Genomic DNA, 57,671 nt, shown 5'->3' with positions numbered 1-57,671 from the left:
CAAAACTGATTCGCCGCAACTGACCCTGTTGCTCGACATCACCCATCACCAGCACTTTCTGCAGCGCATGCAGCACTTGATCTGGCTGACCGTCGGTCTCTCGGCACTGGCTACGGCGCTGCTCGGCGCATGGGCCGCCCGCAGTGGTTTGCAGCCATTGCGGCGCATGAGCGCGGTGGCTCGCGGGATTTCCGCACACTCGCTCAACGCCCGACTGCCAGAAGCGCAAATTCCTCCCGAGCTTGCGGAAATGGCCCACAGTTTCAACGCCATGCTCGCCCGCCTCGACGACTCGTTTCAGCGGCTCTCGGCGTTCTCGGCCGACATCGCCCATGAGCTGCGCACACCGCTGTCGAACCTGCTGACCCACACGCAAGTCACCCTCACCCGCCCACGGCCGATCGAGGATTACCGCGAAGCGCTGCACAGCAATCTCGAAGAGCTGCAATGGATGGCGCAACTGGTCAATGACATGCTGTATCTGGCCAAGGCTGACCACGGTTTGCTGATGCCCAAACGCGACGCGCTGGAACTGGCGGATGAGGCAGATGTGTTGCTGGAGTTTTTCGCACCGCTGGCGGAGGACGCCGGGGTCAGTCTGACGCGCGAAGGTCATGCGCGGATCGACGGTGACCGCAGTATGTTGCGGCGAGCCTTGTCGAACTTACTGGATAACGCGTTGCGGTTTACCCCGGCTGACGGCGGAGTGAATGTGCGGATCGTTGATCAATCGAGCGCTGTGCGGGTTTACGTGGAGAACAGCGGCGACGGGATTGCAGCTGAGTTGTTGCCACGACTGTTTGACCGGTTTTATCGGGCCGATCCGGCGCGGCAGGAAGGCAGCAGTGAGCATGCCGGATTGGGGTTGGCGATTACGCAGTCGATTGTCCGCGCGCATGGGGGGCAGATTCATTGCGAATCCGAGGCGGGTTGGACGCGGCTTGTGATTGAGTTGCCTCGAACCTGATCATTCCCACGCTCTGCGTGGGAATGCAGCCCGGGACGCTCCGCGTCCCTTCCAAAGCCGAACGCGGAGCGTTCGTTGAGGCATTCCCACGCAGAGCGTGGGAACGAGCATGGAGTGGCTTACGAATATCTCAGGGCGTGAGCCGGTTCGATCTTCGCCGCTCGCCACGCCGGATACACCGTCGCCAGAAAGCTCAGAATGAAACCCGCCGAGCAGATCAACAGCACATCCCCCGCCTGCAATTCCGACGGCAGATTGCTGACGAAATACACGTCTGAACTGAAGATGTGCTGGCCGCTGACTCGCTCGATCCAGCCGACGATCTGACTGACATTCAGCGCGGCAATCACACCCAGCACGCCGCCAATAATAGTGCCGACAATGCCGATGACCGTGCCCTGCACCATGAAGATCGCCATGATCTGCCGTGGCGTGGCGCCGATGGTACGCAGGATCGCGATGTCCGCGCCCTTGTCATTCACCACCATGATCAACGTCGCGATGATGTTGAACGCCGCCACCGCGACAATCATCAGCAACAGCAGGCCGATCATGGTTTTTTCCATCTTCATCGCACTGAACAGGCTGCCCTGGGTGTGCGTCCAGTCGTCAGCCTTGAAGTCGGCGCCCAGACTGGCGGCGATGTCCGCGGAGACTTTCGGTGCGGCGTAAAGGTCCTTGACCGCCAGACGCACGCTCTGCACCTGATTCGGTTCCCAGTGCTGCATGGTCGCGGCATCAGCCACGTGGATCAGGCCCATCGAGCCGTCCAGTTCAGCGCCAACCTTGAACACACCCACCACGTTCAGCCGCTGCATACGCGGGGTGATGCCACCCGGTGCAGTGCTGACTTCCGGGACGATCAGGGTGATCTTGTCGCCGACGTTGAGGCGGAAACGTCGTGCAGTGATTTCACCGATCACCACACCGAACTCACCCGGTTTCAACGCGTCGAGTCGGCCCTGCACAATGTGCTGGGCAACAATCGAGACCTTGCCTTCCTGAGCCGGATCGACACCGCTGATCTGAATCGGCTGCATCAAACCCTTGTAGGAAAGCATGCCTTCCATTTCGGTGAATGGCACAGCGGCAGTCACTTCAGGATTTTTCATCGCAGCGGCGGCGACGGGCTGCCAGTCATCGATCGGCTTGACGCCAACGATGGTCGCGTGCGGCACCATGCCGAGGATGCGCGAGCTCATTTCGCGCTGGAAGCCGTTCATCACCGACAACACCACGATCATTGCCAGCACGCCGAGGGCGAGGCCGATCATCGAGGTCATCGAAATGAACGAAACAAAGCGATTGCGGCGCTTGGCGCGGGTATAGCGCGTGCCGATAAAGATCGATAACGGTCTGAACATTCGCTGGGGCACCGTATAAAAATAAAAGACCCGACGCCGTTTCCGGCGTCGGGTTGCAGCCAATCAGATAGGCGTGAGGCGACCTTCTTGCAGGTGCAGTACGCGATCCATCTGGCGGGCCAGGTTCATGTCGTGAGTCACCACCAGAAACGCGGTACGCATTGAGGTGCTGAGTTCCAGCATCAAATCCTGAATGCCCTGGGCGGTGTGGGAGTCGAGGTTGCCGGTCGGCTCGTCGAGCATCACCAGGCCTGGCTTGTTCACCAAAGCTCGAGCGATGGCGACACGCTGACGCTCACCACCGGACAGTTCCGAGGGTTTGTGCTCCAGGCGATGGCCGAGGCCGACGCGCTCCAGCAAAGCGGTCGCACGCTGACGCGCTTCCGGGATCGGCGTCTTGCCGATCAGCAGCGGCATGCAGACGTTTTCCAGCGCGGTAAATTCCGGCAGCAAATGGTGGAACTGGTAAACGAAACCGAGCGCGCGGTTGCGCAGCAGGCCGCGCTTCTTCTCGCTCAGCGCCGACAGTTCTTCACCGTCGAGCCAGACGCTGCCCTTGGTCGGCGTATCCAGGCCACCGAGCAGGTTGAGCAAAGTACTTTTGCCCGAACCCGAGGTGCCGACAATCGCCACACGCTCGCCCGGGTGCAACTCCAGTTGCAGGCCGGCCAGCACTTCGACCGACTCCGGGCCTTCCTCGTAGGATTTGCCCAGGTTGCGGCAGCTCAAGATTGCTTGTTCACTCATGCCCGACTCACTCATAACGTAGCGCCTCCGCCGGCTGGGTGCGCGCGGCACGCCAGGCGGGATACAGGGTGGCGAGGAAACTCAGAACCAACGCCGCGGCGCAGACCATGACGACATCCTGGCTCTGCACCTGCGACGGAAGATAATCAATGAAATACACGTCAGCATTAAGGAATTTATGGCCGATCAGGCCTTCCAGTGCCGAGATCGCGGCGCTGACGTTAAGTGCAGCGAAAATACCGACCACCGCACCAATCGCTGTACCGACCACACCGATCACCGTGCCTTGCACCATGAACGTGCGCATGATCGTGCCCGGCGTCGCGCCCAACGTGCGCAGAATGGCGATGTCGCCCTTCTTGTCGTTGACCACCATCACCAGTGTGGAAATGATGTTGAACGCAGCGACGGCGACGATCAGCAGCAACAGCAGGCCGATCATGGCTTTTTCCATGCGGATCGCCTGATACAGATTGCCGTGGGTACGGGTCCAGTCGCGGGCGTAGTAATGGTCTTCGCCAAGCTGCTGGGCGATGTTCCATGCCACACGCGGCGCCTGGAACAGGTCGTCGAACTTCAGGCGGATGCCCTGTACCTGATCCGGTTTCCAGCGGTGCATCTTCGCCAGATCCTGCAGGTTAGTGACGCCCAGATAGCCGTCCAGCTCACCGGCGCCAACATGGAAAATGCCGACCACGGTAAAGCGTTTCATGCGCGGGAACATCCCGGCCGGGGTCACGCTGACCTCCGGCGCGACGAAGGTGATCTTGTCACCGATGCCCACGCCCAGCTTGGTCGCGGCCTTGTCGCCAATGACGATGCCAAAACTGCCCGGCGTCAAATCGTCGAGTTTGCCCTGCTTCATGAAGTTGTCGATGATCGACACGTTGCGCTCGAGCGCAGGGTCGATGGCATTGAGCAACACCTTGGAGACTTGGCCGTTATTGGTCAGCAGACCCTGCATCTGGGTGAACGGCGCAACGGCCGTCACCTGCGGGTTCTGCTTGACCTTGGTGGCCAGGCTTTGCCAATCGTTGATCGGCTCGGTGGATTCAATGGTCGCGTGGGGCACCATGCCCAGCACGCGGGTGCGCATCTCATGATCGAAGCCATTCATCACCGACAGCACGACGATCATCACGACCACGCCAAGGGCGAGCCCGATCATCGAAGTCAGGGAAATGAATGACACAAAATGATTGCGACGCTTTGCACGGGTATAACGCGTGCCGATAAATACGAAGAGAGGTCTGAACATGTCGGGGCTTGTTCGGAGGGAAAAGGAACGTCCTTGTGGCGGGGGTCGATAACCAGCTTTACACTCAGACCACCGCCGCTACCATGGGTTCGCCATGTCGACATTAGATGAAGAAGATCGCCGCGAATACTACCGTATCGAGGACACGATCGCACTGGAAATTCGGCCCCTGTCCGCTCCCGAAGCCGCAGGCCAGGAAGTGTTGCAGGATGCTTCCCCACTGTTCAACCTGCTCAGCGAACTGCACCTGAGCGAATTCGAGTCGCAGCACTTGTTGCGGCAGATCAGCGAGCGCGACCGGGCCATCGCCGCGTTCCTCAAATCGCAGAACAAACGCATCGACCTGCTCAGCCAGGTGGTCGCCCTGACCGTGCTCGGCCACATTGGCGAGCCGCAACCCGTGATCATTTCCGAAGGCGGGATCGACTTCCAGCACCCGACGCCGATTGCCGCCGGCGCCCACCTGTCGGTGAAACTGGTGCTGATGCCGCAAGCGCTCGGCCTGCTGCTGCGCGCCCGTGTCACCCATTGCGACCGCAAGGGCGACGGTTATGACGTCGGCACCGAGTTCGAACACTTGACCGACGCCCAGCGCCAGTTGCTCGCCCGCTATATCTTGCAGAAGCAGGCCCAGGAACGACGACTGGCCCGCGAACAGAACGAATCAGGCATTTAATTTAAGGAAGAACCGTGACCCTCATCTACGGCCACCGCGGCGCCAAGGGCGAAGCACCGGAAAACACCCTGAGCAGTTTTCAGGAATGTCTCAAGCACGGCGTGCGCCGTTGCGAACTCGATCTGCACCTGTCCAAGGACGGCGAGTTGATGGTCATCCACGACCCGACCCTCAAACGCACCACGGATCGGCGCGGCAAAGTCGTCGAGCACACCGCCGCCGAGCTGGTGACCTACGATGCGCGCACGGGTGGCCCGGGCTGGATCAAGCCGTGCCCGATTCCGACGCTGGAAGAGTTGTTCGAGCAATGCGATTTCGAGCACTGGCAATTGGAAGTCAAGAGCGCTTCACGCACCCGCGCCGCAACCACGGTGCTGGCGATTCGTGAAATGGCCCAACGCCACGGCCTGCTCGACAAGGTGACAATCACCTCGAGCTCGCGGGAAGTTTTGAAAGCAGCGCTGGATCTGGTGCCGGACGTGTCGCGCGGACTGGTCGCCGAATACGCCTGGCTCGACCCGTTGAAGGTCGCGGCCAGTTACGGCTGCGAGATTCTTGCGCTGAACTGGACGCTGTGTACGCCGGAACGCCTGCAGAAGGCGCAGCGTCAGGGGTTGCATGTGTCGGTGTGGACCGTCAACGAGCCTGCGCTGATGCGCAGACTCGCCGACTTCGGCGTTGACAGCCTGATTACAGACTTTCCCGGTTTGGCCACTGCCACGCTCGAGAATTGCTGAAATCGGTCTCCCCGGCCGGCTCAGGCCACCGGCCGGAGCCCGTCAAAAAAGCCGGTTGAGGCCGTCGTACGCCGCTACCCGATAGGCTTCGGCCATGGTCGGGTAGTTGAACGTGGTGTTGACGAAGTACTTCAGGGTGTTCAGTTCGCCCGGCTGGTTCATGATCGCCTGACCGATGTGAACGATCTCCGACGCCTGATAACCAAAGCAGTGAACACCCAGCACTTCCAGGGTTTCACGGTGGAACAGGATCTTCAGCATGCCTTGCGGCTCGCCGGCGATCTGTGCACGCGCCATGCTCTTGAAGAACGCCTTGCCGACTTCGTACGGCACTTTGGCCTGAGTCAGTTCCTGCTCGTTCTTGCCGATCGAGCTGATCTCCGGAATGGTGTAGATGCCGGTCGGCACGTCATTCACAAAGCGCCAGCTACCGTTATCAACGATGCTGCCAGCGGCCGAACGGCCTTGGTCATGGGCGGCACTGGCCAGGCTCGGCCAGCCGATCACGTCACCGGCACCGTAGATGTTCGGCACGCAGGTGCGGTAAGCCTCGTCGACTTCGATCTGGCCGCGGCTGTTGACCTTGACGCCGATGTTTTCCAGGCCCAACTGGTCGGTGTTACCGGTACGGCCGTTGCACCAGAGCAAGGCGTCGGCCTTGATCTTCTTGCCCGACTTCAGGTGCAGAATCACGCCGTTGTCGACGCCTTCAACGCGATCGTAATCTTCGTTGTGGCGCACGGTGATGTTGTTATTGCTGAAGTGGTAGCTCAACGCCTGGGAGATTTCCGAGTCGAGGAAGCTCAGCAACTGACCACGGTTGTCGACCAGCTCAACCAGTACACCCAGACCGCTGAAAATCGACGCGTATTCGCAACCGATCACGCCGGCGCCGTAAACGATCAGTTTGCGCGGGGTGTGGCCGAGGCTGAGGATGGTATCGCTATCGTAGATACGCGGGTGGTGGAAATCGATGTCCGCCGGGCGATAAGGACGCGAGCCGGTGGCGATGATGATGTGCTTGGCCACCAGTTTTTCGACCACGCCGTTGGCGCAGACCACTTCGATGGTTTGCTCGTCAGCGAAGCTGCCGGTACCGAAGAACACGTCGACGCGGTTACGGGCGTAGTAGCCGGTACGCGAAGCGACTTGTTTGGAAATGACTTTCTCGGCGCTTTTCAACACGTCCGGGAAGGAGAACCAGCGTGGCTCGCCGATCGCCCGGAACATAGGATTGGTGTTGAACTGCATGATCTGCCGCACCGAGTGACGCAGTGCCTTGGACGGGATGGTACCGAGGTGGGTGCAGTTGCCGCCGACCTGGCGACGGCTGTCGACCATCGCGACCTTGCGCCCTGCTTTGGCGGCGTTCATTGCCGCGCCTTCTCCCGCCGGGCCGGAACCCAGCACCACCACGTCGTAGTTGTAGACAGCCATGCGTACTCCTCAGAACAGGCCGCGGTGCCAGCAGCACCGGCGGCTAAATCACGCCGAACGGCGGCGCGAAGGAACAATTGGGGGTCAATCAAGAACCCGGACACAGTCTATAGAAGCGTCAACGCCGCGCACATTAACCCTTGGTCGCGTCGTAGGCTACTTTTGCCTGCACTACAACGCCAGCTTTCGTATTGTTCTCAGTCAGTTTTTTCGCCACTGAGGCGCTCGAAAGCCTTGTTGGTGCGGACGATAAAACCTGTATCGGCACGAATCACAAAGAATGCACCAATGTCATGTTTTTCGGCATAGTCCCACGCCCTTTCGGGGCCGAGAATAAGCAACAGCGTCGATAGTCCATCAGCCATCAACGCTGAAGGATGAATCACCGTGACTGACGCCAGGTCATGTAGGACGGGCGCACCGGTACGCGCATCGAAGGTGTGGGAATAGCGCCGACCGTCCTGCAGGAAATAGTTGCGGTAGTCGCCGGAGGTCGAGACGCCATAGCCATCGACATTGATGATGCGCTCGGCGATTTGTTGATCGTCGCGGGGTTCTTCCAAGGCAATGCGCCAAGCTGAGCCGTCGAGTTTTTTGCCTTTGGCCTTTAATTCGCCCGTGGCTTCAGCCAGGTAATCGTGAACGCCCAGCGCGTCGAGCCTGGCGGCGATGGTGTCGACGGCATAACCGGCGGCGATGCTGTTGAAGTCGACTTCGACAGCGGCGTCTTTACACAGCTGATTGCCACTGATGTGCAGATGCTGATGGCCAACCCGCGGCATCACCTTTGCCAGTACGGCGGCATCAGGGACTTTCTCTTCACGACCTTGCGGACCGAAACCCCAGAGATTCATCAGCGGCTCGACAGTGAGGTCGTAGGAACCTTCGCTTTGCACTGACAGTTTTTCGCCGACGCGGATCAATTCGAGTACCGATGCGGGCATCTTCTGACAGCTATTGGCGGGCAAAGCGTTGAAGCGTTCGATGTCCGAATCGTTGCGATAGGTGGACAGCTGCCGATCGACTTCGCCGAGGATGCCCTCCACTTCACTGCGAACCTGCGTTGATTCAGGCATGCCAGCGTGACGCACGTACTTGATCGAATACGTGCTGCCCATAGTTGGCCCGCCAAAGCTTTCCATGGAATCGCCATTGCCGCAGCCAGCCAATATGCCAGCCAGCATCACAAGCCCAAGCAACCGTCCAGTGAACAATTATTCATCTCTCCGTAAAACCACGGCGGCCATTATGAATTAAAGGATCTGCAACATCTTTATACAAAATCCAATAGTGAGTACCTGAACATGTCCTCCACCACGGGCAAAGGCAAAGCGATCTTCCGCGTTGTCAGCGGCAACTTCCTCGAAATGTTCGACTTCATGGTCTACGGCTTCTACGCCACGGCCATCGCCAAAACCTTCTTCCCGACTGACAGCGCCTTCGCTTCACTGATGCTTTCGCTGGCGACCTTTGGTGCCGGTTTCCTGATGCGACCGCTGGGGGCGATCTTCCTCGGCGCCTACATCGACCGTCACGGTCGTCGCCAGGGTCTGATCATCACGCTGGCGTTGATGGCGGCCGGCACTGTACTGATTGCCTGCGTGCCGGGGTACGCCACGCTTGGGGTCGCTGCGCCACTATTAGTGCTGTTCGGCCGTTTGCTGCAAGGTTTCTCGGCGGGCGTGGAGCTAGGCGGCGTGTCGGTGTATCTGGCAGAAATCGCCACGCCGGGCCGCAAGGGCTTCTTTGTCAGTTGGCAGTCCGCCAGCCAGCAAGCGGCGGTGGTATTCGCCGGTTTGCTCGGTGTCGGCCTCAACCACTGGCTGAGCCCCGAGCAAATGGGTGACTGGGGCTGGCGCGTGCCATTCCTGATCGGCTGCATGATTGTGCCGGTGATTTTCGTCATTCGTCGTTCGCTGGAAGAAACCCCGGAATTCCAGGCGCGGAAACATCGCCCTACCTTGCGGGAAATTGTCCGCTCGATCGGTCAGAATTTTGGCATCGTCATCGCTGGCATGGCGCTGGTGGTGATGACTACGGTTTCCTTCTATCTGATCACCGCGTACACCCCGACCTTCGGTAAGGCCGAGCTGCACTTGTCAGATTTCGATGCGTTGCTGGTGACGGTGTGTATCGGCCTGTCGAACTTCTTCTGGTTGCCGGTGATGGGCTCGGTGTCTGACAAGATCGGGCGCAAACCCCTACTGCTGGCGGCGACGATTCTGGCGATTCTTACCGCTTACCCTGCCCTGTCGTGGCTGGTGGCGAATCCGAGCTTCAGCCATTTGCTGATCGTCGAGTTGTGGCTGTCGTTCCTGTACGGCTCGTACAACGGCGCGATGGTGGTGGCGCTGACCGAGATTATGCCGGTGGAAGTGCGCACAACAGGGTTCTCTTTGGCCTACAGCCTGGCGACGGCGACGTTCGGCGGGTTTACGCCGGCGGCGTGCACGTACCTGATTCATGTGCTGGATAACAAGGCTGCGCCGGGGATCTGGCTGAGTGGTGCGGCGGTACTCGGGTTGATTGCAACGTTGGTGCTGTTTCGTGGCAACAAGCATGAACTGCGCACGGCGCAAGCAGCCATCCCTGGCGGCGCCCGATAGGACGCTATCGCTGGCAAGCCAGCTCCCACAGGGTTTCGGGTGTTAACGCAATTGTGCAATTCACCAAGAAACCTGTGGGAGCTGGCTTGCCAGCGATGAGGGCATAAAGCAAAGATCGCAGCCTTCGGCAGCTCCTACAGAATCAATGCGATCTTTTGATCTTCCCCCAAACAAAAACGCCCCGACCAAAGTCGGGGCGTTTTCATGTGCAGCTATCGCTTAGCGCGGGAACGCTGGCGGATTCACATCAGCCATGTCTTCCATCACGCGGATCACCTGGCAGCTGTAACCGAACTCGTTGTCGTACCAGACGTACAGAACAACGCGGTTGTCCTGAACGATGGTCGCTTCAGCGTCGACCACACCAGCGTGGCGCGAGCCAACGAAGTCGGTCGAAACCACTTCCTGCGAGTTAACGAAGTCGATTTGCTTGTGCAGATCGGAGTGCAGCGCCATGTAGCGCAGGTACTCGTTCATCTCTTCACGGGTGGCGGCTTTCTCAAGGTTGAGGTTGAGAATGGCCATCGACACGTTAGGCGTTGGAACACGGATCGCGTTACCGGTCAGCTTGCCGGCCAGCTCAGGCAGGGCCTTGGCAGCAGCGGTGGCAGCACCGGTCTCGGTGATCACCATGTTCAGCGCGGCGCTACGACCACGGCGATCGCCTTTGTGGAAGTTGTCGATCAGGTTCTGGTCGTTGGTGTACGAGTGAACGGTTTCGACGTGACCGTTGATGATGCCGAACTTGTCATTCACAGCTTTCAGCACCGGCACGATGGCGTTGGTGGTGCAGGAAGCAGCGGAGACGATCTTGTCATCAGCGGTGATTTCACCGTGGTTGATGCCGTGAACGATGTTCTTCAGTTTGCCTTTGCCAGGCGCGGTCAGAACAACGCGGTCGATACCCGGGCACTGCAAGTGCTGGCCCAGGCCATCAGCGTCACGCCATACACCGGTGTTGTCCACCAGCAGCGCGTCTTTGATGCCGTACTGGGTGTAATCCACCTCAGTCGGGTTCTTCGCGTAGATCACCTGGATCAGGTTACCGTTGGCGGTGATGGTGTTGTTTTCTTCGTCGATGGTGATGGTGCCGTTGAACGAACCGTGTACCGAATCGCGACGCAGCAGGCTGGCGCGTTTGGTCAGGTCGTTGTCGGCGCCTTTGCGCACGACGATGGCACGCAGACGCAGACCGTCGCCACCACCGGTTTTCTCGATCAGGATGCGCGCCAGCAGACGGCCGATACGACCGAAGCCGTACAGCACAACGTCGGTGCCTTTACGTGCGGAAGCGTTTTGCTGGCCAACCACATCAGCCATTTCTTCACGAACGAATTGCTCGGCGCTGCGGCCATTGCCTTCGTTGCGGAATTTGAACGCCAACTTGCCCAGATCTACCGAAGCCGCGCCGAGCTTGAGCTCGCTCATGGCTTTGAGCAGTGGGAATGTTTCGTGGACGGAGAGTTCGCTGTCGTCGGAAGAACGGTGGCGCGCAAAGCGGTGAGCTTTGAGAATCGCGATGACAGACTGGTTGATCAGGCTGCGGCCATAGATCGAGCTCACCACGTTGTTATTGCGGTAGAGCTGACCGATAAGCGGGATCATCGCTTCTGCGAGTGCTTCACGGTCGATCCATTCACCAAGACACTGGTCGGGCTTCTGAGTCACGGTAACCTTCCACATGTAGGGGCAGAAAAAAGGGGCTACATTATGCCGCCCACAACCTCATTCAGCAATGCGCGCTTGTCGCGAAATCGGTAACAAAATTCCTTTCAAAAAAATCACGCCTCGCGCCAGCCCAGTAAATACGCGGCTTCCAGCGCTGTCAATTTTTCGTCGACTGTTAGACGATGTCTGTAACCCTCCGTAACACGAGCCAATTTTGGCACTACATAATCGCTAAAAAACGCCTGCTTTTTATGGTTACCACTACATTTCGCTGAAACAGCGAAGATAGACACAGTCTGCAACTGACAGGCGACACCGGACGCCGCTACAATTACCGACTTTGTCGCAAAGCCTGGAGCTCAACCTTCCGTGCCCGTTCTGCGTCTACCGCAACTCCCTGCCGAGGCAGGTAAACAGCATTGGGGCAATTTGCCCGGCGCTGCCCTCAGTCTGGCGATTGCCGAGGCTGCCAGCGCTGCCAAGCGCTTCACCCTGCTACTGACCGCCGACAGCCAAAGCGCTGAACGACTGGAACAGGAGCTGAGTTTCTTCGCCCCGGATTTGCCCGTTCTGCATTTCCCCGACTGGGAAACCCTGCCCTACGACCTGTTCTCGCCGCATCAGGACATCATTTCCCAGCGCATCGCCAGCCTGTATAGGCTGCCGGAACTGGAACATGGCGTGCTGGTGGTGCCGATCACCACGGCCCTGCATCGTCTGGCGCCGACCAAATTCCTGCTCGGCAGCAGCCTGGTGCTGGATGTCGGGCAGAAGCTCGACGTTGAACAGATGCGCTCCCGCCTCGAAGCCAGCGGCTATCGCTACGTCGACACGGTTTATGAGCACGGCGAATTCACCGTACGCGGCGCGCTGATCGACCTGTTCCCGATGGGCAGCAAGTTGCCGTATCGCATCGACCTGTTCGATGACGAAATCGAAACCCTGCGCACCTTCGACCCGGAAAACCAGCGCTCCATCGACAAGGTCGACTCGGTCAAGCTGCTGCCGGCGCGTGAATTCCCGTTGCAGAAAGACGCAGTCACCCGCTTCAAGGCGCGCTTTCGCGAGCGTTTCGACGTCGACTTCCGGCGCTGCCCGATCTTTCAGGATCTGAGCAGCGGGATTACTCCGGCCGGTATCGAGTACTACCTGCCGCTGTTCTTCGACGAAACTTCGACCCTGTTCGATTACCTGCCGCAGGACACGCAAGTGTTCTCGCTGCCGGGCATCGAGCAAGCGGCGGAGAATTTCTGGAACGACGTGCGTAATCGTTATGAAGAGCGCCGCGTCGATCCATCGCGTCCTTTATTGCCACCCGCCGAATTGTTCCTGCCGGTGGAAGACTGCTTCGCCCGCCTGAAGAGCTGGCCGCGAGTGGTTGCCAGTCAGCAAGACGTCGAGACCGGCGCCGGTCGCGAGCGCTTCCCGGCGCAAGCCTTGCCGAATCTGGCAATCGAAGCAAAAGCCACGCAACCGCTGGCAGCGCTGGCTGGCTTCCTCGATGAATTCCCCGGGCGCGTGCTGTTCACTGCTGAATCCGCGGGCCGTCGCGAAGTGCTGCTGGAGTTACTCGAACGTCTGAAGCTGCGGCCGAAGACCGTCGACAGCTGGCCGGACTTCGTCGCGAGCAAGGATCGTCTGGCAATCACCATTGCCCCGCTCGACGAAGGCCTGATGCTCGACGATCCGGCGCTGGCGCTGGTCGCTGAAAGTCCGCTGTTCGGCCAACGCGTGATGCAGCGTCGTCGCCGCGAGAAACGTGCCGACGGCAACAACGATGCAGTGATCAAGAACCTTACCGAGTTGCGCGAAGGCGCGCCGGTGGTGCACATCGATCACGGCGTCGGTCGCTATCTCGGCCTGACCATTCTGGAAATCGACGATCAGGCCGCCGAATTTCTCACCCTCGAATACGCCGAGAACGCCAAGCTTTACGTGCCGGTGGCCAACCTGCATCTGATCGCGCGCTACACCGGCAGCGACGATTCGCTGGCCCCGCTGCACCGCCTCGGCTCCGAGACCTGGCAGAAAGCCAAGCGCAAAGCCGCCGAACAAGTGCGTGACGTCGCTGCTGAATTGCTCGACATCTACGCCCGCCGCGCCGCTCGCGAAGGTTATGCGTTCGCCGACCCGAAAGCCGATTACGCGACGTTCAGCGCCGGTTTCCCGTTCGAAGAAACCCCGGATCAACAAACCACCATCGAAGCCGTGCGCGCCGACATGCTCGCGCCGAAACCGATGGATCGCCTGGTCTGCGGCGACGTCGGTTTCGGCAAGACCGAAGTGGCCATGCGCGCGGCGTTCATCGCCGTCCACGGTGGCCGCCAGGTTGCGATTCTGGTGCCGACCACCCTGCTCGCCCAGCAACACTACAACAGCTTCCGCGACCGCTTCGCCGACTGGCCGGTGAGCGTGGAAGTGATGAGCCGCTTCAAATCGGCCAAAGAAGTGAACGCAGCGATCGCCGATCTGGCGGAAGGCAAGATCGACATCGTCATCGGCACGCACAAACTGCTGTCCGATGACGTGAAAATCAAAAATCTCGGGCTGGTGATCATCGACGAAGAACACCGCTTCGGTGTGCGCCAGAAAGAACAGCTCAAGGCCCTGCGCAGCGAAGTCGACATCCTCACACTGACCGCCACGCCGATTCCGCGCACGCTGAACATGGCAGTGTCGGGCATGCGCGATTTGTCGATCATCGCCACACCGCCGGCGCGACGCCTGTCGGTGCGCACCTTCGTCATGGAGCAGAACAAGAGCACGGTCAAAGAGGCCCTGCTCCGCGAACTGCTGCGCGGCGGTCAGGTTTACTACTTGCACAACGATGTGAAAACCATCGAGAAATGCGCCGCCGACCTCGCCGAACTGGTGCCGGAAGCACGTATCGGCATCGGTCACGGGCAGATGCGCGAGCGCGAACTCGAACAGGTGATGAGCGACTTTTATCACAAGCGTTTCAACGTGCTGATCGCTTCGACCATCATCGAGACCGGCATCGACGTACCGAGCGCCAACACCATTATCATCGAGCGCGCTGACAAATTCGGCCTGGCGCAACTGCACCAGTTGCGTGGTCGTGTCGGTCGCAGTCACCACCAGGCGTATGCCTACTTGCTGACGCCGCCGCGCCAGCAAATCACTTCGGACGCGGAAAAGCGTCTGGAAGCGATCGCCAATACTCAGGATCTCGGCGCCGGCTTCGTACTGGCCACCAACGACCTGGAAATCCGTGGTGCCGGCGAACTGCTTGGCGATGGCCAGAGCGGGCAGATTCAAGCCGTCGGTTTCACGCTGTACATGGAGATGCTCGAACGCGCGGTGAAGTCGATCCGCAAGGGCGAGCAACCGAACCTCGATCAACCGCTCGGCGGTGGCCCCGAAGTCAATCTGCGCGTGCCGGCGCTGATTCCGGAAGACTATCTGCCGGACGTTCACGCCCGCCTGATTCTGTACAAGCGCATTGCTTCGGCGACCGACGAGGAAGGCCTGAAGGATCTGCAAGTCGAGATGATCGACCGCTTTGGCTTGTTGCCGGAACCGACGAAAAATCTGGTGCGCATCACAGCCTTGAAGTTGCAGGCTGAGCAGTTGGGCATCAAAAAGGTCGATGGCGGCCCGCAAGGTGGGCGCATCGAGTTCGAAGCGCAGACGCCGGTCGATCCGATGACGTTGATCAAACTGATCCAGAGCCAGCCAAAACGCTACAAATTCGAAGGCGCCACAATGTTCAAGTTCCAGGTGCCGATGGAACGCCCGGAAGAGCGCTTTAATACTGTAGAGGCGCTGTTTGAGCGCCTCCTCCCGAAATCTGTTTAAAGGACGCCGCATGCGCCTGTTTCGTTCGCTGACTTTGCTACTCACCCTGGTAGCACCTTCGGCTTTTGCCGATGACCTGTATCAGGTCGAAATGATTCTGGTGCGCCAGAACGCCGTGCCGGCCATCGTCAGCCGTGCCGCGCCGGAAGACTGGGCCGCTGGCGCCCAGCGTTTGGGCGACGACAGCAAGCGCACGCCGGCGCTGAATGACGTAGTGACTAAACTCACCGCCAGTGGCGACTACACAGTGCTGATGCACAAGGCCTGGCAGCAAACCCTCGGTGAAGCACCAGCGAAAGTCGCGGTCAGCGACGGTCAAGAGCAGTACGGCCAGTTCCCGATCGAGGGCACGCTGGAGATGAAGCTCGGGCGTTTCACCGACGTCGCGGCCGATTTCTGGGTCAATCAGATCGACAGCAATGGCCTGGTCACCGCCAGTGAACGCCTGAAACAGGACAGCCACACCAAGAACGGCCAACTCAACTATCTCGACAACGGCCATCTGGCGCTGCTGATCAAGATCACTTCCCTGACCGCACCTGCGCCACGGGAAGCGCCTGAAGCGATTCCGGACTGATCGAAGTCCTTATGAACCCGCCGCTGAGTAAACCGTTGGCGCCCTCCTGGGTCAGCCGATTCAAGGAACAGAGCCTGGAGCGTGGCCGCCGCTACGCCCTGGAAAACCGGGTACGCATCGCCCAGGTCGGCGATGCAACGATCACCGCCAGTTGCGAAGGCTCTGGCGGTAACGTTTACCGTCAGACGATTCATCTTCGCGAGTCAGCCAAAGGCACTTTGCTGCTGGTCGATGCCGGCTGTACCTGCCCGGTGCGCAGCAACTGTAAACACTGCGCAGCGGTACTGCTGAAAGTGCAGGAAACCCTCGATTACCCCGCCGCCGCCCAAGACGCCGAACTGTTGGAAAAACTTCAAGCCGTGCTGGAAAACCGTGGCCCGAAAGCACCGCCGCAAGTGCTGGTCGATAATGTGCAACCAATGCCGCGGCTGTGGCTGGCCAGCGTCGAGTTCAGCGCTTTCGAACCGCGCAACGGCAAGATGCAGCGTTATATTCAGCACCGCGCGGCGCTGTCGTTCAGCTATCTGAATGAGTACGTCAGCGGGCAGAAAAACAGCGACATCCTGATCCGCCAGGAAACCCAGACCCTGCGGATAAAACGTCATCCGGACGTCGAACAGTCCTACCGCGAACAGTTAAGAATCCTCGGCTTTCGTATTGCCACGCGGCAGAGCAAAGCGCTGCCGGAAAGCGCGGGCGAGCTGTACGAGATGGTCAATGACAGCGCCTGGCTGACGTTCACCCTCAATGACCTGCCGAAGCTGCGCACACAAGGCTGGGAATTGCAGATCGACGAAGAGTTCGGCTTTGATCTGACAGCCGTGGATGACTGGTACGCCACGGTCGAGCAGGCGCCGGAGCGTGACTGGTTCGATCTGGAGCTGGGGATCATCGTCAATGGTGAACGTCTGAGCCTGCTGCCGATCCTGCTCAATCTGATGCGCTCGCACGCGGAAATCCTCAACCCGGAACGCCTTGCGCGCCGTCGCGATGACGAGCTGATTCTGGTCAACGTGCCGCAACGCAACCTTGAGCACGGGCCGCTGCAGGTTGCTTTACCGTTGGGCCGGCTGAAACCGGTATTGATGACGCTCGGCGAGTTTTATTTGCAGGAGCCGGGCGAAACCACCCTGCGCCTGAGCAAGGCCGACGCCACACGACTCAATTCTCTGGAAGGCCTGCCGCTGCTGTGGGAGGGCGGCGAGCAGATCCGCACGTTCGCTCAACGCCTGCGCGACATTCGTGACTTCAGTGTTGAAGCGCCACAAGGTCTGAATGCGACGCTGCGTCCGTATCAGCTCGAAGGCCTGAGCTGGATGCAATCGCTGCGGCAACTGGAAGTCGGCGGGATTCTTGCGGATGACATGGGTTTGGGTAAAACCCTACAGACCCTGGCGCATATTCTCAGCGAGAAAATCGCCGGACGTTTGGATCGCCCGTGCATGGTGGTGATGCCGACCAGTCTGATTCCAAACTGGCTGGATGAGGCGGCACATTTCACCCCGCAGCTGAAAGTGGTCGCGCTGTACGGCGCCACGCGCAAAAAGCATTTCGATAATCTGGCCGATTTCGACCTGATCCTCACCACCTACGCGCTGCTGCCCAAAGACGTCGAACGTCTGGCCAAGCAGCCGCTGCATGTATTGGTGCTGGATGAGGCGCAGTACATCAAGAATCCCAACAGCAAAGCTGCGCAAGCCGCGCGTGAGCTCAACGCACGTCAGCGTCTGTGCCTGAGTGGTACGCCACTGGAAAACCACCTCGGTGAGCTGTGGTCGCTGTTTCACTTCCTGCTGCCGGGCTGGCTCGGCGACGTGAAAAGCTTCAACGCCGATTACCGTGTGCCGATTGAAAAGCGCGGCAGTGAAGTCAGACTTCAGCACCTCAACGGTCGGATAAAACCGTTTTTGTTGCGCAGGACTAAAGAGCAGGTTGCCACCGAGTTGCCGCCGAAAACCGAGATCATCCATTGGGTCGATCTCAACGAAGCGCAACGCGATGTATACGAAACCATGCGTTTGGCGATGGACAAGAAAGTCCGCGACGAAATCACCCGCAAAGGCGTGGCGCGCAGTCAGATCATCATTCTTGAGGCGCTGTTGAAGCTGCGTCAGGTTTGCTGTGATTTGCGCTTGGTCAACGACGCCACCCTGCCCGCTCGCGGCAGCACGTCCGGCAAGCTCGACAGCCTGATGGAAATGCTTGAGGAGTTGTTTGAGGAAGGACGGCGGATTTTGCTGTTTTCGCAGTTCACCTCGATGCTGGCCTTGATCGAAGCAGAGCTTAAAAAACGTAACGTTTCCTACGCGTTGTTGACCGGCCAGACCCGCGATCGGCGTACACCGGTGAAGGAATTCCAGAGCGGCAAGCGTCAGATCTTTCTGATCAGCTTGAAGGCCGGCGGTGTTGGCTTGAACCTGACGGAAGCGGACACGGTGATTCACTACGACCCGTGGTGGAACCCGGCGACCGAGAATCAGGCGACGGATCGGGCGTACCGGATTGGTCAGGAGAAGCCGGTATTCGTTTACAAAATGATTGCCCGAGGCACGGTAGAAGAGAAGATTCAGCACCTGCAAAAGGAAAAATCCGACCTGGCGGCGGGCGTGCTGGATGGGCGCAAGGCTGGGGACTGGAAGTTGCAGAGTGATGATATTGAAGCGCTGTTTGCGCCGTTGCCGGACAAGCTCGACAAGCGTTGAGACCTTTTTTGTCTGTTAGATAGCCATCGCTGGCAAGCCAGCTCCCACATTATCGAGTTGGAACACAGTTTTGTGTACGACTCACAACGCTGTGGGAGCTGGCTTGCCAGCGATGGGGCCATCAGATATTGCTCTATTACTTAGGGCTCAGCCCTTGGCAACAGGCAACGGCGCAAACAGCGCTTCGATGTCACTCTGCTCCAGCTTCCAGCCACCCGTCGTCCCACCTTCAAGCACCGCACCGGCCAACGCTGCTTTCTCCTGCTGCAACGCCTGGATTTTCTCCTCTACCGTGCCGCGAGCGATCAGCTTGTAAACGAACACCGGATTGTTTTGCCCGATTCGATACGCACGATCCGTCGCCTGATTCTCCACTGCGGGGTTCCACCAAGGGTCGAAGTGGATCACCGTGTCCGCTGCGGTCAGATTCAAACCAGTACCCCCGGCCTTGAGACTGATCAGAAACAACGGCACCTTGCCGCCCTGAAAATCCTTCACCGGCGTGCGCCGATCCGTAGTTTCACCGGTCAGCAGCGAATAGGCAATGTCACGCTGCTGCAGTTCTTCCTCGATTAAGGCCAGCATTGAGGTGAACTGCGAGAACAGCAGGATCCTGCGACCTTCGCCGAGCAGCTCTTCGAGCATCTCCATCAAACTGACCAGTTTGCCACTGCCGGAGCGCAGTGCCTTCGCCGTCAGCGGCATCTTGATCAGGCGCAAGTCGCAACAGACCTGCCGCAGCTTGAGCAAGGCATCGAGAATGATGATCTGACTGCGCGCCACACCACTGCGGGCAATTTCGTCACGGACTTTTTTATCCATTGCGACGCGAACTGTTTCATAGACATCGCGCTGGCCGTCGCTGAGATCGACCCAATGGACTATTTCGGTTTTCGGCGGCAGTTCGGTGGCGACCTGATCCTTTTTGCGGCGCAGTAAAAAGGGTTTGATGCGCGCTGTCAGGTGCTGCATGCGCTGAACATTGCCGTGCTTTTCGATTGGCGTGCGGTAATCGCGATTGAAGGATTTGCTGTCGCCAAGCCAACCGGGCATGAGGAAATGAAACTGCGACCACAGCTCGCCCAAGTGGTTTTCCAATGGCGTGCCGCTCAGGCACAAGCGCTGGCGGGCTTGCAGATCACGCGCGGCTTGCGCCGCTTTGCTGATCGGATTTTTGATGTTCTGCGCTTCGTCGAGAATCAGCACGCTCCACAGCTGCGGCTGCAGAACCTCGAGATCCCTCGGCAGCAACGCGTAAGTGGTCAGCACCAGATCGTACTCGGCCAGATTAGCGAAATCCTTTTGCCGCCCAGTGCCGTGCAGCGCTAATACTCTCAACTGCGGGGTGAAACGCTCGGCCTCGTCGAGCCAGTTGGGAATCAGGCTGGTCGGCATCACCGCAAGAGCCGGGCAATCAAGGCGACCGGCGTGTTTTTCCGTAAGCAGATGCGCCAGGGTTTGCAGGGTTTTGCCCAGCCCCATGTCATCGCCCAGAATGCCGCCGACCTCAAGCTCACGCAGGGTCTGCATCCAGTTCAGGCCTTCGAGCTGATACGGGCGCAATTGCGCGTTAAGACCGGCCGGCGCAACGACGTAGGTGTGACTGGAATTCTGCAATCGCTTGGCGAAGGTGCGCAGCCGCTCGCCCCCCTGCCAATCCAGCGGCACGCCATCGAGCATACTCAAGCGCGCGGCGTCCGGGACACTCAAGCGCAGTGCATCGCCCTGATGACCGCCCAAGTACAACTCGCCCAGCGTGGCCATCAGCGGCTTGACCCGACTCAGCGGCAGCGCGACCTTGGCGCCCGAAGAGTCACCAAAACCGCTGGGTTTCAGTTCGATCAGGAGTTTTTCGTCATCGCTGCGTTGTGCCAGATTGACCGGGTCAAGCAAGCGCGGCTGGGTGCGCAACAAGTGCAGAAGGATTGGTAGCAAACTATATCGCTGGCCATTGACGACGATACCCAACTGCAAGTCAAACCACTGATGCCCAGCCTCTTCTTCGACCTCGGCGTACCAATGCTCAACCGGTTGCACATTGAAATGAAAGCCGGGACTCATCTCCACTTCCCAGTTCGAGGCGCGCAACGTGGCAAGCCCTTCGTGCATAAACCCGAGCCAGGCGGAATCATCCGGCAACGTGAACATCTCGCCGGGACGATCCAGCGAGCTCTTGCGCGTGGCTTTTTTGAAACCGAGCTTTTGCAGGATCTGGCGCAGTTTCTTTTCCACCGCAGGCTGGCGTTGAATGCGCTGGGTTTCGGTACCGTTGAGGATCATTACTTCCGGGTTGCGATCCACCGTCGGCCGGCCGTTGTAGGTAAACACCAGGGCAGCGCGGTGCTCCAGAACGTATTCCCAGCGCGAGCGCTCCCGACCGCTGACGAGAGTCAGTTGTGGCTGCGGTAGTACGTCGTCGATGATTCGTTCGGTCAGTTGGTGTGGCGGCGGGATTCTCGTCGCGGCGCTCATGCGATGGCTGAACTGCATGGCCTGACGCGCCGGAATGTCCGGCGCCAGAGTCAAATGGCTGGCCAGTTTTTCTTCCAGCTCATTGAACAGAGGGCCAATCTGCCGCTGTTCACGATCCAGGTAATAAAGCGGCTCCAGCGCCAGCACAGTTTCCTGCGCAGCCTCGGCACTGCTCCACTGCGCGCGGAAACCGCCGTCGGCCTGCTCGGCCCAGGCGAACTGACCGATGCGCTTCGCGCCCGGCACCAACGGTCGCAGATCCTCGAAATCGAGGAACAGCCGCGAGGTGCGCAGGAGCATTTCCAGCAGTTCGGCGCCGCTGCTGCCTTCCAGCGGATAGCCGCTGTAATAGGCGTGGTGAGAGTGCATGGCAACCAGCAGCCTGGCGACGCGCAGATCCAGCTCGGACAGGTAGCCGGGTTGACGCATGAGCATTTCCGCCAGCGAATACATCGGTTTGACTTCGCGTAACTCGCCGCTCTTGAGCTGGGAAACCTTGAAAATATCGAGCAGCCACTTACCGCTCACAGGCGTTGGCTTGAGCTTGTAAAACAGGCGCGTGCCTGCGGTTTGCGCGCCTTCTTCAGCAGGTTTGGCCGGCACGGGAATGGTCGAAAGCCAATGTTCCAGCGCCCGACCCAACGGGATCTGTGCATCACTTTCAGACGCACTATGATCACTGCCCTGCAGGTGATAAAGCACCGCAGCGCAATGCTTGCAGTCGATAGCGACAGGACAGGTGCACAGGCAACGCAAATAGACGGAACCTAGCCGATCTTCAGACAGGTAAATGATTTGTTCATACGCCTGATCTTGCGAACCGACGCAAAACGCCTCGATCTTTCTGTCATCGATCTCGATGATCTCTACCCGGTCCTCGGCGGCATAAGCCCGAGCCTTGGCCAGCGCGGTGCTAGTGAATTCCTGAGTCCAGGCCAATGACTTGAGCTGTTCGATGAAAATGCTCATTGGCGGCCCTTAGCTGGCCAACACCCGCGCCAACGTCGACTTCACCTTGCCCATGCCGTCATGCAGCGCCTGCTCGATCTCGGCCATGGTGATCACTTCGGTGGTCTTGCCCGCCGCAGGGTTCACCACCAGCGCCAGACAGGCATATTCCAGATCCAGCTCGCGGGCCAATGCCGCTTCCGGCATGCCGGTCATGCCGACGATGTCGCAGCCATCACGCTCCAGACGCACGATCTCGGCCACGGTTTCCAGACGCGGGCCTTGGGTGCAGGCGTAAACGCCCTGATCGCTGTAATCGCAGCCTTCAGCCGCCACCGCGGCGATCAATTGCTGACGCAGCGGTTCGCTGTAGGGGAAGCTGAAGTCGATGTGGGTGACGTGTTCCAGGTCATCAGCGAAAAAGCTGTGCTCGCGACCGCTGGTGTAGTCGACGATCTGATGCGGCACGCAAAAGTGCCCGGTGCCCATCGCAGGATGAATCCCGCCCACGGCATTCACTGCGATAATCGCTTCGGCACCCGCTTGCTTCAGCGCCCACAGGTTGGCGCGGTAGTTGACCTTGTGCGGCGGGAAGCGATGCGGATGGCCGTGACGGGCGAGGAACAGCACTTCCTTGCCGGCGTATTCGCCAATCTGCACGTCGGCCGAGGGCGCGCCGTAGGGCGTGTCCACCGCCAGCGATTGACGAATGGTCAAGCCTTCGAGCTGGGTCAGGCCGGTGCCACCGATGATTGCGTAAACGGTCATAGCGAAAAAATCCTTAATCGATCAGTTGAGCGTCTTTGAGCGCGCCGATAGCGGTGAGCCAGCGCGGATCCTGGCGATATTCGGTGCTGGCGATGGCCTCACCGCGCATGCGGGCGATTCGCGCGGAGGGCTTGACCTTCATCCGTTGCGCGGCGCTCAGGGCAAGTTCGGCAGCGGCGCGGTCGTTGCACACCAGGCCCATGTCGCAACCGGCAGTCAGTGCAGCTTCGATGCGACTGGCGGCGTCGCCGACCACATGGGCGCCGGCCATCGACAGGTCATCGCTGAAGATCACGCCATCGAACTGCAATTCGCCGCGCAGGATGTCCTGCAACCAGCGCCGGGAGAAACCGGCGGGCTGCGAATCAACCTGCGGATAGATGACGTGCGCCGGCATGATCGCGGCCAGTTGTTTACTGAGTTTGGCGAACGGCACGAGGTCGTTGGCACGGATCTCGTCGAGGCTGCGCTCGTCATTCGGGATCGCCACGTGCGAATCGGCTTCAGCCCAGCCGTGACCGGGGAAATGTTTGCCGGTGGCGGCCATGCCGGCGCTGTTCATGCCCCGGATAAAGGCTCCCGCGAGCAGTGCGGCACGCTCTGGATCACCTTCAAATGAACGGGTGCCCACCACGGCGCTGCGCTGGTAGTCCAGGTCAAGCACCGGGGCGAAACTCAGGTCGAGACCGACCGCCAGCACTTCAGTGGCCATGATCCAGCCGCACTGCTCGGCGAGGTATTCGGCATTCGGGTTATCGGCGATAGCGCGCATCGCCGGCAGGCGTACAAAGCCTTGGCGCAAGCGCTGCACGCGACCGCCCTCCTGATCCACCGCCAGCAGCAGGTCCGGGCGAATCGCGCGGATCGCCGCGCTGAGCTCACGCACCTGGCGCGGATGTTCGATATTGCGCGCGAAAATGATCAGGCCGCCCACCTCGGGCTGGCGCAATAATTGGCGATCTTCAGCCGTCAGCCAGGTACCGGCGACGTCCACCATCAACGAGCCTTGCAGGCCAGCAGTCATAGAGATTCCTTGAAAACGAAAAACCCGATCCGCAGCAAATCGCTACCGTGAGCAAGGCTCGGCAGGTCGGCAATTTCTATCGAGATCGGGTTCACAACGAGAGTCGGCATGGGCGGCTAGCTTAGCGGATACAAGCTGCCGCGCCCACCCGTGTACGGTTAAACCTTGGCGGCAACCGGTGTCGATTTGCTACGTGGGCGCAACTGCGCGGTCGCCATCGCCGCGTCAGTAACGCCGGTTTCGGCGCGCATTCCCGCAGCGAGAAACGGCACCATCAGGCGCATGACTTGTTCGATGGAAGTGTTGACGCCGAAATCAGTCTCGGCAATCGCACGCAAGGCTTTAATGCCGGACATGCTGAACGCGGCGGCACCAAGCATGAAATGCACGCGCCAGAACAACTCGATCGGCGGAATCCGTGGCGCGGCTTCGTTGACCAGCAGCATGTAACGACGGAACACCTTGCCGTACATGTCTTCCAGGTACCGGCGCAAGTGGCCCTGGCTCTGGCTGAACGCGAGGCCGAGCAGACGCATGAAGATCGACAGATCGTTGCCGCTGCGTGGCTGCACCACGAGCGCTTGCTCGACGAGGATTTCCAGCAGTTCTTCAAGGGTCGGCTTGTTTTCAGGCTTGGCCTGACGGCGCTCCAGCTCTTTATCGAGGCTGATGCAGAACGGCCCGAGGAAGCGTGAGAACACTGCCTGAATAAGGGCTTTCTTCGAGCCGAAGTGATAGTTCACTGCTGCCAGGTTGACGCCAGCCTTGCTGGTGATCAAACGCAATGAGGTTTCAGCGAAACCTTTCTCCGCGAACAACTGCTCGGCAGCATCAAGAATGCGTTCAACGGTTTCCGACTGGGCCATGGCTACTCCGCCTGACAAACACTTGTTTGAAACATACGTTTCAGCCTGTGCGTTGTCAAGCCTGCCGGTTCGTTTTGGGAATGGTCGGTCAGCTATTTAACCACACATGCCCGCCGCATTAATAAGCACACCTGCCGACCGTCTGGCGGCGTGCAAAAAAACGGGCATTGCCAAGACCGCTTCACTGTATATAATCCCAGTCACTGTATAAAAAGACAGAGCGATCAATATGCTAAAGCTGACGCCACGCCAAGCCGAGATTCTGGCCTTTATCAAACGTTGCCTCGAAGACAACGGCTACCCGCCGACCCGCGCGGAAATCGCTCAGGAACTGGGCTTCAAGTCGCCGAACGCGGCCGAAGAACACCTCAAGGCATTGGCTCGCAAGGGTGCCATCGAGATGACTCCCGGTGCCTCTCGCGGCATTCGCATCCCTGGCTTTGAAGCCAAGGCTGATGACTCCACCCTGCCGATCATCGGCCGTGTGGCTGCCGGTGCACCGATTCTCGCCCAGCAGCACATCGAAGAGTCCTGCAACATCAATCCAACCTTCTTCCACCCTCGTGCCGACTACCTGTTGCGCGTGCACGGCATGAGCATGAAGGACATCGGCATTTTCGATGGCGACCTTCTTGCCGTCCACACCACCCGCGAAGCGCGAAATGGTCAGGTTGTCGTTGCACGTATCGGCGACGAAGTGACCGTCAAACGCTTCAAGCGCGAAGGCAGCAAGGTCTGGCTGATGGCCGAAAACCCTGAGTTCGCCCCTATCGAAGTCGACCTGAAAGATCAGGAACTGGTGATCGAAGGCTTGAGTGTCGGCGTTATCCGCCGCTAAAGGAGGCTCTATGCAGTTCCCACACACACCTCAGCAAACACAACTGCCTTTATTCGAAGCGTTTCTGGCACAACCGATGGCGCCGACCCTCAAAGAAGTGGTCGAGCGCCCGTGGACTGCCGAACCTGAAGTATTCAGTGAGCTGTCACTGCGTGGTGCGGCGGGGAACTGCCTGAACCTGCTTGCCCCGATCCTTCGCGAACTGAGCGAGGACCAGGATGCTCGCTGGCTGACGCTGATTGCGCCACCGGCCAGCTTGACTCAAACCTGGTTGCGCGATGCTGGCCTGAACCGCGAGCGCATCTTGCTGTTGCAACCGCGCGGCACTCAAAGCGCTCAACAACTGGCGTGCGAGGCATTACGCCTGGGCCGCAGCCACACGGTGGTGACCTGGCTCAACCCGCTGAACGCAGGTTCACGGCAACAGCTGATCAGCGCTGCACGCACGGGCGACGCTCAGAGCCTGAACATTCGATTGGGTTGATTGACGAGTAGCGTGCGCTGTGTGAAGCGCAGGGCTTCTCCAGGGACAGAGAAGCCGATCTGAAGCGGTAACGATAAAAACGAAATGCAGGCGGGGATCAGTGAAGAACCCGCGGCCCCTCTTCCTTATCAAACTCACCTTCGATCATCCGGCCTGCCATCTGCACGCCGACGCTCAACATCGCCTTGGCGATTTCCACATGCTGACCTTGAAGGAAAGTCTTGGCATCCTCGGAGAAATCCAGAGTCACCAAAGAACCTTCGTCCTCAGCCCTGCGCAGTTCGATTCGGCCGTCTGGTAACTCGACAATTTCTAGAAAGGACGTTGGCATATAGGTCTGTTCTCCACGAAAGGCAGGGATTATATAGACATCATTCAGGCTTCGCTCGGGATCTTGACCAGCAGCATGTTTCAGATTGCCACCGTGTCAATCATCCTCAGCACTCGTTCAACCCCTCGCGAAAACGCAGCGCCAGGCCTTTGAGGTTCTGCCGCCAGCTCTCCAACTCCTCTCGGCTCAGCTCATCTGGCGCCTCTTCCTCGTCCAGATTAATCGCCTGAATCAGTGGCTGTGTCACATCGCCCTTGGCCTTGTGCGGCACCCGCGGTGGTTGAAACAGCGCTGAATGTGCAGCCAGCAGTTTTGCCAGCCAGGTTTCCGAGTTACCCGCCAGTTCAATCATTTCGGCCAGCTCGGGAATCGCAATCGACTCCAGCACTTCGCGCGTCAGCAACGCCTCAGCCCGGGGCGCGCTGGCTTGGGGCAGACGATAGAAGCCCGCGATCTCATGGCAAAGCCCCAACAGAGCGCCGTAGAGGTGAAACAACGCCGATTCACGACCGGCCTGAATCAGCGCCAGGGAATTCATCGCCCGCCCCTCTTCAGCACGAGCCAGGGCTTCCAGCGACAGGCCGGCGAAATAGATCTTCTGATTGGTACGGGTATAGAGTTCGTGAGCCATGACGGCGCTCTCCACAACGAAATAATTGCTTCACACAGGCCGGACAGTGTCGTGGATCAGCCGATCCCACCGCAAGCAGAAAACCAAAAGGCCGCATGAAAACCCGAGGGTTCGCATGCGGCCTTTTCAGTGCCGGACTAACGCTTACTCAGCCTTGGCTTTTGCGCGCTTGTCTTCAACGGTCCACTTGCCGCCGTCGTAGTAAGCTTTCCAACCGGTAGGCTTGCCGTCGACTTCGGTCTGCACGTATTGCTCCTTGGTCTTGCGGCTGTAGCGGATGACCGCTGGCAGACCATCAGGATCCTTCTTCGGCGCATCGCAGAGGAAGTGGTACTTCGGATCGATTTCGTCCTTGTGCGGCACAATCTCGATCACCAGCGGAGCACGAGTCTCGCGGTTTTTCGGGAACTGGCTCGCCGCCAGGAACAGACCCGAGGCACCGTCGCGCAGGATGTAGGTGTCGTTGACCTTTTCGCATTTCAGCTCAGGCATCTTCACCGGATCCATCTTCGGCGGCGCCGCGTCACCGCTCTTCAGCAGTTTGCGGGTGTTCTTGCACTCAGGGTTGGTGCAACCGAAGAACTTACCGAATCGGCCGGTCTTGAGTTGCATCTCGCTGCCGCACTTGTCGCATTCCAGGCTCGGACCTTCGTAGCCTTTGATGCGATAGCTGCCCTCTTCGATTTCGTAGCCGGCACAATCGGGGTTGTTACCGCAGATGTGCAGCTTGCGCTTCTCGTCGAGCAGGTAAGCGTCCATCGCCGTGCTGCAGATCGGGCAACGATGCTTGCCGCGCAGCACCAGCGATTCCGATTCGCCCTCGTCGTCCGCAGCGATCTCGTCGCCCGGCACCAGGTTGACGGTGGCCTTGCAGCGCTCTTTCGGCGGCAGGCTATAACCCGAGCAACCGAGGAATACGCCGGTCGATGCGGTGCGGATCTGCATCGGACGACCGCAGGTGGTGCACGGAATATCGGTCATTACCGGCTGGTTGGCGCGCATGCCGTTGTCCGGATTTTCGGCTACTTCGAGTTTCTTTTTGAAGTCGCCGTAGAATTCGTCCAGCACGCTTTTCCAGTCGCGCTCGCCCTGTGCGACGTCATCGAGGTTCTCTTCCATGCCGGCGGTAAAACCGTAGTCCATGAGGTTCGAGAAGCTCTCCGACAGACGCTCGGTAACGATGTCGCCCATCTTTTCCGAGTAGAAACGACGGTTGTGCAGGGTCACATAACCGCGATCCTGAATGGTCGAAATGATCGCTGCATAAGTCGAAGGACGACCGATGCCGCGTTTTTCCATTTCTTTCACCAGGCTCGCTTCGGAGTAACGCGCCGGCGGCTTGGTGAAGTGCTGGGACGGATCAAGCTTGATCAGCTTCATTACGTCGCCCTGCGCCATATCAGGCAGAACGTCGTCATCGCCAGGCTTGGCAATCTGCGGCATTACACGGGTGTAACCGTCGAACTTGAGGATGCGGCCCTTGGCACGCAGCTCGAAGTCGCCAGCACCGACGCTGACAGTGGTCGACAAGTATTGCGCCGGCAGCATCTGGCAAGCGAGGAATTGGCGCCAGATCAGCTCATAGAGACGCTCTGCATCACGCTCCATGCCTGCCAGCTTGCTTGGAATGGTGTTGGCGTCGGACGGACGAATCGCTTCGTGAGCCTCTTGTGCGCCTTCCTTGCTGCTGTAGACGTTTGGCGTTTCCGGCAGATACTTCTTGCCGAACTCGTCTTCGATATAAGCACGCGCCATCGTCACGGCATCGGCCGAGAGGTTGGTCGAGTCGGTACGCATATAAGTGATGTAGCCAGCTTCGTACAAACGCTGGGCCATCATCATGGTTTTCTTCACGCCAAAGCCCAGGCGGTTGCTCGCAGCCTGTTGCAAAGTGGACGTGATGAACGGCGCCGACGGTTTGCTGCTGGTTGGCTTGTCTTCGCGCTTGACGATGCTGTAGCTGGAAGACTTGAGTTTCTCCAGCGCGGCCATGGCCTGGGTTTCGTTCAGCGGCTTGAAGGCTTCGCCTTTCTCACGGGCCACTTCGAAACGCACGGTCGAGCCTTTGGTGGTGCCGAGATCGGCATGCACTTCCCAGTACTCTTCCGGGTTGAACGCTCGAATTTCGCGCTCACGCTCTACGACCAGTTTCACGGCAACCGATTGCACGCGACCGGCGGACAGGCCCCGGGCGATCTTCGCCCACAGCAGTGGCGAGACCATGTAACCGACAACGCGATCGAGGAAGCGCCGCGCCTGCTGAGCGTTGACACGATCGATGTCCAACTCGCCCGGCTGGGAGAACGCTTCCTGAATCGCCTTCTTGGTGATTTCGTTGAACACCACGCGCTTGTAGCGGCTGTCGTCACCACCGATGGCTTCGCGCAGGTGCCAGGCAATGGCTTCCCCCTCGCGATCCAAGTCGGTTGCGAGATAGATGGTGTCAGCATCTTTGGCGAGCCGGCGCAGCTCTTCGATGACCTTCTCTTTGCCCGGGAGGATCTCGTACTTGGCTTTCCAGCCATGATCGGGATCGACACCCATACGCGAGACCAGCTGCTTGCGCGCTTTCTCTTTCGGCGAGAGCACCGGACCTTCGCCCGCAGCTGCCTTGCCGCGCTTGGCGGCTGGCTCTTTGCTGGCGCTAGCCGAACCGCTGGTGGGCAGGTCTCGGATATGGCCGATACTCGACTTCACCACGTATTGGTTACCCAGATACTTGTTGATGGTCTTGGCCTTAGCCGGGGATTCCACAATGACCAGCGATTTGCCCATGGATCAGAAAATTCCTGAATTCTAGAAGTGAAAGGCGGTTGGCGCCTGACGCGGCACCGCTATATATAGTTGATACAAGGTGAGGTCAAGCACAGGGTTCTGTGCGCACTCGCCTTATGCCTTGGAAAAAAGGCTCGGTTCGGCTTGCACCAAAGCAAAGCGTGGCACCTGCTCGCCGTCAACCTCGACCGACTCGAGAAACATGCTCAAAGGGCGCACCCAAAAGCCGTAATCGCCATACAGGGCTTGGTAAAAGACCACTTCTTCTTCGGTTTCCGAATGCCGTGCGACACTGAAAACACGGTACTGCGGACCTTTGTAATGTTGGTAGAGCCCAGGTTGTATCGGCATGCTTTGGCCCTCACTCAAATTTTTTCAAAATAAAAACAAAAATAAATCCACAAAAACAAAAACCGGGGCACTTGGCCCCGGCTTCCATCAACGAGACGCTTAAACGCGTTCGAAGACGGTGGAGATGCCTTGGCCGAGACCAATGCACATAGTGGCCACCCCGAAGGTGCCGCTATTCTGCTTCATCACGTTCAGCAAGGTGCCGGAAATACGGGCACCGGAGCAACCGAACGGGTGACCCAGGGCGATCGCGCCGCCGTGCAGGTTAACCTTCTCGTTCATCTTGTCGAGCACTTTCAGATCTTTCAGCACTGGCAGGGCCTGTGCAGCGAAAGCTTCGTTGAGCTCGAAGAAGTCGATATCGTTGATGCCAAGGCCCGCACGTTTCAAGGCTTTTTGTGTCGCCGGAACTGGACCATAGCCCATGATTGCCGGATCCACACCCGCCACTGCCATCGAACGGATAACCGCCATTGGCTGGATACCCAGGTCCTGCGCACGCTGTGCCGACATCACGATCATGCACGAAGCACCGTCAGTGATCTGCGACGAAGTACCGGCAGTCACGGTGCCGCCCTTTGGATTGAAGGCAGGCTTGAGGGCCGCCAGACTTTCCAGGGTAGTTTCCGGACGAATGGTTTCGTCGTAGTCGAACAGTTTCAGGAAACCGTTCTCGTCGTAGCCCTGCATCGGGATGATTTCGTCTTTGAACTTGCCTTCCACGGTGGCCTTGTGAGCCAACTGGTGGGAACGCACGCCGAAAGCGTCTTGCTGCTCGCGAGTGATGCCGTGCATTTTGCCGAGCATTTCAGCGGTCAGACCCATCATGCCCGAGGCTTTTGCCGCGTACAGCGACATGTGCGGGTTCGGATCGACACCGTGCATCATGCTCACGTGGCCCATATGCTCGACGCCGCCAACCACGAACACGTCACCGTTACCGGTCATGATCGCTTGCGCAGCAGTGTGCAAAGCGCTCATCGAGGAGCCACACAGACGGCTGACGGTCTGACCGGCAGCAGTGTGCGGGATCTGCGTCATCAGCGACGCCATGCGCGCGATGTTCCAGCCCTGCTCCAGAGTCTGGTTGACGCAGCCCCAGATCACGTCTTCGACTTCGTTCGGATCAACCTTGACGTTGCGTTCCAGCAATTTGCTGATCAGGTGTGCCGACATGTCTTCGGCACGGGTGTTGCGGTGCATGCCGCCCTTGGAGCGGCCCATCGGAGTACGACCGAAGTCGACAATCACGACGTCTCTTGGATTCAAGCTCATAAAATTTCACTCTCGCTCAAAAGTTGGGACGCTTAACCGAAGAACCGTTGGCCGGTTTTGGCCATTTCACGCAGTTTCGCGGTCGGGTGGTACAGCGCGCCCAAATCAGCGTACTGGTCAGCCAGGGCAACGAACTCGGCAACACCGATCGAATCGATGTAGCGCAGTGCACCGCCACGGAATGGAGGGAAACCGATACCGTAGACCAGACCCATGTCGGCTTCAGCGGCGGTTTCAACGATGCCGTCTTCCAGGCAACGCACGGTTTCCAGGCACAGCGGGATCATCATCCAGTTGATGATGTCTTCGTCAGTGACTTCGCGCTGCTCGTAAACGATCGGCTTGAGCACTTCCAGCACCGACGGATCGGCGACTTTCTTCTGCTTGCCTTTCTTGTCGGCCTCGTAGGCGTAGAAGCCCTTGCCGTTCTTCTGACCCAGGCGCTTGGCTTCGTACAGCACGTCGATGGCCGAACGGCGGTCATCCTTCATGCGGTCCGGGAAGCCTTCAGCCATCACGTCACGACCGTGGTGACCGGTGTCGATACCGACCACGTCCATCAGGTACGCCGGGCCCATCGGCCAGCCGAATTTTTCCATGACCTTGTCGATACGGACAAAGTCCACACCGGCGCTGACCAGCTTGGCGAAACCGCCGAAGTAAGGGAACAGAACGCGGTTGACCAGGAAGCCTGGGCAGTCGTTGACGACGATCGGGTTCTTGCCCATTTTCTTGGCGTAGGCAACGGTGGTGGCAACGGCCAGCTCACTCGACTTCTCGCCACGGATCACTTCCACCAGCGGCATCATGTGCACCGGGTTGAAGAAGTGCATGCCGACGAAGTTTTCCGGACGCTTGAGGGCTTTTGCCAACAGGCTGATGGAAATGGTCGAGGTGTTGGACGCGAGGATGGTGTCCTCTTTGACCTGACCTTCGACTTCGGCCAACACAGCTTGCTTGACCTTCGGGTTTTCAACGACCGCTTCGACCACCAGATCGACGTGACCGAAGTCGCCGTAGGACAGGGTCGGACGAATGGCGTTGAGCACTTCGGCCATTTTCGCAGCGGTCATGCGACCTTTATCAACTCGGCCAACCAGCAGTTTGGCGGCTTCGGCCAGACCCTGCTCGATACCGTGCTCGTTGATGTCCTTCATCAGGATCGGCGTACCTTTGGAGGCCGACTGATAAGCGATACCGCCACCCATGATGCCGGCGCCGAGTACGGCAGCCTGCTTCACGTCTTTGGCGATTTCGTCGTAGGCCTTGGCCTTTTTCTTCAGCTCCTGATCGTTCAGGAACAGACCGATCAAGCTCTGCGCGGCAGAGGTCTTGGCCAGTTTGACGAAACCGGCGGCTTCGACTTCCAGCGCCTTGTCGCGACCGAAGTTCGCGGCTTTCTGGATGGTCTTGATCGCTTCAACCGGCGCCGGGTAGTTCGGGCCGGCCTGACCGGCAACGAAACCTTTCGCGGTTTCGAAAGCCATCATTTGTTCAATGGCGTTCAGTTTGAGCTTATCCAGCTTCGGCTGACGCTTGGCCTTGTAATCGAACTCGCCGGAGATGGCGCGTTTGATCAGCTCAAGTGCCGCTTCCTGCAGTTTTTCTGGTGCAACCACAGCGTCGACGGCACTGACTTTCAGCGCGTCTTCAGGACGGTTTTCCTTGCCGGAGGCAATCCACTCGATGGCGTTGTCGGCACCGATCAGGCGCGGCAGACGCACGGTGCCGCCGAAGCCTGGGTAGATGCCCAGTTTGACTTCCGGCAGACCGATCTTGGCCTTGGTGGACATGACGCGATAGTCAGCCGCCAGGCACATTTCCAGACCGCCGCCCAGGGCGATGCCATTGATGGCCGCTACGGTCGGAACGTTGAGGTCTTCGAAATCGCTGAAGATCTTGTTGGCTTCGAGATTGCCAGCAACCAGCTCGGCATCCGGCAGCTTGAAGTTGTCGACAAATTCGGTGATGTCGGCGCCGACGATAAACACGTCCTTGCCACTGCTGACGATCACGCCCTTGATCGAAGCATCTGCCTTGATGGTGTCTACGGCCTGACGCAGTTCGTTCAGGGTTAGACGGTTGAACTTGTTGACGGACTCACCCTTGAGGTCGAATTTCAATTCGACGATGCCACTTTCAAGAGCTTTAACCGTGATGGCTTTACCTTCGTAAATCATCAACTGATCTCCACGATATGGAAGCTGAACAGTACACGTCGGACGCAGGCGAATGGCTCGGCAGGACGCTTTTTCGTCGATGCTAACGCCAATCCACCCGGCACACCCGCCAACGCGATAGTCGGGATTCTGTAGGAGCGGTCAGTAAGACAAACGCTCAATTCATACGCCCGTTTGATTTGGGTACGTCACCTTCACGGAATTTCCGACAATTGTCAATCGCCCAAAATGCGGGTTGAAATGCGACTTTGCGGTCATTTCCGTACCACGAAGACCAGCAACACGCGTCTGCATGTGAAGCCATTCATAGAATCAATAGTTAGAAAATTCGCCCTAATTCGCGCCGAGCCCTGTTTAACGGGCTACGCTGGATGGACTACAGAGAAATGCACTTAATGCACCCGGCACATCAGCAAAGAATTACCGGCCTGCCTGGCCAACCCCGCCCGATGAATCATGTCGGGCTTTTTATTGCGCGTCTGCCGGACGTTCCCCACCGTTGCAGTGGGAAAAGTCCGCGCGTCACGCCAGCGCTTTCAGCGTGGCGTCGATATCTTGCAATACCGTGGCTTCGCCCTTTTCGCCCCAATACAAGGCAATCATCTGCGCATCCGCCTCAATTTTGAAAACGTTGCCCGGCAACTTTTCGAAATGATTGAGCAGCGCGCGGTCTTCGCAGACCTCCTGCCATTGATTGACCCACACACCCGGCGATTTCTGCCAGTAAGTCCAGCACGCGGGTTGCTTGCCACGGCGCGGCCGATGGTATTGCGCACACGGGCTCGGTGGCTCTTGCGACAGCCAGTGCGGCCATTCCTGAGGCGCCAGTTGCATGGCCAGGCCAATGCGCCGCGCCTCCATGCGCAGGGCAATACGGCCGCTTTGCGCGCGCGATGGGCGCAACCATGCCAGCGGACTTAAAACCACCAACAGGATTGACACCACCAACCAGACCGTCATATCTCTACTCCCCATTCTTGGTGAGCGCATTGTGTCACTTTGGAACCAATGCGCTTGAAACCAGCCATACTTAACAATATTGAAACCTCAGGAGGAGCACCTCATGCCCTACCACCACATCCTGGTCGCTGTAGATTTGACTGAAGAGTGCGACCCTGTGATTCACCGCGCCCGCGAGCTTTCCGTGAGCAATGGCGCCAAGCTGTCGCTGGTGCATATCGTCGAGCCAATGGCCATGGCGTTTGGCGGCGACGTGCCGATGGATCTGTCACAACTGCAACAACAGCAGTTCGATCAGGCCAAGGAGCGCCTGGAGCGCCTGAAGCTCAAGTATTCCGAACTCGAAGGCGCCAATTGCCACCTGACCTACGGCCAGCCACGCCAGGAAATCCATCATTTCGCCAAGGAACAAGCGTGCGATCTGATCGTGGTCGGCAGCCATGGTCGTCATGGTCTGGCGCTGTTGCTCGGCTCCACTGCGAATGACGTGCTGCACGGCGCGCCTTGCGATGTCCTTGCCGTGCACCTGGTCAAACGCTAACCCTTGTGTAGGAGCTGCCGAAGGCTGCGATCTTTTGACGTTGGTTTTAAAAACAAGATCAAACCATCGCAGCCTTCGGCAGCTCCTACAAAAAGCCCGGCCTCACGCAAATGAGGCCGGGCTTTTTTATTGCCGGATCAATCAGGCATCGAGCTCAGCCCAACGCTCCATCAAAGCATCCAGCTCAGCCTGCAACTGCTCAAGCGAGGCAATGACCTTGGCAGTCTCAGCCGCAGGACGCTGATAGAACCCGGCGTCAGCCATTTCAGCTTCCACGGCAGCGATCTGCTGTTCCTTGGCGTCGATGTCGCCCGGCAACGCTTCCAGCTCGCGCTGCAGCTTGTAGCTCAGCTTCTTTTTGGCCGCCGGGGCGGCAACGGCAGGTTCAGCCACCGCAGCCGGCTCAGCGGTCACTACAGCCGAATTCAGGTCAGCTTTACCGGATTTGCTTTCAGTCACGCCCAGCAGACGCGGCGAGCCGCCCTGACGGATCCAGTCCTGATAGCCGCCGACGTATTCACGCACTTTGCCTTCACCTTCGAACACCAGTGTGCTGGTGACCACGTTGTCGAGGAATGCCCGGTCGTGGCTGACCATCAGCACGGTGCCGTTGAAGGTCAGCAGCACTTCTTCGAGCAGCTCCAGCGTTTCCACGTCGAGGTCGTTGGTTGGTTCGTCGAGGACCAGCAGGTTAGCCGGTTTGCTGAACAGTTTGGCCAGCAACAGACGCGCACGCTCACCACCCGACAGCGCCTTGACCGGCGTGCGGGCACGCTGCGGGCTGAACAGGAAGTCGCCGAGGTAACTCAACACGTGACGGCTCTGACCATCGATATCGATGAAGTCGCGACCCTCAGCGACGTTGTCGATAACGGTTTTTTCCAGATCCAGCTGGTGGCGCAACTGGTCGAAGTAGGCCACGTCGATCCGCGTGCCCTCTTCCACTTTGCCACTGGTCGGTTGCAGACCGCTGAGCATCAGTTTCAGCAGGGTGGTCTTGCCGGTACCGTTGGCGCCAAGCAGACCAATACGGTCGCCGCGCGTCAGCACCATCGAGAAATCCTTGATCAGGAACGGGCCGCCCGGGTGAGCGAAACTCACGTTCTCGAGCACCATCACCTGCTTGCCGGACTTGTCGGCAGTGTCCAGCTGAATGTTGGCCTTGCCGGTGCGCTCACGACGCTCACTACGCTCGACACGCAAGGCTTTCAGGGCGCGGACGCGGCCTTCGTTACGGGTGCGGCGCGCCTTGATGCCCTGGCGGATCCAGACTTCTTCCTGGGCCAGTTTCTTGTCGAACAGCGCGTTGGCGGTTTCTTCAGCGGCCAGCGCGGCTTCTTTGTGCACGAGGAAACTGGCGTAGTCACCGTTCCAGTCAATCAGGCCGCCGCGATCCAGCTCGAGGATGCGCGTGGCGAGGTTTTGCAGGAAAGAACGGTCGTGCGTGATGAACAGCACAGCGCCCTGGAAATCTTTCAGCGCTTCTTCGAGCCAGGCAATCGCACCGATGTCCAGGTGGTTGGTCGGTTCGTCGAGCAGCAGCAGATCCGGCTCGGACACCAGCGCCTGCGCCAGCAACACGCGACGACGCCAGCCGCCGGACAACTGGGCGAGGGTCTTGTCGGCCGGCAGTTGCAGGCGGCTCAAGGTGCTGTCGACCAAAGTCTGCAAACGCCAGCCATCACGGGCTTCGAGGTCTTGCTGAACGTGCATCAGCTTGTTCAGGTCTTCTTCAGTGACGCAGTTCTGTGCAAGGTGATGGTATTCGGCGAGCAACGCGCCCACGCCATCAAGGCCTTCAGCGACCACGTCGAACACTGTCCGATCGTCGGCCACTGGCAATTCTTGCGGCAATTCGCCGATTTTCAGACCGGGTGCACGCCACACCGAGCCGTCATCAGGCTTCTGGTCGCCCTTGACCAGTTTCATCATGCTGGACTTGCCAGTGCCGTTGCGGCCGATGATGCACACCCGCTCACCACGGGCGATCTGCCAGGATACCTTGTCCAACAACGGCATAGCGCCGAACGCAAGGGACACATCGCTGAATTTGAGCAGGGTCATGAGCTTCTCCAAAAACCGGGCGCGCATTCTACCTGAGTTAGGGCTTCAACAGGCCGGCAATTTGTCTGTCGAAGCACTCTGCACAACATTTGTTGCGAACTTGTGCTGTGAGGCCGGCAAAGCTTTCGCCGCTTGCTGGCAAAAGGCTAAGCTACAGACAATTCAGTGCTGATTCGTGTCGGCACTTGTCATGATTTCTCTGCCCGGATGTCTCATGCGCAGTCGCCTTTTCAGTGTTTTGTCCTGTTTGCTACTTTCCGCCGCTGCCGTTCAATCCGCCCAGGCGGTGGACCTGTCCACCCAACGCCAGTATTACGATGAAGCCAAGCGCGCCCTGGCCAAGGGTGATACCGGCCCGTATTTCCGTTACAGCCAGGCGCTGGCCGATTACCCGCTGGAACCGTATCTGGCTTACGACGAATTGACCGCGCGCCTGAAAAGCGCAAGCAACGAGGAAATCGAAAAATTCCTCGCCGAGCACGGTGACCTGCCCCAGGCCAACTGGATGAAGCTGCGCTGGTTGCGCTGGCTGGCCGACCGTGGCGATTGGGCGACTTTCGTCAAGTATTACGACCCGAAACTCAACTTCACCGAACTGGACTGCCTGAATGCGCAGTACCAGATCACCCACAACAAGAAAGCCGAGGGCTATGCCAACGCCGACAAGCTCTGGCTGACCGGTAAATCGCAGCCCGCCGCGTGTGACGCGCTGTTCGGCATTTGGGCCGCTGACGGCCAACTGACTGAACAGAAACGCTGGGAGCGCACCAAACTCGCCGCCCAGGCGCGCAACTATCCGCTGGCCAACAGCCTCGTTAACGGCCTGACCACCCTCGCCCCGCGCGGTCGTTTGCTGGTCGATGTCGCACAGAAACCCGAGTTGCTCAACCAGCCGTCGCGCTTCACCCCGGCCGATGAGCCAATGTCTGACGTGGTCAGCCTCGGCCTGCGCCGCCTCGCCCGTCAGGATCCGGACAAGGCCATGGCCCTGCTCGACGGTTATGCCAGCAGCATGCATTTCTCCCGTGATGAGAAAGTTGCGATCGCCCGTGAAATCGGCCTGACCTTGGCCCGGCGTTTCGACAGCCGCGCGCTGGACGTGATGACCAAATACGACCCGGAGCTGCGTGACAACACCGTCTCCGAATGGCGTTTGCGCCTGCTGTTGCGTCTGGCGCGTTGGGACGATGCCTATCAACTGACCAAACGTCTGCCGCAGGATCTGGCCACCACCAACCGCTGGCGCTACTGGCAGGCACGCAGCCTGGAACTGGCGCAACCGCAGAACCCGGAAGCGCAGAACCTGTACAAAAATCTGGCGCGCGAACGTGATTTCTACGGCTTCCTCGCTGCCGACCGCTCGCAATCGCCGTACTCGTTGAACAACAAGCCACTGGTGCTCAGCCAGGCGCTGATCAACAAAGTGCGCAACACCCCTGGCGTTCGCCGCGCGCTGGAATTCCATGCCCGTGGGCAGATCGTTGACGGTCGCCGTGAGTGGTACCACGTCAGCCGTCACTTCAACCGCGACGAAATGGTTGCCCAGGCGAAACTGGCTTATGACCTGAAGTGGTACTTCCCGGCGATTCGCACCATCAGCCAGGCGCAATACTGGGACGATCTGGACATTCGTTTCCCGATGGCCCACCGCGACACCCTCGTGCGTGAAGCCAAGGTTCGCGGCCTGCATTCGAGCTGGGTGTTTGCCATTACCCGTCAGGAAAGCGCGTTCATGGACGACGCCCGTTCCGGCGTCGGCGCCAGCGGCCTGATGCAGCTGATGCCCGCCACTGCCAAGGAAACCGCGCGCAAATTCAGCATCCCGCTGGCCTCGCCGCAGCAGGTGCTCGATCCGGACAAGAACATCCAGCTCGGCGCCGCCTACCTGAGCCAGGTTCACAGCCAGTTCAACGGCAACCGCGTCCTCGCCTCCGCCGCCTACAACGCCGGCCCGGGTCGAGTGCGTCAATGGCTGCGTGGCGCTGACCACCTGAGTTTCGACGTCTGGGTGGAAAGCATCCCGTTCGACGAAACCCGCCAGTACGTGCAGAACGTACTGTCGTACTCGGTGATCTACGGCCAGAAACTCAACTCACCACAGCCGCTGGTGGATTGGCACGAACGCTACTTCGATGATCAATGACCTGTAGGAGCTGCCGCAGGCTGCGATCTTTTGATCCTGCTTAAAAAAATGCCCGCATTTTCATGCGGGCATTTTTAATTCAAAAGTTCGCAGCCTGCGGCAGCTCCTACAGGTGCCTATAGACTGATCATCCGCCGATGCAAGCAATGCCCATCAGAGTTGATCAGCCGTGACTTTTCCATCATTGAACTGCAACGCCGCCAACCGCGCGTACAGCGGATTGCTGGCAATCAGTTCCTTATGGGTGCCGATAGCGACAAGTTGTCCCTGATCCATCACCGCGATCCGGTCGGCGTTTTTCACGGTAGCCAGGCGATGGGCGATGACCAGCGTGGTGCGGTTCTGCATCAGGCTCGGCAGGGCTTCCTGAATCAGGTGTTCGCTCTGAGCATCGAGGGCGCTGGTGGCCTCGTCCAGCAGCAGGATCGGTGCGTCGACGAGCAACGCGCGGGCAATCGCCAGGCGTTGGCGCTGGCCACCCGAAAGGCCCAGCCCGCCGTCGCCCAGATGGGTCTGGTAACCATTGGGCATCTTTTCGATGAAGTCGTGGGCGTGAGCAATTTTTGCAGCGTCCTTGACCTGCTCCAGGGTCGCTCCGGGATTGCCGTAACGAATATTCTCTTCAACGCTGCCGAAAAACAGCGCCGGCGACTGAGACACCAACGCAAAGTGGCGGCGCAGATCCAGCGGGTCGAGACGGGTCAGCGGCACGCCATCGATGAGGATCTGCCCTTCCAGCGGGTCGTAAAAACGCAACAGCAGGTCGTACACCGTGGACTTGCCAGCACCGGACGGCCCTACCAATGCCAGTGTCTCACCGGCCCGGATCGTCAGATTCAAACCGTTGACCGCGTAACTTTCCGGACGCGACGGGTAGGAAAACCGTACATCCTGCAACTGCAGTTCACCCGTGACCCGCTCCGGCAAGGTTACCAGCCCCGCAGCAGGTGGCTGGATGATGTTTTGCGAACCGAGCAACTCTGCAATCCGTTCGGCTGCGCCCGCCGCGCGCTGCAGTTCGCCAATCACTTCACTCAGGGTGCCGATCGCACTGCCGACGATCAGGCTGTAAAAGACAAACGCGGCGAGTTCGCCACCGGTGATTCGCCCGGCAATCACGTCCATGCCGCCGACCCACAACATCACCGCCACCGCGCCCAGCACCAGCACGATGACCATGGTGATCATCCACGAGCGCTGGAAGATGCGTTTGCGCGCCGTGTCGAAAGCCTCCTCGACCGTAGACGCAAAACGCCGCTCGTCCTGCACCTGATGGTTGTAGGCCTGTACGGTTTTGATCTGGCCAAGGGTTTCGGACACATAGCTGCCGATATCGGCGACCCGGTCCTGGCTCAACCGCGACAGGTTGCGTACGCGGCGGCCGAAAATCAGGATCGGTGCAACCACGAACGGCAAGGCAATCACCACGATGCTGGTGAGTTTTGCATTGGTGACGAACAGCAGGATGACGCCGCCGATGACCATCAGCAGGTTGCGCAAGAACATCGACAGCGACGAACCGATCACCGATTGCAACAGTGTCGTGTCGGCTGTCAGCCGTGACTGAATCTCCGAACTGCGGTTGTTCTCGTAAAAGCCGGGGTGCAGATAAACCAGATGGTTGAACACCTCGCGGCGAATATCGGCCACGCAACGTTCGCCGATCCATGACACCCAGTAAAACCGCGCGAACGTGCCCACCGCCAGGCCCAGCACCATCAACATGAAGATGCCAATGCTCTGGTTGAGCTGATGCGGCGACTGGGTCATGAAGCCCCGATCGACCAGCAGTTTGATGCCCTGCCCCATCGACAACGTGACGGCAGCGGTGACGATCAACGCCAGCAGCGCACCAATGACTTGCCAGCGGTAAGGGGCCAGAAATCGACTGGTCAGGCGCAGGGCGCGACGGTGCCGTGAGGAAAACTTCGGGGTCATTCAGGTACACATCCGTGTTGATGAAAGGGCTAGCCTAAACCTTCTATGGGGTGGAACTCTGTAAATCACAATGAGTCAGGTTAAATATGCCCCCAAAGACTAGGCCATAGTTGTTATCGGTCTAAGGTCTCGGTTGAGACCAGCGGTCATTTCTGTTTGAGTGGAGATGCCGCTGTCGACAGACCGCAGGGAGTTGTCACAGCCCGGTCACGTGGCGGTTTTAACCTGAGTACACAACCTGATGAGGAGACAGGCCATGTCCTTGCAACACAGCAGCGATGACAAGATTGAAGTGATCCGCACCAAACCCGGCCAGACTCTGGGTTGCTCGATTATTGATGAACAGGGCCGCGAAGTACCGATCACTGAAGACATGATCCAGGACGCTTGCCGCGAACTGGACAAGCGATTGGTCAAGCCTGCCGAACAAGAGTGATATAGCCACCGTCTTCCTGACCCGGCCCTTTTTGGCCGGGTTTTTTCTGTCTGAACACTTGAGCTTTGCGTTGGAGCGATCGCTGGCAAGCCAGCTCCCACAGGATTTTCGTCGTGCTCAAAGTCCGAGTACACCCGCGAAACCTGTGGGAGCTGGCTTGCCAGCGATGAAGCCACCTCGGTCTTTAAACAGCCACCGCGCCGAGTGCCGCCACAATCTGCTGCAACGCCGGTGATTCGCCTTCGATGCGCACCTTCAGCCCCTCGATCTCGCGCCGCACCGGATACTGCTTGCGCAACACATCAAACGCCGCACGCTGCTCAGTCACATTGCCCACAAGGCTGCGGCGGAAATCCGCATCATCGCGGCGCGGGTCGTACACGCCACGGCACAACATCGCCAACGCCCAGGCCGGATCGCTCTCGCCGTGCAGGGAAACTTCCGACAACCACGGTGCTGGCAGCAAGTCACTGAGCTGGATGCTCGCGGGCTGACCGATAAATTCACAGTACGCCTGATAGATCTGCGCCGTGCCGCGCTGTTTGCCATCGAGGCTGTAACCGGCGATGTGCGGCGTAGCCAATACGCAGAGCTCTGCCAGCGCGACGTCGACTTCAGGTTCGGCTTCCCAGACATCGAGCACCGCTTGCAGGTCTTCACGCTCCAGCAGGACATTGCGCAGCGCAGCGTTATCGACCACCGGGCCACGCGCGGCGTTGATCAGCCAGGTGCCGGGCTTGAGTTGCTGCAAACGCTGCTGATCGAACAAATGCCAGGTCGCGCCATCACCGCTGCGGGTCAACGGCGTGTGCAGACTGATCACGTCGCACTGCTCGATGATCTGTTCGAGGCTGACGAAATCGCTGCCCTCGGCAGCCTGACGCGGCGGATCGCAGACCTTGACGTTCCAGCCCAGACCTTGCAGAACCTTGATCAGCCGACCGCCGACCTCGCCGGCACCGACAATGCCGTAGGTGCGTTGAGTCAGATCGACGCCCTCGATTTCGGCGAGCGTCATCAGGCTGCCCAGCACGTAATCGACCACGCCACGGGCGTTGCAGCCGGGGGCACTCGACCAGGTGATGCCGGCTTCATTAAAGTAATCGAGGTCCAGATGATCGGTACCGATGGTGCAGGTGCCGACGAATCGGACCTTGCTGCCCGCAAGCAGCGCCCGGTTGACCTGGGTCACCGAACGCACAAGCAGCACGTCGGCCTGCTCGACCGTCGCACGGTCGATGGAACGGCCCGGCACTCGGCGGATCTCGCCGAAACCGGCAAAAAAAGCGTCGAGCAGCGGAATATTTTCGTCGGCAACAATCAGCATAGGGGGCTCCTTGGGCGAATCGGCAGTCTAACTGTAGGAGCTGCCGCAGGCTGCGATCTTTTGATCCTGATCTTAAAAACAAGATCAAAAGATCGCAGCCTGCGGCAGCTCCTACCGATTACAAATGCGCAACAGAGGATTTTTCCTGACCAAGCCGTCAGCGGCGTAGAATGCGCCGCCCTGCGCATCAATCTCTGTGGACGCTTTGCCTGTGAATTCCGTAACTGACCAACCCCTCGCCGCCTCCCTCACCCGCCCCGCGCGGATTCGTCTGGAGTTCAAGAACCTGCTCGCCCTGGCGCTGCCGATCATCATCGCGCAGCTGGCGACCACGGCCATGGGCTTCGTCGATGCGGTGATGGCCGGGCGCGTCGGGCCGAAAGATCTGGCGGCCGTGGCGCTGGGCAACTCGATCTGGGTACCGGTGTTCCTGTTGATGACCGGCACCCTGCTGGCAACCACGCCGAAAGTTGCCCAGCGCTTCGGCGCCGGCACCCACAGTGAAATCGGCCCGATCGTGCGTCAGGCATTGTGGCTGGCGCTGGTGGTCGGCTTGATTGCTACCGCGATGCTGGTCGCCGCCGAGCCGGTACTGCACCTGATGAAGGTCGATCCGGAGCTGATCGGCCCGTGCATGCAGTACTTGCACGGCATCGCCAGCGGCTTGCCGGCGGTGGCGTTCTATCACGTGCTGCGCTGCACCAGTGACGGCATCGGCCGTACCCGCCCGGCGATGGTGCTGGGCCTGTGCGGTCTGGCGCTGAACATCCCGCTGAACTACGTGTTCATTTATGGCCACTTCGGCGTACCGGCCATGGGCGGCGTTGGCTGTGGCTGGGCAACGGCGATTGTGATGTGGGTGATGGCGCTGGGTCTGGCTGGTTATGAGCGCTGGGCCCCGGCGTATCGCTCGAGCGAAATTTTCAGTCGTTTCGACTGGCCGCAATGGGCGGTGATCAAGCGCCTGCTGTCGATCGGTCTGCCGATCGGCATCGCGGTGTTTGCCGAATCGAGTATTTTCGCGGTGATCGCCCTGCTGATCGGTAGCTTGGGCGCCACTGTCGTGGCCGGGCATCAGATTGCGCTGAACGTCAGCTCGCTGGTGTTCATGATTCCGTATTCGCTGGGCATGGCGGTTACTGTGCGTGTCGGTCAGGCTCTGGGCCGTGAAGAACCGCGTGAAGCGCGCTTTGCGGCCGGCGTCGGCATGGGCACTGCGCTGGCTTACGCCTGCCTGTCGGCGAGCATGATGCTGTTACTGCGTGAGCCGATTGCGGCGATCTACACCGCTGACCCGACGGTGATTCACATTGCGGCGATGCTGATTGTGTACTCGGCGCTGTTTCAGTTTTCCGACGCGATTCAGGTCACTGCCGCCGGCGCGCTGCGCGGTTATCAGGACACTCGGGTGACGATGATTCTGACGCTGTTCGCCTATTGGGGCATTGGTCTGCCGGTGGGTTACGCCCTCGGTCTGACCGACTGGCTCGGCGAGCCACGCGGCCCGAGCGGCTTGTGGCAGGGTTTGATTGTCGGCCTGAGCTGTGCGGCGCTGATGCTGTCGATCCGCCTGACGCGCAGCGCGCGCAAGCGTATTCGGATAAGCCGTTCGGCTGGCTGATCGCCCATAAAAAAAGACCTGCAAATGCAGGTCTTTTTTTGCCCTGACTCAGGACTTTTTGCGAATCCAGTACAGATAAGTCCCGGCCTCTTCGTGCTGGCCCACCAGTTCGTGGTCGAGAAACACACAGAACTTGGGAATGTCGCGACGGGTCGACGGGTCGGTGGCGATCACCTTGAGCAGGCCGCCGGGCACCAGGTCACGGATGTGCTGGTGCAGCATCATCACCGGCTCCGGGCAATTGAGGCCGGTGGCATCGAGCGTGCCGTCGACCGGGGTATCGATCATTTCACTCATGATTCACTCCTGAAACTGGCCGGCATTGTCGCGCATTGCCGGGGCGTTACACCACACTCCCCTGTAGGAGCTGCCGCAGGCTGCGATCTTTTGATCTTGATCTTTGAGAAAGACAACATCAAAAGATCGCAGCCTGCGGCAGCTCCTACAGGGTATTGCGGTGTTTTAGCGGGATTTTGTTTTTTTGATGTCGTGTCGGCGCAGGTGGCAGGTCACTTCCTCGCGGTCGTGATAGAGCTGTTTGCAGCCGATATCGACTTTGATCCCGCGCGCCTTGAAGCCATCGGCAATGCGTTCAAGCAAGCGCTTCACTTCGGCATAGCGCTGCTTCATCGGCAACTTCAGGTTGACCACTGCCTCGCGGCAATGCCCCTCACCAATCCACTCTTCGAGCATCGCCGCGTTGCGTGCCGGCTTCTCGACAATGTCGCAGACCATCCAGTCCACCGGTTGCTTGGGCTTGAAGGTAAAACCGTCCGCCATCAAGTGCTGCACCAGACCGGTGTCCATCAGGCTTTCCGCCATCGGGCCGTTGTCGATCGCGGTCACCAGCATGCCGCGATTGACCAGTTGCCAGGTCCAGCCGCCCGGTGCGGCGCCAAGGTCAACGCCGGTCATGTCGCTGTGCAGGCGGTCTTCCCACTGATCGCGCGGGATGAAGTGGTGCCACGCCTCTTCCAGCTTCAAGGTCGAGCGGCTCGGTGCTTCGCGCGGAAACTTCAGGCGCGGAATGCCCATTGGCCACATCGCCGAGTTACCCGCGTCAGCCATACCGAGAAACACTTCACGACCACTTTTGAACGTCAGCAGCAGACGCGGCTTGCTGGCGTCATCGACCAGTTTGCCGGCGCCGGTGAGCGCCTTGCGCAGCGGGCCTTCGAATTTCTTGCAGAAGTTCGACAGTTCCTTGCCGTCATTGGTGTCGACGACTTCCAGCCACAGGCTGCCGCACACCGGGAACTCGGCCATGTGCGCGAGGATCACGCTGATGCGGTCGGTTTCCGGCAGATCAATGAAGACGCCGCGCGCCCATTGGCGCGGGAAGATCAGTTCGGCAAAACGCTGACCGCGCATCAGACGCTCGGCGCCGTCTTCTTCGGTGCAGACAAACTCGGCGCAGGCGGTGGCCGCTTTGGCCTTGGCGTAGCCAGCCACGTTGAGTTGGGCGGCGAGGTCGGAAATCTCCGAACAGACTTCGCCTTCGAAACCTGGCCGGCAATGCATGAATAGGGTGTTCATTCTTACTCCTGGGCAGCGGGCGATCATTCGGCCCCTGCGCGATGCTCAAGCCTTGCGTTGCAGCAAAGCCTGTCACGAAAACCGGCGCATGATAGCCGATGTCGGAACCTTGGTTCCGCTCATAGAGTCCAGTTATTAGCCAGCTACCTAAAACAGGGCTAGGTTTAAAGCTCTATTCGTCCCCCGATCCGTAGCCGTGCGGATTCAAAGGAGTGATCGTAATGCCGTCCCTCGATAGTCTGAAGACCCTTAAAACACTGCAAATCGACGACAAGACCTACCATTATTTCAGCCTGCCGGATGCCGCCAAAAGCCTGGGCGACCTCGACACGCTGCCGATGTCGCTGAAAGTTCTGCTGGAAAACCTGCTGCGCTGGGAAGATGAAAAAACCGTCACCGGCGCCGACCTCAAGGCGATTGCCGCCTGGCTCAAGGAGCGTCGCTCCGATCGGGAAATCCAGTACCGTCCGGCCCGCGTATTGATGCAAGACTTTACCGGGGTGCCCGCCGTGGTCGACCTTGCCGCCATGCGCGCGGCGATGGCCAAGGCCGGCGGCGACCCGCAGCGGATCAACCCGCTGTCACCGGTGGATCTGGTGATCGACCACTCGGTAATGGTCGACAAGTTTGCCTCGCCCAGCGCTTTCGAGCAGAACGTCGACATCGAAATGCAGCGCAACGGCGAACGTTATGCCTTCCTGCGCTGGGGCCAGAGCGCCTTCGACAACTTCAGTGTCGTGCCGCCGGGCACCGGCATTTGCCATCAGGTCAACCTTGAATACCTCGGCCGCACCGTGTGGACCAAGGATGAAGACGGCCGCACCTACGCCTTCCCCGACACATTGGTCGGCACCGACTCCCACACCACCATGATCAACGGCCTCGGCGTGCTCGGCTGGGGTGTCGGCGGGATCGAGGCGGAAGCGGCGATGCTCGGGCAACCGGTGTCGATGCTGATTCCGGAAGTGATCGGTTTCAAACTCACCGGCAAACTCAAGGAAGGCATCACCGCCACCGATCTGGTGCTGACGGTCACGCAGATGCTGCGCAAGAAAGGCGTGGTGGGCAAATTCGTCGAGTTCTACGGTGACGGCCTCGCCGATCTGCCACTGGCTGATCGCGCAACTATCGCCAACATGGCCCCGGAATACGGCGCGACGTGCGGTTTCTTCCCGGTCGACGACGTGACGCTGGAATACCTGCGCCTGTCGGGTCGGCCGCCAGAAACGGTGAAACTGGTCGAGGCCTACACCAAGGCCCAAGGCCTGTGGCGCCTGCCCGGTCAGGAACCGGTGTTTACCGACAGCCTGGCGCTGGACATGGGCAGCGTCGAAGCAAGCCTGGCCGGGCCAAAACGCCCGCAGGATCGCGTGTCGCTGCCGAACGTGCCGCAAGCCTTCAGCGACTTCATCGACCTGCAATTCAAACCCACCAGCAAAGAAGAAGGACGCCTGGAAAGTGAGGGCGGTGGCGGCGTCGCCGTGGGTAATGCCGATCTGGTCGGCGAAACCGAATATGAATACGAAGGCCACACCTATCGCCTGAAAAACGGCGCCGTGGTTATCGCCGCCATCACCTCCTGCACCAACACCTCCAACCCGAGCGTGATGATGGCGGCCGGTCTGTTGGCGAAAAAAGCCGTGGAGAAAGGCCTGACGCGCAAGCCGTGGGTGAAGAGTTCACTGGCGCCGGGCTCGAAAGTGGTGACCGACTACTACAAGGCTGCGGGATTGACGCAATACCTCGACCAACTCGGTTTTTCATTGGTCGGTTATGGCTGCACCACCTGTATCGGCAACTCCGGGCCGCTGCCCGAGCCGATCGAAAAAGCCATTCAGAAAGCCGACCTCACCGTCGCCTCGGTGCTGTCCGGCAACCGCAACTTTGAAGGCCGCGTGCATCCACTGGTGAAAACCAACTGGCTGGCCTCACCGCCGCTGGTGGTCGCGTATGCCTTGGCTGGCAGCGTACGCAGCGACATCAGCAGTGAACCGCTGGGCGAGGACAAGCAAGGCAATCCGGTGTATCTGCGCGATATCTGGCCATCGAGTAAAGAGATCGCCGATGCGGTGAATCAGGTCAGCACGGCGATGTTCCACAAGGAATACGCCGAGGTGTTTGCCGGCGATGAACAGTGGCAGGCGATCGAGGTGCCGCAAGCGGCGACTTATGTGTGGCAGGACGACTCCACTTACATTCAGCATCCACCGTTTTTCGACGATATTTCCGGGCCGTTGCCACAAATCAAGGATGTCAAAGGCGCGCGGGTTCTGGCCTTGCTCGGCGATTCGGTGACCACTGACCACATCTCCCCCGCCGGCAACATCAAGGCTGACAGCCCGGCCGGGCGTTACTTACGCGAAAAAGGCGTGGAACCACGGGACTTCAACTCTTACGGCTCACGGCGCGGCAACCACGAAGTGATGATGCGCGGCACGTTCGCCAACATCCGTATTCGTAACGAAATGCTCGGCGGCGAGGAAGGTGGCAACACGATTTACATGCCGACCGGCGAAAAACTGGCGATCTACGACGCGGCCATGAAATATCAGCAATCGGGCACGCCGCTGGTGGTGGTTGCCGGGCAGGAATACGGCACCGGTTCCAGCCGTGACTGGGCGGCCAAGGGCACCAATTTGCTGGGCGTGAAAGCGGTGATCGCCGAGAGTTTTGAGCGGATTCACCGTTCCAACCTGGTGGGGATGGGCGTGTTGCCGCTGCAGTTCAAGCTCGATCAGAACCGCAAGAGCCTCAACCTGACCGGCAAGGAGACTTTCGAGATTCAGGGTTTGACCGGAGTCGAGCTGACCCCACGGATGAACTTGCCGCTGGTGATCACCCGTGAGGATGGGCGTCAGGAGAAAATCGAAGTGCTGTGCCGGATCGACACCTTGAACGAGGTGGAATACTTCAAGTCGGGCGGGATCTTGCATTACGTCCTGCGCCAGCTGATCGCCTCATAACACATTAACCCTGTAGGAGCTGCCGCAGGCTGCGGTCTTTTGATCCCGATCTTAAAAACAAGATCAAAAGATCGCAGCCTGCGGCAGCTCCTACAGCTGGGTGTACTTTTCTCTGGGCGAAAAAAAACCCGCCGAAGCGGGTTTTTCCCAAGACCATTATCGACTCCCTGTCGGCAGCGATCCTTGCATATGGTCGATCATCCGTGATCCTGAAACACTCCCTGTGTCTCAGTTGATGGGTGTAGATTACGTGTCGGATCCAATCAGCAATAGTCGACATAGCTACCATCGCGTGTAAGACATTCGCCATAGAAGACCTTCCGAAAACCCCTAGGCCTGTCAGGCATCCAGCATGGACGCCGCGATCTGCGCGACTTTCAGCTGCCCCGAGGCCTGTTCCAGGGCGTCATCCTCCAGAAACCACGCTGCAGACAAACCGGCGAACGCCAGCACCCATTGCAGCAGTCTTCGGCGATCGAGCCCGGCGGCTTCGCTGATCACTTCGAGTTGACGGCGAAAACGCTGGGGATCAGTGGCCGTCGACAGGTCCGGATTGCAGATCAGGTTGGCGTAATCAAAACCGCGCTCGCCCCTGACCCGTTTCGGGTCGATGGCCAGCCAGCCGCACGCGCCGAAATCCAGTACGTTGTCGTGGTGCATATCACCGTGCAGTACCACCACATCCTGCGGGTTGGCGAGCAAGTGTTCAGCGGTTTGCAGGCTCAGTGCATAGAGGCCGCCATGCTGCGCCGCCGCGCTGCGCAGCGAGGCAAACCAGGAGCTCAACTCAACCAGCGGCGGAGGCGGTGTTTCACGCGGTGCATGCAAGCGCGCCAGCGCTGCACACAAAATCCGGCTGGCCTCGTCGTCCTCGCCATTCAGCGCCATGTGCATCAGCGAACGCCGCCCCATGGCGCGCGCCATCAGCAAGCCATGCTCGTGATGCGCCAGCACCTGTGCGGCACCGTCGCCGTTCCACCAGGCCATCAACCGGTTGCCGTGCTGCTCGTCGATATCCATCGCCACTTTGAGCATCGCTGGGGTATCCCCCTGGCGTACCGGCAGCAGATGGCTGCCCGGCGTGACGATGGGTGCGCCGTCCGGCAGCAGTGACCAGCGTTTCAGCCAGGGTTCGAAAATATCAGCCACCGTCACGCTCACGGGCCTTGGCGCTCTCGGCGAGAAACTGTTCGAGCCGGTTCAGTTGCTCCTCCCAGCCTCGGCTGTCCATAAAATAAGCCTCTTTCTGGCGAACATCGGGGATATGCGCGAAGCCTGACTCGGACACCTTGAGCAGTGTGCCGTCTTCGTAATCCTGTAATTCGAACTTGACCAGCGTGGTCGGCTCCTGGGAATAGTCGATCTTCGGATTGACCGCATACGGATGCCAGCGAAACGAAAACAACTGCTGCGGCTCGACCCGCTCGATCAGCACATTCCACAGCACGTGTTCATAACCGGGATAGGTGACCTGCCCTTGCGTCCATTCGCCAGCAATGAATCGCCTGCCCTCCAGCGCCACGCCGAACCACTGGCCAAACGCCTCGGCATCGACCAATGCACGCCAGACATGCGAGCGCGGTGCCTTGAGCGTTATTTTGCGTTCGAAACTATTGGGTACTGGTTTCATACGTCACCTCCTGTTTTGAACACTAGGCCTGTATGACCACATGTCCAATGTGAAGTTGTATCAAACCGGTGCAAAAGAGAAACATCCGGCTGCATTTGCGCGCCGCTGAATGAATGGATTCAGCCCCCGTTCAAGCAGCGAAACTGTTACCTTTTCCAGCGAAATCGAACCAGACAAGGACGACCCATGCTGCCCTCCCTCGCCGAACGTTATCGCGGCGCCCTGCTTGGCCTGGCCTGCGGTGACGCGGTCGGCACTACAGTAGAGTTCAAGCCGCGGGGATCATTCCAACCGTTGACCGATATGGTCGGTGGCGGCCCGTTCCACCTCAAGCCAGGGCAATGGACCGATGACACCTCCATGGCGCTGTGCCTGGCGGAAAGCCTGCTGAGCAAAAACGGCTTCAATGCCGTCGATCAGATGGGCCGTTACCTCAACTGGTGGCAGTGGGGTTATCTGAGTTCGACCGGTGAGTGTTTCGACATCGGCATGACCGTCAGTCAGGCGCTCGCGCATTACCAGCAAACCGCAGAGCCCTTCGCCGGCTCGACCGACCCCTACAGCGCCGGCAACGGTTCGCTGATGCGCCTGGTGCCGGTGGTCTTGTTCTACTTTCCCGACGCCCGGCAGATCCGCCAGTTCGCCGCCGACAGTTCGCGGACCACCCACGCCGCCCCTGAGGCCATCGAGTGCTGCCAATTGCTGGCCGGGCTGATCGCCAGAGCGCTTGAAGGCGCAACCAAGGCAGAGTTGCGCCAACTGCCCTCTGCGAACTTCTCACAACCCAAAGTTGCCGCCATTGCTCGCGGTGATTACCTCGGCAAGCCCGAAGCGGACATCAAAGGCAGCGGTTACAGCGTGCAGTCGCTGGAAGCGGCGCTGTGGTGCTTTCAGCAGACCGACAGTTTCGCCGCCGCAATCCTCTTGGCCGCCAATCTGGGCGATGACGCCGACACCACCGCCGCAATCACCGGTCAACTGGCCGGCGCTTATTACGGCGTCCGTGGTATCCCCGAACACTGGCTGGACAGGTTGCATGACGGCGCCGAAATTGCGGCGACTGCAGATCGTCTGCTTGATGCCTCCAGAATGCGCGTCCCTGAATAGCGGCGACTGATTCGCTACACTGCCTGGCACTTCCTTTCGACATAGAGAGAATCCCCCATGTCCCCACGTTCGCTCCTGGCCCTGTCGCCACTGCTGTTCATGCCTTTCGCCCACGCTGCCGTCGACTGCGCCAACGCCAGCGATCAGGCGACGATGAACCAGTGCGCCGGGCAAGACTTCAAAGCAGCGGACAAGGAATTGAACACGCTGTATCAGCAGATCACCGGGCGCTTGAAGGACAACCCGGACGGCAAGAAGCTGCTGGTCAGTGCGCAGCGGGCGTGGCTCGGGTTTCGTGATGCCGAGTGCAAGTTTTCATCGTCAACGGTGACGGGCGGGAGTGTGTATCCGTGGGTTTACAGCAGTTGCCTGACCGGAGTGACCAAGGTGCGGGCTGAGGCGTTGAAGCGGTATTTGAAGTGCGAGGAAGGCGACATGAGTTGCCCGGTGCCTGGAGTCTGATTTTCGGCGGTTTTGCAGGATTCTTCGCGAGCAAGCTCGCTCCCGCATTGGAACGCATTGCAAATATGGGAGCGATGGCAGCCACTGTAGAGCGCTTGGAGTTCCGACAGGTGGAGCGAGTTAACATTATCGCCAGCAACCAAGCCTCGCTGTCCGCTCAGTTACGTTCACCCCCCTGCAATGCGTTGCGCGTGATCATGTTTTGCACAGGCCGATACGACTCGGTCCTGGGCACACTCGCGCACACGACAGGAGCACCACTGCGCAAACTTTCTTCAAGCACATGCCGTAGCCGCAACAAACCCTCCCGTTGCATCGTGAGGCTGGCCTCGATCTGGCGTATCTCATCCATACGGATATCGATTTGCTCGATGGTCAGCGATTTGGAACAACTTCCGTCCTCCAAAAACAGGCCGCGAATGGTGTCGAGAGAAAACCCCAGCCGCTGGGCATCGCGCACCAGAATCAATCGCGCGACAGCCGCCTCGCCATAGTGTCGATATCCATTGGCGTCACGGGTAGAAGACTCCAGTAAACCCTGTTCCTCGTAATAGCGTATCGCCGAAGCGGCCACACCTGTGCGCTTGGACACTTCTCCAATCTTCATAAAAACTGCTTGACCTTCAAGTTGGCTTTAATCGTTAGCATAAGCCCAGGCTCAGCACGACAGCCAGTCGTTATTGACCCACCTGAACATCTTTCACCTTTACGGAATTTGATGATGAGCACACTGACAGACCTGCTGAAATGGCGCTACGCAACGAAGAAATTCGATCCTTCCAGGACCGTGCCGGAAGAAAAAATCGAACGCATTCTGGAAGCGGTGCGGTTAACGCCGACATCAAGTGGACTGCAGCCCTTTGAGTTGCTCGTGGTGACCAATGCAGAGATTCGCGAAAAGATCAAAGCCGTCAGCTGGAATCAGCAGCAAGTTACCGACTGCTCTCATTTGCTGGTGTTTGCCGCGTGGGACGACATCACCGCAGAGCGGGTCAACATGATGTTTGACCTGACCAACGAAGTACGCGGGACCGTTAATGAGGGCTGGGAAAATTACCGTCAAATGCTCTTGGGCATTGTCGCTGGGCGTGGCAAAGAGGCTAATTATCAGGCGGCTGCTCGGCAAGCTTATATCGGTTTGGGCTCGGCGTTGATCGCCGCCGCGTTTGAAGAAGTCGATGCCACACCGATGGAAGGTTTCGACCCGGCAGCCATCGATGAAATCCTCGGACTCGCGGCTCGCCACTTGCGCAGTGTGGTGATTCTGCCGCTAGGGCATAGAGCCACTGAGGGAGATTGGTTGGTCAACCTGAAAAAGGTTCGTCGTTCGCGGGAACACTTCATTACCGAGATCAAGTAAGCCCGGTAAGAGCGGGGGAATGAAGCATGCCTGTGGCAGGTACCCCGCTCTAATCAATCCCTGAACCTGTCATCGATATCAGCGGCCACCGAATGGGTCGCGTCCCTCCCCTGTTCTCGACTTGCTTCGAGCTCGATGCCCTATCGACATTGAAATCCTCCCAAATCAATTGAACTGAGGTTCATTCTATAGCCCTGCGTCCGATGCCAGCGGCCCCCTTCACAAAACAAGAACAATTTATTATTGCCATTCGATAATTTAACATCGAGAATTAGTCATTCCCAATGACACCGCAAGGATTTTTCATGAGTACTCGTAACAACGGATTGGCACTGCAGCGCATGCATTGGGTCGGACTACTGGCAGCTATTCTTGTCTGGGTTTTGGGGGTGACCGAGGTCGGTGGCAACGCTTCGATCTGGTTCTTCAAGACGGATGAAATGCTCGCAGCTCTGCTCTACGCTTTCGCTGAAAATTCACCGCAATTGCTTGACCCGTTTGTCGAAGGTGCGCTGCTTGCCCCCGACACATGGCTCTCGCCACTGGTCACCGCGCTGCTCGTCATTCTGGATTTCCTCCCCGTCCTGCTTTCGACCTACGTGCTCTGGCTGACAGGGTTGTTTTTCCTGCGCTTGTCCCGCGGCGAAACCTGGACCGAGCGCAATATCAAGGTGCTATGGCGAGTGGGGATTCTGTGCATCATTTCTCCGGCCGCCTACCCACTGGTAGAGACCTTGCAAGGTTTGACTCTGTCTATTGATCTGCCGCCCGGAGAGCGCATTTTTCAATTCTCGATCGGCCTGTCTTCCACTTCTGCCTACGAGATTGTCAAAGGCGTATTGCTCTGTTTGTTTTCAATTATCATGCGCGATGCAAAAGTACTCAGCGATGAGCAAAGCCAATACATATAGAACAATACAATGACCATTATCGTCCGCCTTGACGTTGTCATGGCCACGCAAAAAATTCGCTCGAAAGAGTTGGCCAGCCTGCTGGGCATCACCGAGGCCAACCTGTCATTACTGAAGAATGGCAAGGTCAAGGGCGTGAAAATGGCCACCTTGGACAAGCTGTGCGCAGCACTCGATTGCCAGCCAGGCGATTTGCTGGAGTACCAGAAAGACTGAGCCTTGCCCATCCGCGCAAATTAATTGTCGCCAGTCCCCACCGTTTAACTCTTATTCAATCCTTGGTTGTAAGGCGACTTTGTCATGACCCGGTTTTTATTCTGCACGCTGTTTTTACTGACAGCGTTGATCAGCGGCTGCGCCACACAAATGGACGTGGCGCTAAATGCCACACCTGATCCGGACTATCACTTCGATCGAAAAGCGACTGTGCTGGTGACTTCTGCGGGCGGCAGTGACGAAAACGCACTTAATGCCCGCTACTACCTACGGGACATGGTTAGTGCGCTAAAAGACAGGGGCTATCAAGAGGTTTATACCGATACCAGTCTGCCGAAGAACCACGCGCCAATAAAAATGACCGTCAGCCTCGATGTCAGCAGCCGACAGGTGACTTACCGTTATACCGCCACCGAGTATGGGCAAGTGCCGACCAGCACCTCTACTGTGTGCAAGACCGGCAAGAAAAAAGATGACCGGCTGACGTGTACGAGTAAACCGAACACGACCTATGGCCCGATAGGTACCTCGGAACGAACCGGCTACACCACCCTCAGCACCTTCATTGCCACAGCCCGGGATGAGACCAGCAAGCGCGCCGTCTACCTGCTGCGCGCCTCGTCCTATAACGTTGACTGCCAGTCCACCAAGGTCGAAGACTTTCTGGTGGAGCAAGGCTTGCAGAATCTGAACTTCGAGGACCGTGTGCAGCGCAACTACACCGTCACGATGCCCGAAGGTTACCGCTGCAAGTAGGCTTTGCAGGGCGACCCACAGCCTCGGCGCAACCAGCAGAGCCGAGGCTGTAAACCGTTAGACGTGCGGGTCACCCGGCGCTTTGGTCGGCGCTGCGTATTGCGGCTTGAGATGGCCGTCCTGATCGAGTAGCCAGGCGTCCATGATCTGCCGCACCACCGGACCTGCCACACGACCACCGGCCTCGCCGTTTTCGATCATCACCGAAATCGCGATCTTCGGATGCTCGGCCGGGGCGAAACCGACGAACAAGGCGTTGTCGCGGTGGCGCTCGAGGGTTTTCTCGCGGTTGTAACGCTCGCCCTGCTTGATCGCCACCACCTGCGCCGTACCGCTCTTGCCGGCGATGCGGTACTGCGCGCCCGCCGCTGCCGCCCGGGCAATGCCGCGTGCGTCGTGCATCACCATCTGCATGCCGTGATTGACCTGCTCCCAGTCACGCGGATCCTTGAGCAGGATGTTCGGCATTGGATGCTCGTCGACCGGGGCGACGCCGTCGACAGTCTTGGCCAGGTGCGGACGGTTCCATACACCCTTGTTGGCGATCAGCGCGGTGGCCTGGGCCAGTTGCAGTGGCGTGACCTGCATGTAGCCCTGGCCGATGCCGAGGATGACGGTTTCGCCCGGGAACCATGCCTGGCGGCGGGTGGCGCGTTTCCATGCCTGCGACGGCATCAGGCCCGCCGACTCTTCGAACATGTCCAGCGAGACTTTCTCGCCGAGCCCGAACATCGCCATGTAGTCGTGTAGGCGATCGATGCCGAGTTTGTGGGCCAAGTCGTAGAAGTAGGTGTCGTTGGAACGCATGATGGCCGCGTCCATGTCCACCCAGCCGTCGCCGCTGTGGTTCCAGTTACGGTATTTGTGATCGAAGTCCGGGAGTTGGTAGTAACCCGGATCGAAGACGCGGGTCTGCGGGGTGACGACACCCGCATCGAGGCCGGCAATCGCCACTTCCGGCTTGATCGTCGAGCCCGGCGCATAAAGACCACGCAGTACGCGGTTGAACAGCGGCCTGTCGATGGAGTCACGCAGCGCCGAGTACTCCTTGGAGCTGATGCCGGTCACGAACAGGTTCGGGTCGAAGCTGGGGTTGCTGACCATGGCCAGTACTTCGCCGGTGGAGGGGTCGAGCGCTACTACCGAGCCACGACGGTCACCCAGGGCCGCCTCGGCGGCTTCTTGCAGTTTGACGTCGAGACTCAGAACAATGTTTTGCCCTGGCACCGGATCGGTGTGCTTGAGCACGCGCAAGACGCGGCCCTGAGCGTTGGTCTCGACCTCTTCGTATCCGACATGGCCGTGTAACTGCGCTTCATAGAAACGCTCGATACCGGTTTTGCCGATGGATTGCGTGCCGCGGTATTCCACCGAATCGAGGGTCTTGGATTCCTTTTCGTTGATCCGGCCGACATAACCGATCGAATGGGCGAAATGGGCGCCAAGCGGATAGTGACGGACAAACTGCGGTTCGACATCGAGGCCCGGCAAGCGGAACTCGTTGACCGCCAATACGGCGATCTGCTCTTCCGTCAGTTCATAAAACAACGTCACCGGCGTGAACGGATGACGGGATTGCTTCATGGCCTTGTCGAACACCGAACGATCTTCAGCAGGCAGGTGCAGCAGATTGATGACCTCGTCCAGCTCCTGATTGACGTCGGTCGCACGCTCGCGGGTGATGGTCAGGTTGTAACTGGGACGGTTATCAGCGAGCAATACGCCGTTACGGTCGTAGATCAGGCCGCGTGTCGGCGTAATCGGCAGGACGTGGACGCGGTTGTTTTCAGAGATGGTGGAGTGGTAGTCGAATTCGACCACTTGCAGGATGTACAGGCGCACAACCAGCGCGCAGCTGATGGCGAAGACGAACAAGGCGCAGGCGATCAATCGTTTGTTGACCAGGCGCGTCTCTTTTTCGTGATCCTTGATCGGGATAGGTTCAGGCATTTCTACAGCAACTCTTTGACATAAATGAATGCCGATCCGTGGGCATGACATCAGTCCGTTAAAAAACGAGCTGCACCATACCAAAAACTGCCCGGTCACTTCAGAACGATTTTCCCCAATGGCAATGCTTGCGACGGCTGGGGTAGTTCGGTGGTCGCTGAAACTTTTCTTACGGGCAAAACAAAACCCCAACTGCTTTCGCAATTGGGGTTTCGGAATTTAATCTTGACGATGACCTACTCTCACATG

The 57,671-nt window shown here is 59.0% G+C and carries 46 protein-coding genes (1 of these 46 running past the window's edge); 20 read left to right on the top strand and 26 right to left on the bottom strand.

Going from position 1 to position 57,671, the window contains the following annotated elements; genetic code table 11:
• Positions 1-967, top strand: partial view of a heavy metal sensor histidine kinase gene (locus ACQ4MY_RS25075; protein ID WP_440096809.1) — the 3' portion only. The gene continues 380 nt to the left of window position 1, outside the view; only the last 967 of its 1,347 coding nucleotides appear in the window; its start codon lies off the left edge, out of view; it ends in the stop codon at positions 965-967.
• A gap of 119 nt (positions 968-1,086) precedes the next feature.
• On the opposite strand, the gene ACQ4MY_RS25070 is transcribed toward ACQ4MY_RS25075, so the two are convergent.
• The 3 genes from ACQ4MY_RS25070 to ACQ4MY_RS25060 all read right to left on the bottom strand — a co-directional run bounded on the left by ACQ4MY_RS25070 (position 1,087) and on the right by ACQ4MY_RS25060 (position 4,336).
• Positions 1,087-2,331 carry a lipoprotein-releasing ABC transporter permease subunit gene (locus ACQ4MY_RS25070; protein WP_440096808.1) on the bottom strand — a complete coding sequence of 415 codons (1,245 nt, stop codon included), beginning with the start codon at positions 2,329-2,331 and terminating at the stop codon, positions 1,087-1,089.
• A gap of 63 nt (positions 2,332-2,394) precedes the next feature.
• Positions 2,395-3,093, bottom strand: coding sequence for a lipoprotein-releasing ABC transporter ATP-binding protein LolD (lolD, locus tag ACQ4MY_RS25065; RefSeq protein WP_008087731.1), 699 nt, complete (start codon positions 3,091-3,093; stop codon positions 2,395-2,397).
• Positions 3,086-4,336 (bottom strand): lipoprotein-releasing ABC transporter permease subunit, encoded by a 1,251-nt coding sequence (locus ACQ4MY_RS25060; RefSeq protein ID WP_158828845.1) that lies wholly within the window; start codon positions 4,334-4,336, stop codon positions 3,086-3,088. Before ACQ4MY_RS25060 ends, lolD begins: the two co-directional genes overlap by 8 nt.
• A gap of 94 nt (positions 4,337-4,430) precedes the next feature.
• On the opposite strand from ACQ4MY_RS25060, the gene ACQ4MY_RS25055 reads away from it, so the two are divergent.
• The gene (locus ACQ4MY_RS25055; protein WP_008087736.1) at positions 4,431-5,012 is read left to right on the top strand and encodes a PilZ domain-containing protein; all 582 of its coding nucleotides are present in this window, start codon (positions 4,431-4,433) and stop codon (positions 5,010-5,012) included.
• A 14-nt stretch (positions 5,013-5,026) separates the two neighbouring features.
• Positions 5,027-5,749: a glycerophosphodiester phosphodiesterase gene (locus ACQ4MY_RS25050; protein WP_440096806.1), complete on the top strand. Its 723-nt coding sequence runs from the start codon at positions 5,027-5,029 to the stop codon at positions 5,747-5,749.
• Between the two features lie 42 nt (positions 5,750-5,791).
• Here the strand turns inward: ACQ4MY_RS25050 and sthA are convergent, their stop codons facing one another.
• Together sthA and ACQ4MY_RS25040 are read right to left on the bottom strand one after the other, a co-directional pair.
• Entirely contained in the window at positions 5,792-7,186 is a 1,395-nt protein-coding gene (gene sthA, locus ACQ4MY_RS25045) for a Si-specific NAD(P)(+) transhydrogenase (RefSeq protein WP_007984277.1), read from the bottom strand.
• Between the two features lie 197 nt (positions 7,187-7,383).
• Positions 7,384-8,370 (bottom strand): FAD:protein FMN transferase, encoded by a 987-nt coding sequence (locus ACQ4MY_RS25040; RefSeq protein WP_440096805.1) that lies wholly within the window; start codon positions 8,368-8,370, stop codon positions 7,384-7,386.
• A 120-nt stretch (positions 8,371-8,490) separates the two neighbouring features.
• Between ACQ4MY_RS25040 and ACQ4MY_RS25035 the strand changes: the two genes are divergently transcribed.
• Positions 8,491-9,792 carry an MFS transporter gene (locus tag ACQ4MY_RS25035; protein WP_008087743.1) on the top strand — a complete coding sequence of 434 codons (1,302 nt, stop codon included), beginning with the start codon at positions 8,491-8,493 and terminating at the stop codon, positions 9,790-9,792.
• A 219-nt stretch (positions 9,793-10,011) separates the two neighbouring features.
• Here ACQ4MY_RS25035 and ACQ4MY_RS25030 read toward each other — a convergent pair whose 3' ends face one another.
• Entirely contained in the window at positions 10,012-11,475 is a 1,464-nt protein-coding gene (locus ACQ4MY_RS25030) for a glyceraldehyde-3-phosphate dehydrogenase (protein ID WP_008082184.1), read from the bottom strand.
• A gap of 354 nt (positions 11,476-11,829) precedes the next feature.
• Here ACQ4MY_RS25030 and mfd point away from each other — a divergent pair, with 354 nt between their 5' ends.
• From mfd to ACQ4MY_RS25015, 3 genes are read left to right on the top strand one after another with little or no spacing between them, the layout of a single operon-like run.
• Positions 11,830-15,279 (top strand): transcription-repair coupling factor, encoded by a 3,450-nt coding sequence (mfd, locus tag ACQ4MY_RS25025; RefSeq protein ID WP_008082185.1) that lies wholly within the window; start codon positions 11,830-11,832, stop codon positions 15,277-15,279.
• Between the two features lie 10 nt (positions 15,280-15,289).
• A complete protein-coding gene (locus ACQ4MY_RS25020; RefSeq protein ID WP_440096803.1) occupies positions 15,290-15,856 on the top strand; it encodes a CsiV family protein in 567 nt (188 codons plus the stop codon).
• An 11-nt stretch (positions 15,857-15,867) separates the two neighbouring features.
• Positions 15,868-18,558 carry a DEAD/DEAH box helicase gene (locus ACQ4MY_RS25015; RefSeq protein ID WP_440096802.1) on the top strand — a complete coding sequence of 897 codons (2,691 nt, stop codon included), beginning with the start codon at positions 15,868-15,870 and terminating at the stop codon, positions 18,556-18,558.
• A 147-nt stretch (positions 18,559-18,705) separates the two neighbouring features.
• Here the strand turns inward: ACQ4MY_RS25015 and ACQ4MY_RS25010 are convergent, their stop codons facing one another.
• From ACQ4MY_RS25010 to ACQ4MY_RS24995, 4 genes are all read right to left on the bottom strand, one after another.
• Entirely contained in the window at positions 18,706-21,999 is a 3,294-nt protein-coding gene (locus tag ACQ4MY_RS25010) for a DEAD/DEAH box helicase (protein ID WP_440096801.1), read from the bottom strand.
• 9 nt (positions 22,000-22,008) lie between these two features.
• Positions 22,009-22,746 carry an S-methyl-5'-thioinosine phosphorylase gene (locus ACQ4MY_RS25005; protein ID WP_008082191.1) on the bottom strand — a complete coding sequence of 246 codons (738 nt, stop codon included), beginning with the start codon at positions 22,744-22,746 and terminating at the stop codon, positions 22,009-22,011.
• Positions 22,747-22,759: 13 nt separating this feature from the next.
• A complete protein-coding gene (nagZ, locus tag ACQ4MY_RS25000) occupies positions 22,760-23,770 on the bottom strand; it encodes a beta-N-acetylhexosaminidase (protein ID WP_440096800.1) in 1,011 nt (336 codons plus the stop codon).
• A gap of 158 nt (positions 23,771-23,928) precedes the next feature.
• Positions 23,929-24,636 carry a TetR/AcrR family transcriptional regulator gene (locus tag ACQ4MY_RS24995; protein ID WP_007910473.1) on the bottom strand — a complete coding sequence of 236 codons (708 nt, stop codon included), beginning with the start codon at positions 24,634-24,636 and terminating at the stop codon, positions 23,929-23,931.
• A gap of 229 nt (positions 24,637-24,865) precedes the next feature.
• Between ACQ4MY_RS24995 and lexA the strand changes: the two genes are divergently transcribed.
• Together lexA and sulA are read left to right on the top strand one after the other, a co-directional pair.
• Positions 24,866-25,474 (top strand): transcriptional repressor LexA, encoded by a 609-nt coding sequence (lexA, locus tag ACQ4MY_RS24990; RefSeq protein ID WP_008082195.1) that lies wholly within the window; start codon positions 24,866-24,868, stop codon positions 25,472-25,474.
• A 10-nt stretch (positions 25,475-25,484) separates the two neighbouring features.
• Positions 25,485-25,958: an SOS-induced cell division inhibitor SulA gene (gene sulA / locus ACQ4MY_RS24985; RefSeq protein ID WP_440096799.1), complete on the top strand. Its 474-nt coding sequence runs from the start codon at positions 25,485-25,487 to the stop codon at positions 25,956-25,958.
• 97 nt (positions 25,959-26,055) lie between these two features.
• Here the strand turns inward: sulA and ACQ4MY_RS24980 are convergent, their stop codons facing one another.
• From ACQ4MY_RS24980 to ACQ4MY_RS24950, 7 genes are all read right to left on the bottom strand, one after another.
• On the bottom strand, positions 26,056-26,289 hold the full coding sequence (locus tag ACQ4MY_RS24980) for a hypothetical protein (protein ID WP_008082203.1): 234 nt from the start codon (positions 26,287-26,289) through the stop codon (positions 26,056-26,058).
• A 106-nt stretch (positions 26,290-26,395) separates the two neighbouring features.
• Positions 26,396-26,920 (bottom strand): DUF6586 family protein, encoded by a 525-nt coding sequence (locus tag ACQ4MY_RS24975; protein ID WP_440096798.1) that lies wholly within the window; start codon positions 26,918-26,920, stop codon positions 26,396-26,398.
• A 144-nt stretch (positions 26,921-27,064) separates the two neighbouring features.
• Positions 27,065-29,695 (bottom strand): type I DNA topoisomerase, encoded by a 2,631-nt coding sequence (topA, locus tag ACQ4MY_RS24970; protein ID WP_440096796.1) that lies wholly within the window; start codon positions 29,693-29,695, stop codon positions 27,065-27,067.
• Between the two features lie 114 nt (positions 29,696-29,809).
• Entirely contained in the window at positions 29,810-30,046 is a 237-nt protein-coding gene (locus ACQ4MY_RS24965) for a DUF1653 domain-containing protein (protein ID WP_007910467.1), read from the bottom strand.
• 99 nt (positions 30,047-30,145) lie between these two features.
• Entirely contained in the window at positions 30,146-31,321 is a 1,176-nt protein-coding gene (fadA, locus tag ACQ4MY_RS24960) for an acetyl-CoA C-acyltransferase FadA (RefSeq protein ID WP_008082213.1), read from the bottom strand.
• A gap of 32 nt (positions 31,322-31,353) precedes the next feature.
• Positions 31,354-33,501: a fatty acid oxidation complex subunit alpha FadB gene (gene fadB, locus ACQ4MY_RS24955; RefSeq protein WP_008082214.1), complete on the bottom strand. Its 2,148-nt coding sequence runs from the start codon at positions 33,499-33,501 to the stop codon at positions 31,354-31,356.
• A 522-nt stretch (positions 33,502-34,023) separates the two neighbouring features.
• Entirely contained in the window at positions 34,024-34,461 is a 438-nt protein-coding gene (locus tag ACQ4MY_RS24950; RefSeq protein WP_008082215.1) for a hypothetical protein, read from the bottom strand.
• 103 nt (positions 34,462-34,564) lie between these two features.
• Between ACQ4MY_RS24950 and ACQ4MY_RS24945 the strand changes: the two genes are divergently transcribed.
• On the top strand, positions 34,565-35,002 hold the full coding sequence (locus ACQ4MY_RS24945; protein ID WP_007910454.1) for a universal stress protein: 438 nt from the start codon (positions 34,565-34,567) through the stop codon (positions 35,000-35,002).
• Between the two features lie 141 nt (positions 35,003-35,143).
• Here the strand turns inward: ACQ4MY_RS24945 and ACQ4MY_RS24940 are convergent, their stop codons facing one another.
• Positions 35,144-37,066, bottom strand: coding sequence for an ATP-binding cassette domain-containing protein (locus ACQ4MY_RS24940; RefSeq protein WP_158828816.1), 1,923 nt, complete (start codon positions 37,064-37,066; stop codon positions 35,144-35,146).
• Positions 37,067-37,280: 214 nt separating this feature from the next.
• Here ACQ4MY_RS24940 and ACQ4MY_RS24935 point away from each other — a divergent pair, with 214 nt between their 5' ends.
• Positions 37,281-39,209: a transglycosylase SLT domain-containing protein gene (locus ACQ4MY_RS24935; RefSeq protein WP_008082225.1), complete on the top strand. Its 1,929-nt coding sequence runs from the start codon at positions 37,281-37,283 to the stop codon at positions 39,207-39,209.
• 153 nt (positions 39,210-39,362) lie between these two features.
• Here ACQ4MY_RS24935 and ACQ4MY_RS24930 read toward each other — a convergent pair whose 3' ends face one another.
• Positions 39,363-41,147 (bottom strand): ABC transporter transmembrane domain-containing protein, encoded by a 1,785-nt coding sequence (locus tag ACQ4MY_RS24930; RefSeq protein ID WP_440096795.1) that lies wholly within the window; start codon positions 41,145-41,147, stop codon positions 39,363-39,365.
• Between the two features lie 256 nt (positions 41,148-41,403).
• Here ACQ4MY_RS24930 and ACQ4MY_RS24925 point away from each other — a divergent pair, with 256 nt between their 5' ends.
• A complete protein-coding gene (locus ACQ4MY_RS24925; protein ID WP_158828810.1) occupies positions 41,404-41,583 on the top strand; it encodes a PA1571 family protein in 180 nt (59 codons plus the stop codon).
• Between the two features lie 184 nt (positions 41,584-41,767).
• Here the strand turns inward: ACQ4MY_RS24925 and pdxB are convergent, their stop codons facing one another.
• Positions 41,768-42,910: a 4-phosphoerythronate dehydrogenase PdxB gene (gene pdxB, locus ACQ4MY_RS24920; protein ID WP_440096794.1), complete on the bottom strand. Its 1,143-nt coding sequence runs from the start codon at positions 42,908-42,910 to the stop codon at positions 41,768-41,770.
• Between the two features lie 211 nt (positions 42,911-43,121).
• Here pdxB and ACQ4MY_RS24915 point away from each other — a divergent pair, with 211 nt between their 5' ends.
• A complete protein-coding gene (locus ACQ4MY_RS24915) occupies positions 43,122-44,531 on the top strand; it encodes an MATE family efflux transporter (protein WP_008089009.1) in 1,410 nt (469 codons plus the stop codon).
• A gap of 48 nt (positions 44,532-44,579) precedes the next feature.
• On the opposite strand, the gene tusA is transcribed toward ACQ4MY_RS24915, so the two are convergent.
• On the bottom strand, positions 44,580-44,828 hold the full coding sequence (tusA, locus tag ACQ4MY_RS24910; protein WP_008089007.1) for a sulfurtransferase TusA: 249 nt from the start codon (positions 44,826-44,828) through the stop codon (positions 44,580-44,582).
• A gap of 165 nt (positions 44,829-44,993) precedes the next feature.
• On the bottom strand, positions 44,994-46,067 hold the full coding sequence (gene rlmM, locus ACQ4MY_RS24905) for a 23S rRNA (cytidine(2498)-2'-O)-methyltransferase RlmM (protein ID WP_008087427.1): 1,074 nt from the start codon (positions 46,065-46,067) through the stop codon (positions 44,994-44,996).
• 221 nt (positions 46,068-46,288) lie between these two features.
• Between rlmM and acnA the strand changes: the two genes are divergently transcribed.
• Positions 46,289-49,030 (top strand): aconitate hydratase AcnA, encoded by a 2,742-nt coding sequence (gene acnA / locus ACQ4MY_RS24900; protein ID WP_440096792.1) that lies wholly within the window; start codon positions 46,289-46,291, stop codon positions 49,028-49,030.
• A gap of 339 nt (positions 49,031-49,369) precedes the next feature.
• Here the strand turns inward: acnA and ACQ4MY_RS24895 are convergent, their stop codons facing one another.
• Positions 49,370-50,170, bottom strand: a complete 801-nt coding sequence (locus ACQ4MY_RS24895; protein ID WP_440096863.1) for an aminoglycoside phosphotransferase family protein — start codon at positions 50,168-50,170, stop codon at positions 49,370-49,372.
• Position 50,171: 1 nt separating this feature from the next.
• Positions 50,172-50,660, bottom strand: a complete 489-nt coding sequence (locus tag ACQ4MY_RS24890; RefSeq protein WP_008085960.1) for an SRPBCC family protein — start codon at positions 50,658-50,660, stop codon at positions 50,172-50,174.
• A gap of 186 nt (positions 50,661-50,846) precedes the next feature.
• Here ACQ4MY_RS24890 and ACQ4MY_RS24885 point away from each other — a divergent pair, with 186 nt between their 5' ends.
• Both ACQ4MY_RS24885 and ACQ4MY_RS24880 read left to right on the top strand, forming a co-directional pair.
• Positions 50,847-51,767 (top strand): ADP-ribosylglycohydrolase family protein, encoded by a 921-nt coding sequence (locus tag ACQ4MY_RS24885; protein WP_440096791.1) that lies wholly within the window; start codon positions 50,847-50,849, stop codon positions 51,765-51,767.
• A 57-nt stretch (positions 51,768-51,824) separates the two neighbouring features.
• Entirely contained in the window at positions 51,825-52,229 is a 405-nt protein-coding gene (locus ACQ4MY_RS24880) for a lysozyme inhibitor LprI family protein (protein ID WP_440096790.1), read from the top strand.
• 157 nt (positions 52,230-52,386) lie between these two features.
• Here the strand turns inward: ACQ4MY_RS24880 and ACQ4MY_RS24875 are convergent, their stop codons facing one another.
• Positions 52,387-52,836, bottom strand: a complete 450-nt coding sequence (locus ACQ4MY_RS24875) for a MerR family transcriptional regulator (protein WP_440096789.1) — start codon at positions 52,834-52,836, stop codon at positions 52,387-52,389.
• 111 nt (positions 52,837-52,947) lie between these two features.
• Here ACQ4MY_RS24875 and ACQ4MY_RS24870 point away from each other — a divergent pair, with 111 nt between their 5' ends.
• The 4 genes from ACQ4MY_RS24870 (at position 52,948) to ACQ4MY_RS24855 (ending at position 55,472) form a co-directional block, all read left to right on the top strand.
• On the top strand, positions 52,948-53,589 hold the full coding sequence (locus tag ACQ4MY_RS24870; protein ID WP_440096788.1) for an NAD(P)H-dependent oxidoreductase: 642 nt from the start codon (positions 52,948-52,950) through the stop codon (positions 53,587-53,589).
• Positions 53,590-53,894: 305 nt separating this feature from the next.
• On the top strand, positions 53,895-54,500 hold the full coding sequence (locus ACQ4MY_RS24865) for a hypothetical protein (protein WP_008085950.1): 606 nt from the start codon (positions 53,895-53,897) through the stop codon (positions 54,498-54,500).
• A 9-nt stretch (positions 54,501-54,509) separates the two neighbouring features.
• Positions 54,510-54,716 carry a helix-turn-helix domain-containing protein gene (locus ACQ4MY_RS24860; protein ID WP_007910409.1) on the top strand — a complete coding sequence of 69 codons (207 nt, stop codon included), beginning with the start codon at positions 54,510-54,512 and terminating at the stop codon, positions 54,714-54,716.
• 84 nt (positions 54,717-54,800) lie between these two features.
• Positions 54,801-55,472 carry a hypothetical protein gene (locus ACQ4MY_RS24855; protein WP_440096787.1) on the top strand — a complete coding sequence of 224 codons (672 nt, stop codon included), beginning with the start codon at positions 54,801-54,803 and terminating at the stop codon, positions 55,470-55,472.
• Between the two features lie 57 nt (positions 55,473-55,529).
• Here ACQ4MY_RS24855 and mrdA read toward each other — a convergent pair whose 3' ends face one another.
• A complete protein-coding gene (gene mrdA / locus ACQ4MY_RS24850; protein ID WP_008085945.1) occupies positions 55,530-57,422 on the bottom strand; it encodes a penicillin-binding protein 2 in 1,893 nt (630 codons plus the stop codon).
• Positions 57,423-57,671 lie beyond the last annotated feature (249 nt).

This window comes from Pseudomonas sp. SM4 (assembly GCF_051913165.1).
Classification (GTDB): domain Bacteria; phylum Pseudomonadota; class Gammaproteobacteria; order Pseudomonadales; family Pseudomonadaceae; genus Aquipseudomonas.
Note: the sequence above shows the minus strand (reverse complement) of the source record. Positions and strands in the feature narration are given on the sequence as shown.

Bases quoted from the DNA above. Each gene is read 5' to 3' on its own strand.
- ACQ4MY_RS25070 (WP_440096808.1), bottom strand. From the start codon at position 2,331: ATGTTCAGACCGTTATCGATCTTTATCGGCACGCGCTATACCCGCGCC.
- lolD (WP_008087731.1), bottom strand. From the start codon at position 3,093: ATGAGTGAGTCGGGCATGAGTGAACAAGCAATCTTGAGCTGCCGCAAC.
- ACQ4MY_RS25060 (WP_158828845.1), bottom strand. From the start codon at position 4,336: ATGTTCAGACCTCTCTTCGTATTTATCGGCACGCGTTATACCCGTGCA.
- ACQ4MY_RS25055 (WP_008087736.1), top strand. From the start codon at position 4,431: ATGTCGACATTAGATGAAGAAGATCGCCGCGAATACTACCGTATCGAG.
- sthA (WP_007984277.1), bottom strand. From the start codon at position 7,186: ATGGCTGTCTACAACTACGACGTGGTGGTGCTGGGTTCCGGCCCGGCG.
- ACQ4MY_RS25040 (WP_440096805.1), bottom strand. From the start codon at position 8,370: ATGCTGGCTGGCATATTGGCTGGCTGCGGCAATGGCGATTCCATGGAA.
- ACQ4MY_RS25035 (WP_008087743.1), top strand. From the start codon at position 8,491: ATGTCCTCCACCACGGGCAAAGGCAAAGCGATCTTCCGCGTTGTCAGC.
- ACQ4MY_RS25030 (WP_008082184.1), bottom strand. From the start codon at position 11,475: ATGTGGAAGGTTACCGTGACTCAGAAGCCCGACCAGTGTCTTGGTGAA.
- ACQ4MY_RS25020 (WP_440096803.1), top strand. From the start codon at position 15,290: ATGCGCCTGTTTCGTTCGCTGACTTTGCTACTCACCCTGGTAGCACCT.
- ACQ4MY_RS25015 (WP_440096802.1), top strand. From the start codon at position 15,868: ATGAACCCGCCGCTGAGTAAACCGTTGGCGCCCTCCTGGGTCAGCCGA.
- ACQ4MY_RS25010 (WP_440096801.1), bottom strand. From the start codon at position 21,999: ATGAGCATTTTCATCGAACAGCTCAAGTCATTGGCCTGGACTCAGGAA.
- ACQ4MY_RS25005 (WP_008082191.1), bottom strand. From the start codon at position 22,746: ATGACCGTTTACGCAATCATCGGTGGCACCGGCCTGACCCAGCTCGAA.
- nagZ (WP_440096800.1), bottom strand. From the start codon at position 23,770: ATGACTGCTGGCCTGCAAGGCTCGTTGATGGTGGACGTCGCCGGTACC.
- ACQ4MY_RS24995 (WP_007910473.1), bottom strand. From the start codon at position 24,636: ATGGCCCAGTCGGAAACCGTTGAACGCATTCTTGATGCTGCCGAGCAG.
- lexA (WP_008082195.1), top strand. From the start codon at position 24,866: ATGCTAAAGCTGACGCCACGCCAAGCCGAGATTCTGGCCTTTATCAAA.
- sulA (WP_440096799.1), top strand. From the start codon at position 25,485: ATGCAGTTCCCACACACACCTCAGCAAACACAACTGCCTTTATTCGAA.
- ACQ4MY_RS24980 (WP_008082203.1), bottom strand. From the start codon at position 26,289: ATGCCAACGTCCTTTCTAGAAATTGTCGAGTTACCAGACGGCCGAATC.
- ACQ4MY_RS24975 (WP_440096798.1), bottom strand. From the start codon at position 26,920: ATGGCTCACGAACTCTATACCCGTACCAATCAGAAGATCTATTTCGCC.
- topA (WP_440096796.1), bottom strand. From the start codon at position 29,695: ATGGGCAAATCGCTGGTCATTGTGGAATCCCCGGCTAAGGCCAAGACC.
- ACQ4MY_RS24965 (WP_007910467.1), bottom strand. From the start codon at position 30,046: ATGCCGATACAACCTGGGCTCTACCAACATTACAAAGGTCCGCAGTAC.
- fadA (WP_008082213.1), bottom strand. From the start codon at position 31,321: ATGAGCTTGAATCCAAGAGACGTCGTGATTGTCGACTTCGGTCGTACT.
- fadB (WP_008082214.1), bottom strand. From the start codon at position 33,501: ATGATTTACGAAGGTAAAGCCATCACGGTTAAAGCTCTTGAAAGTGGC.
- ACQ4MY_RS24950 (WP_008082215.1), bottom strand. From the start codon at position 34,461: ATGACGGTCTGGTTGGTGGTGTCAATCCTGTTGGTGGTTTTAAGTCCG.
- ACQ4MY_RS24945 (WP_007910454.1), top strand. From the start codon at position 34,565: ATGCCCTACCACCACATCCTGGTCGCTGTAGATTTGACTGAAGAGTGC.
- ACQ4MY_RS24940 (WP_158828816.1), bottom strand. From the start codon at position 37,066: ATGACCCTGCTCAAATTCAGCGATGTGTCCCTTGCGTTCGGCGCTATG.
- ACQ4MY_RS24935 (WP_008082225.1), top strand. From the start codon at position 37,281: ATGCGCAGTCGCCTTTTCAGTGTTTTGTCCTGTTTGCTACTTTCCGCC.
- ACQ4MY_RS24930 (WP_440096795.1), bottom strand. From the start codon at position 41,147: ATGACCCCGAAGTTTTCCTCACGGCACCGTCGCGCCCTGCGCCTGACC.
- ACQ4MY_RS24925 (WP_158828810.1), top strand. From the start codon at position 41,404: ATGTCCTTGCAACACAGCAGCGATGACAAGATTGAAGTGATCCGCACC.
- pdxB (WP_440096794.1), bottom strand. From the start codon at position 42,910: ATGCTGATTGTTGCCGACGAAAATATTCCGCTGCTCGACGCTTTTTTT.
- tusA (WP_008089007.1), bottom strand. From the start codon at position 44,828: ATGAGTGAAATGATCGATACCCCGGTCGACGGCACGCTCGATGCCACC.
- rlmM (WP_008087427.1), bottom strand. From the start codon at position 46,067: ATGAACACCCTATTCATGCATTGCCGGCCAGGTTTCGAAGGCGAAGTC.
- acnA (WP_440096792.1), top strand. From the start codon at position 46,289: ATGCCGTCCCTCGATAGTCTGAAGACCCTTAAAACACTGCAAATCGAC.
- ACQ4MY_RS24890 (WP_008085960.1), bottom strand. From the start codon at position 50,660: ATGAAACCAGTACCCAATAGTTTCGAACGCAAAATAACGCTCAAGGCA.
- ACQ4MY_RS24885 (WP_440096791.1), top strand. From the start codon at position 50,847: ATGCTGCCCTCCCTCGCCGAACGTTATCGCGGCGCCCTGCTTGGCCTG.
- ACQ4MY_RS24880 (WP_440096790.1), top strand. From the start codon at position 51,825: ATGTCCCCACGTTCGCTCCTGGCCCTGTCGCCACTGCTGTTCATGCCT.
- ACQ4MY_RS24875 (WP_440096789.1), bottom strand. From the start codon at position 52,836: ATGAAGATTGGAGAAGTGTCCAAGCGCACAGGTGTGGCCGCTTCGGCG.
- ACQ4MY_RS24870 (WP_440096788.1), top strand. From the start codon at position 52,948: ATGATGAGCACACTGACAGACCTGCTGAAATGGCGCTACGCAACGAAG.
- ACQ4MY_RS24865 (WP_008085950.1), top strand. From the start codon at position 53,895: ATGAGTACTCGTAACAACGGATTGGCACTGCAGCGCATGCATTGGGTC.
- ACQ4MY_RS24860 (WP_007910409.1), top strand. From the start codon at position 54,510: ATGACCATTATCGTCCGCCTTGACGTTGTCATGGCCACGCAAAAAATT.
- ACQ4MY_RS24855 (WP_440096787.1), top strand. From the start codon at position 54,801: ATGACCCGGTTTTTATTCTGCACGCTGTTTTTACTGACAGCGTTGATC.
- mrdA (WP_008085945.1), bottom strand. From the start codon at position 57,422: ATGCCTGAACCTATCCCGATCAAGGATCACGAAAAAGAGACGCGCCTG.